This window comes from Pseudomonas sp. KBW05 (assembly GCF_003852405.1).
Classification (GTDB): domain Bacteria; phylum Pseudomonadota; class Gammaproteobacteria; order Pseudomonadales; family Pseudomonadaceae; genus Aquipseudomonas.
On sequence record NZ_QAJM01000029.1, the window covers coordinates 1 to 52,526 of the forward strand.

A 52,526-nucleotide genomic window follows, 5' to 3' on the forward strand; every position below is an offset into this window, starting at 1 on the left:
TTTTGGGCGGTCGAAAAGTACGTGAAGGGCCATTGCAGTGACCTTCAATGCTAAAGTCCACGCCTCGATTTTGTTTTCCCAAGGAAGCCGTTATGCCGGATGCGACGTCTCTCAGCGCTGGATTCATGGTGGTTCATGGCAACCGCCTGGACGAACTGCGCAGCCTGGTCGTCAGTTGGATGCGCCGCTATCCCCTGGCTCCTCTGGAAAACGAAATCGCCCTGGTACAAAGCAACGGCATCGCCCAATGGCTCAAACTGGCCCTGGCCGAAGACCCGGAAGATGACGACATGGGCGGCTGTGGTATCGCCGCCGCAATCGATGTGCAACTCCCCGGCAGCTTCATGTGGCAGCTCTACCGCATGGTCCTTGGCCGTGACGAAATCCCGCTCAAGTCCTTGCTCGATAAAGCCCCGCTGACCTGGCGCCTGATGCGCCTGCTCCCGGAACTCATCGATCAACCTCATTTCGAGCCGCTGCAGCGCTTCCTCACTCACGACACCGACCTGCGCAAGCGCTACCAACTTGCCGAACGCCTGGCTGACTTGTTCGACCAATACCAGGTCTACCGCGCCGATTGGCTCGAGGACTGGGCCGCAGGCAGCCACCAATTGCGTAACGGACGAGGCGAGTCAAAACCCCTAGACCCGGCCAACTGCTGGCAAGCCGAGTTATGGCGTGCGCTGTTGCTGGACGTGGGTGAAGAAGGCATGGCCGAAAGCCGTGCCGGCGTTCATCAGCGCTTTATCGAACGTATCAATACTCTGGAAAAAGCCCCTCCAGGCCTACCTTCCCGAGTGATCGTCTTCGGCATTTCATCGTTGCCGGCCCAAGCGCTGGAAGCCCTCGCCGGCCTCGCACGTTTCAGCCAGGTTCTGCTGTGCGTACACAACCCTTGCCGTCACCACTGGTCCGACATCGTCGCCGACAAAGATCTGCTGCGTAATGAATACAAACGCCAGGCCCGCAAGACAGGCATGCCGGTCACCATCGACCCGCAAACCCTGCACCAGCACGCCCACCCGTTACTGGCCGCCTGGGGCAAACAAGGTCGTGACTACATCAGCCTGCTGGACAGTTACGACGATCCCAACAGCTACCGCGCCGCGTTCCGCGATGGTCGCATCGACCTGTTCAGCGACAGCGAACCCACCACGCTGCTCAACCAGCTCCAGGACGACATCCTCGAACTGCGTCCGCTCAATGAAACCCGCGAGCTCTGGCCGGCTGTCGATCTGGAGCACGATACTTCCATCCGCTTCCACATCGCCCACAGCGCCCAACGCGAAGTGGAAATCCTCCACGACCAACTGCTCCACCGCTTCAGCGCCGACCCCACGTTGCGCCCCCGCGACATCATCGTCATGGTCCCTGACGTCGACAGCTATGCGCCGCACATTCGTGCAGTGTTCGGCCAACTTGAGCGCAACGACCCGCGCTTCATCCCCTTCACCCTCACCGACCAGGGCCAACGCGGCCGCGACCCCTTGCTCATCGCCGTCGAACACCTGCTGAAACTCCCCGACAGCCGCTTCCCGGTCAGTGAAATCCTCGACCTGCTCGACGTCCCGGCCCTGCGCGAACGGTTCGCCATAAAAGAGCGCGACCTGCCCACGCTGCATCGCTGGATCGAAGGCGCTGGCATCCGGTGGGGGCTCGATTCGGAACAACGCGCAGGCCTAGGTTTGCCGAGCGAGTTGGAACAAAACAGCTGGCGATTCGGCTTGCGTAGGATGTTGCTCGGTTACGCCGTAGGCACCGGCGCAGCCTGCGACGGCATCGAGCCCTATGACGAAATCGGCGGCCTCGACGCTGCCCTGATCGGCCCGTTGGTAGCGTTGCTCGATGCACTCAATGATGCGCATAAAACCCTGTCCCAGCCGGCCGCTCCCCAAACGTGGGGCGAACGCCTGCAACGCCTGATGCAACTGTTCTTCCTGCCCAGCAGTGAACACGACGACTACCTGCTCGGCCAACTCGAACAACTGCGCGAAACCTGGCTGGAAACCTGCGAGTCCGTCGGCCTACAGGACGAATTACCCCTCACCGTCGTCCGCGAAGCCTGGCTCGCCGGCCTGGACCAAGGCCGCCTGTCCCAACGCTTCCTCGCCGGTGCTGTCAATTTTTGCACTTTGATGCCCATGCGCGCGATCCCGTTCAAGCTCGTCTGCCTGCTCGGCATGAACGACGGCGACTACCCGCGCGCCCAGCCACCGCTGGACTTCGACCTGATGGGCAGCGACTACCGCCCCGGCGACCGTTCACGCCGTGAAGACGATCGCTACTTGCTGCTCGAAGCCCTGCTTTCCGCCCGCGACCAGCTCTATATCAGCTGGGTCGGCCGCAGCATCCGCGACAATAGCGAGCGCCCGGCCTCGGTCCTGATCGGTCAATTGCGCGATCATCTCGCCAGCGGCTGGCACCACGCCCAAAGCGAGGATCCGTTGCTCGAAGTAATGACCCAAGAGCATCCACTGCAACCCTTCAGCGCCCGCTACTTCCACGAAGGCGATCCGCTGTTCAGCTACGCCCGCGAATGGCAGTTGCTGCACGAAGCAGCCGATGCCGAACCCAAGGCAGAGGAGCTGCCAGAGCACCAACAGGAAGAACCCCTGAGCCTCGGCCAGCTACAAGATTTCCTACGTAACCCGGTCAAACATTTCTTCAGTCAGCGCCTGAAAGTTTTCTTTGAGGCGGCCGAAGTGCCCCTTGCCGATGAAGAACCCTTCGTCCTCGATGCGCTGCAACGCTACAGCCTCAGCGATAGCCTGTTGAGCGCAGCGCTGGCCCAACCCGAACATCTCGACCAAGCCCTCAACGCCCAGGCCCTACGCTTGCAAGGCAGCGGCCTGCTGCCGATGGTCGGTTTTGGCGAATGCCTGCGCAACGAATTGATCGAACCCTTGCCCGACCTGCTGCAACGCTACCAACAGTTGCTGGCCCTCTGGCCGACGCCACACACCGGCGCCGAACCGGTCAGTTTTGAGCATCAAGGCATTCAGCTGGAAGGCTGGATCAGCGGCCTGCACCGGCGCGGTGATGGCGGTTTGCTAAGCGTGACCACCATCCCCAACAGCATCGGTTCGATCAAGACCCGCAAGTGGCATCGCCTGATCCGCCCATGGGTCAATCACGTCGTCGCGTGTGCTTGCGGCCTTTCGTTGAGCACCGGCTTGGTGGCCAGCGATGACACCTTGCTACTGCCGCCGTTGGAAACAAGTACCGCCCGGGAAATCCTCGGCAACCTGCTGCTGGCCTGGCACGCAGGTATGAAAAAGCCGCTGCCGGTCGCGGTCAAAACCGCCTTCGCCTGGCTCGGTCAATCAGACCCCGCGAAGGCTGAAGCCGCCGCCCAAAAAACCTACGAAGGTGACGGCGTAAACACCGACGGCGAGCGTCGCGAAACCCCGGCGCTCACCCGCCAATTCCCCGACTACGCCACGCTCATCGCCAGCGAAGAGTTCGACGGCTGGTGCGAAACCCTGTATCGCCCGCTCATCAACGCCCCATGGCGATCACTCACCAGCGAGGAGGCCAGCGCATGAGCAGCAAACCCTTGGCCCTGGCCTTCCCGCTAAAAGGCAGCCAGCTGATTGAAGCCAGCGCCGGCACTGGCAAAACGTTCACCATCTCGGCCCTCTACTTGCGCCTGGTGCTGGGGAACGGTGGCGATGAGTCCGGCTTTGGCCGCGAACTGCTACCGCCACAAATCCTCGTGGTGACGTTTACCGACGCCGCGACCAAGGAGCTGCGTGAGCGCATTCGCATCCGGCTCGCCGAAGCGGCGCGTTTCTTCCGCAGCGAAATCGACAAACTCGACCCGCTGATCACCGAACTGCGTGACCAATACCCGCCGGAGCAATGGCCCGCCTGCGCCAACCGCCTGGACATCGCCGCACAGTGGATGGACGAAGCCGCCGTCTCGACCATTCACAGTTGGTGCCAGCGCATGCTGCGCGAACACGCGTTCGACAGCGGCAGCCTGTTCACCCAGACCCTGGAAACCGACCACAGCGACTTGCTCGGTGAGGTCCTGCGCGATTACTGGCGGCTGTTCTGCTACCCGATGCACGACGACGCGCTCACCTGGGTGCGCACGAACTGGGGTGGCCCCGCTGCGTTGATGCCACGGGTACGCGCGCTGTTTGGCAGTGAACGCCCCACCGGTGAAACCCGCGACCCTGCCGAGCTGATCAACGCCTGCCTGCAAGAGCGCCGCGAAGCCCTGAGGGAGCTCAAGGCGCCCTGGCAACAATGGGCCATCGAACTACGTGACATCTGCCTACAAGCCGTGGCCGCCAAAACCGTCGACGGTCGTAAGATGCAGGCGCGTTACTTCGAACCGTGGTTCGAAAAGATCAGCGCCTGGGCCGCGGACGAAACCCTTGAACAACTCGACATCGGCACCGGCTTTACCCGCCTGACCCCGGATGGCATGGCCGAAGCCTGGAAGGGCGACCCGCCGCATCACCCCGGTATCGACGCGATGGCCGGCCTCAAGGCCGCCCTCGACGCCCTGCCAACCCCCGACGCCGCCGTGCTGCAACATGCCGCCGGTTGGGTCGGCAAACGTTTCGAAGAAGAGAAACGGCGCCGCGCCGAAATGGGCTTCGACGACATGCTCACCCGCCTCAACAGCGCCCTAAAGGCTGAAGGCGGCGAGCGTTTGGCGAGTGTGATTCGTGAACAGTTTCCCGTCGCGTTGATCGACGAATTCCAAGACACCGACCCGGTGCAATACAGCATCTTCGACCGCATCTACCGCATCGAAGAAAACCACCGCGACAGTGGCCTGTTCCTGATCGGCGACCCGAAGCAGGCGATCTATGCCTTCCGTGGCGCCGACATCTACACCTACCTGCGCGCACGCGAGGCCACCACGGGGCGCCATCACACCCTGGGCACCAACTTCCGCTCCAGCCATGCGATGGTCGAAGCGGTCAACCATGTGTTCCAACGTGCCGAAAACGGGCGTGGCGCGTTCCTGTTCCGCAAGCCGGACGGTGAAAACCCGGTGCCGTTCCAGCCGGTATTGTCCCAGGGCCGCAAAGAGCAATTGCAGGTCAATGGCCAAACGCTACCGGCGATGAACCTGTGGCACCTGCCCACCGACCAGCCGATTTCCAACGCGGTGTACCGCCAACAATTGGCCGCCGCCTGTGCCACGCAGATTGTCGAATTGCTCAACGGCGGGCAGCAGGGCACTGCCGGTTTCCTGCAAGCGGATGACAGCTTCATCGGCGTGCTGCCGTCGGACATTGCCATCCTCGTACGCGACGGCAAGGAAGCCCAGGCCGTGCGCGCCGAACTGGCCGCCCGTGGCGTGCGCAGCGTGTACCTGTCGGACAAAGACTCGGTGTTCGCCGCCCAGGAAGCCCACGACCTGTTGGCCTGGCTCAAGGCCTGCGCCGAACCGGACGTCGAACGCCCGCTGCGCGCCGCCCTGGCCTGCGTGACCCTGAACCTGTCACTGCGGGAACTGGAGCGTCTGAACCAGGACGAACTGGCGTGGGAAACCCGCGTGATGCAGTTCCGTGGCTACCGCGCGATCTGGCGCAGCCAAGGCGTGCTGCCGATGCTGCGCCGCCTGCTCCATGACTTCAAATTGCCGCAAACCCTGATCGCCCGCAGCGATGGCGAGCGCGTGTTGACCAACTTGTTGCACCTCAGCGAGTTGCTGCAACAGGCCGCCTCGGAACTGGATGGCGAGCAAGCGCTGATCCGCCACCTGGCCGAACACCTGGCGCTGTCGGGGCAGGCCGGCGAAGAGCAGATCCTGCGCCTGGAAAGCGACGAGCAACTGGTCAAGGTCGTGACGATCCACAAGTCCAAGGGCCTGGAATACGACCTGGTCTTCCTGCCGTTCATCTGCTCAGCCAAACCGGTGGACGGCAGCCGCTTGCCGCTGCACTACCACGATGAACAGGGCAAACCCCAAGTCAGCCTGCGCGCCACCGCCGAGCTGATCGCCCAGGCCGACGACGAGCGCCTGGCCGAAGACCTGCGTCTGTTCTACGTCGCCCTGACCCGCGCCAAGCACGCTTGCTGGCTGGGCATCGCCGACCTCAAGCGCGGCAATAGCAGCAGTTCCGTGCTGCACTTGTCTGCGCTGGGCTACCTGCTCGGCGCCGGCGCTTCGTTGGGCGAGTCCGCCGCCCTGGCGCGTTGGTTGCTGGACTTGCAGGAAGGCTGCCCCGCCATGCACTACGGGCAAGTGCCCGAGGCGCAAGACATCCTCTTCCACCCGCCACGTAACGAAGCCACGCTGCTCGCACCGCTGCTGCCCAAACGCAAGGCTGCGGAGAACTGGTGGATTGCGTCCTACAGCGCCTTGCGCATTGGCGACAGCATGAGCGTGGCCACGCCTGAGGCGCCGGAAAGCCCACAAGCGCAAAAGCTGTTCGATGACGAGCGCCTCGATCCCGACGCACCCCGCGAAGTGGCGGCGTCCGGTAGCGATATTCACCGCTTCCCACGCGGCCCGAATCCGGGGACCTTTCTCCACGGCCTGTTGGAGTGGGCCGGCGAAGATGGCTTCAACGTCACGCCGCAGGCCATCGAACAAGCCGTCGGCGCGCGCTGCAACCGCCGCAACTGGGAAGGCTGGATCACCACCCTCAGCGGTTGGCTCGGCCAGTTGCTGCAAACGCCGCTGCCGGTGGATAACGACCAGGTCGCCCTCAGCAGCTTGCAGCAGTACCAGATCGAAATGGAGTTCTGGTTCGCCAGCCACAAGGTCGACGTGCTCGCCCTCGACAAACTGGTATGCCAGCACACCCATAACGGCGTCTCGCGGGTTGCCGCCGAACCGGTGCTGCTCAACGGCATGTTCAAGGGCTTTATCGACCTGACGTTTGAACACGACGGTCGCTATTACGTGGCGGATTACAAATCCAACTGGCTTGGCCCCGATGATTCGGCTTACACACCGGAAGCCATGGAACAGTCGATCCTCGATCATCGGTACGACCTGCAATACGTCCTTTACCTACTGGCCCTGCATCGCCAACTCAAGGCACGCCTGCCGGATTATGACTACGACCGCCACGTCGGCGGTGCGCTGTATGTGTTCCTGCGCGGCGTTCAATCCGCCAGCCGGGGCGCGTACTTCACACGTCCGCCCCGTGAGCTGATCGAAAGCCTGGACCTGTTGTTCCAGGGCAAGCCCATCCCGCCCAAGGTTGAGCCCGCCTGGGAACAAGGAGTCCTGTTATGAGCCTGTCGCCCCTGCCGCTTGAGGCGCTGGAACCCCTCAGCCGTGCCGCTGACCTCGTGCAACTGCTTGAACGCTGGGTCGACCGCGGCTGGCTGCGCGCCCTGGACAAGGCCTTCGTCGGCTTCCTGCACGAACTCGACCCCCAGGCCGACCCGGTGGTGCTGCTGGCCGCCGCATTGACCAGTCACCAACTGGGCCACGGTCACGTGTGCCTGGACCTGTTCGAAACCCTCAAGGCGCCGGACTTCGCCCTGTCCTTGCCGCCCGAAGGCGATCTGCAAACCGGTGCAATGTTGCTACCGTCGCAACTGCTCAACGGACTCGACGGCGCCCACTGGTGCGCAGCCCTGGCCGCCAGTCGCCTGGTTGCGCTGGGCGGCGACGGCAGCGAGTCGGCACAAAGCCGTCCGCTGGTTTTGTCCGGCACGCGCCTGTACCTGCGCCGCTACTGGACCTACGAACGGCGCATCGACAGCGCCTTGCGCCGGCGTCTCGCCAGCCAGGAAACCATCGCCGCGGATTTGCCCCAGCGCCTCAATGGCCTGTTCGACCAGCCGCCGCCCGATGGCGTGATCGACTGGCAAAAACTTGCCTGCGCCCTGGCCACTCGCGGTGCGTTCAGCATCGTCACGGGTGGCCCCGGCACCGGCAAGACCACCACCGTGGTGCGCCTGCTGGCACTGTTACAGGCCCCGGCAGTGGAAGCCGGCAGCCCGCTGCGCATCCGCCTGGCCGCGCCGACCGGCAAAGCCGCCGCGCGCCTCACCGAGTCCATCAGCCAGCAAGTGCAGTCGCTGACGGTGCCCGACACCGTGCGCGAAAAAATCCCGACCCAGGTCACCACCGTTCACCGCCTTCTGGGCAGCCGCCCGGGCACGCGGCACTTCCGTCATCACGTGGGCAACCCCTTGCCCCTGGATGTGCTGGTGGTGGACGAAGCCTCGATGATCGACCTGGAAATGATGGCTAACCTGCTGGACGCCTTGCCGCCGCACGCGCGCCTGGTTCTGCTGGGCGACAAGGACCAACTCGCCTCGGTCGAGGCCGGCGCCGTACTCGGCGACCTGTGCCGCGACGCCGAAGCGGGCTGGTACAGCGCCGAGACCCGGCAATGGCTGCAAGCGGTCAGCGGCGAAGACCTCAGCACAAGTGGCTTGCAAGAAGACCTCGATGACAGCCACCCGCTGGCCCAGCAAGTGGTGATGCTGCGCTACTCGCGGCGTTTTGGTGAAGGTAGCGGGATCGGCCAACTGGCGCGCCTGGTCAACCAGCAAAGCGCCGAGCAAGCCCGGCAACTGTTGAATGCCGGCAGTCACGCCGACCTGGCCTGCGTCAGGCTCAAGGGCGAACACGATCACGCCCTGGAACGCCTGGTGCTGGACGGGCAGGGCAGCGACGGTGCCCAGGGTTATCGCTACTACCTCGACTTGCTGCGCAGCGCGCGCCCGGCCCTCGACACCCCGCGCGAAGATGCAGCCTGGACCCACTGGGCGCAGCAACTGCTGCAAGCCTTCGACGCCTTCCAACTGCTCTGCGCCGTGCGCAAGGGCCCGTGGGGTGTGGAAGGGCTGAACCTGCGCATCACCGCCGCCTTGCGCAAAGTGCGGCTGATCGACGGCGATGAGCAATGGTACGAAGGCCGCCCGGTGCTGATGACCCGCAACGACTACGGCCTGGGCTTGATGAACGGCGATATCGGCATCGCCCTCAAGCTGCCGGAAAGCGACGGCGGTTCCCACGTGCTGCGGGTGGCCTTCCCACGTAACGACGGCCAGGGCGGCGTGCGCTTTGTACTGCCCAGCCGTCTGAATGATGTGGAAACCGTGTACGCCATGACTGTGCACAAATCCCAGGGCTCGGAATTTACCCACACCGCGTTGATCCTGCCGGACGCGCTGAACCCGGTGCTGACCAAAGAACTGATCTACACCGGCATCACCCGCGCCAAGCGTTGGTTCAGCCTGATCGAGCCCCGCGGCGGCGTGTTTGAAGAGGCTGTGGGGCGCAAGGTCAAACGCTTGAGCGGGTTGATGCTGGAGTTGGACCATGACGCGGAAAAATCTGACTGATAGGTCATTTATGGCGCCATATCGCGGGGGTTTCCATCGCTGTGCTATCGTTGCGGCATCATCTTGAAAAGACCTGAGAGAATCGCTGCATGAAGGTGGCTGGCTCGTCCACAGAGCGTAGTTTGAGCTGGAGACGCATGTTACTGGTGGCGGTTCTTGGCCTACTCGCGCCCCGCGTTTTTGCCCAGGCGCCGAGCCCGGCAGATCACCGCGCCCAGGCGGTGACCCAAGTGGTCCTTGGCATCCTCAGCTATGCCCGTTGGCCGGTGGAGCCGGCGCAGTTGCGCCTGTGCATCGTCGGGCCGACCCAGTACACCGACGACCTGATCAAAGGCACCACCCAGGCCACCGGTCGCCCGGTGCGGGTACAGCGGTTGCTGGCTGACCATCCCGATATCGTCAATGCCTGCAACGCTGTGTATATCGGCAAGCTCAGTGGCGATGAACGCAACCAACTGTTTGCCTCGCTGATCGGGCACCCGGTGCTGAGCATCAGTGAAGGCGGCGACCAATGCACGGTGGGCAGCCTGTTCTGCCTGCGGGTGGGGGATGAGCAAGTGTCGTTCGAGGTCAATCTCGACTCCGTGGCACGCAGCGGCGTGCGCATTCACCCCAGCGTGCTGCAACTGTCCCGTCGTCGGGCGCCCGAGCCATGAGCGCGGTAAACGTGCGCCCGACCCTGCGCTCGGTCATCGGGCGTGGGCATATGATCCTGGCGCTGGTGGCGGTGAGCCTGGCCAGCGTGTCCCTGACCCTGCTCGGCGTGCTGGCGCTGCGGGTGTACGCCGAGCACAACCTGCACCTGATCGCGCGCTCCATCAACTACACCGTGGAAGCGGCGGTGGTGTTCAACGACAGCTCCGCCGCCACCGAAGCCCTGAGCCTGATCGCCTCCACCGAAGAAGTGGCCCGGGCCGAAGTCTTCGACGCCAACGGCAAGCTGCTGGCGCAATGGGTACGCCCGGACACCGGGATGCTCTCGCGGGTTGAACTGGAACTGGCGCATACCCTGCTCGAACAGCCCATCAGCCAGCCGATCCTCCATCAAGGGCGCACCGTGGGCAGCATCCACCTGACCGGTCACGGCGCCAGCCTGCTGCGCTTTTTGCTCAGCGGCCTGGCCGGCATCCTGATTTGCACCGCCCTCAGCGCCTGGGTCGCCCTGCACCTGGCGCAGCGCCTGCTGCGCGGCATCACCGGCCCGCTGCAAAGCCTCGCCGCCGTGGCCCACGCTGCCCGTAGCGAGCGTGATTTCGACCGGCGCGTGCCACCGGCGCGAATCGCCGAACTCGACAGCCTGGGCAGCGACTTCAACGCCTTGCTCGGCGAAATGGAAGCCTGGCAAAGCCACCTGCAAAGCGAAAACGAAACCCTCGCGCACCAGGCCAACCACGACAGCCTCACCGGCCTGCCCAACCGTGCCTTTTTCGAAGGTCGCTTGATCCGTGCTCTGCGCAGCGCCGCCAAACTCAACGAGCGGGTCGCCGTGTTGTTCCTCGACAGCGACCGCTTCAAGGACATCAACGACAACTTCGGCCACGCCGCCGGCGATGCCGTCCTGGTCGCCGTGGCCGAGCGTGTGCGTGCGCAGTTGCGTGAAGACGACCTGGTCGCGCGCCTGGGTGGCGATGAGTTCGCCATCCTGCTGGCGCCCCTGCACAAGCTTGAAGATGCCCAGCGCATCGCCGACAAAATCATCGCCAGCATGGACTTGCCAATCCCGGTGCCGGGCAACACCCAGGTGTTGACCTCCCTCAGTATCGGCATCGCCATCTACCCCGATCATGGCGCCACCCCTGGCACCTTGCTCAATGCCGCCGACGCAGCGATGTACCAGGCCAAGCGCCTGTCGCTCGGCGGCCAGCAAACGGCGGAGCCGGAGAGCCCCGTCGTCAATGTTCAACACAGGAGTTGATCCCTTGTTCTCGACCGCACGTTTTATGTTTATCACCCTGCTGGTGGCACTGCTCGCCCTCGGCGGCTGCCAGACGGCCCCACCCAAAGGCCTGACCCCGGCGCAAGTTGCCGTGCTCAAGCAACAGGGTTTTGAACTCACCGACGAAGGCTGGGCGTTTGGCTTGTCGGGCAAAGTGCTGTTTGGCAGTGACGTCGAAGCGCTCAACAAACCCAGCACCGATATCGTCGAACGCATCGGCAAGGCCCTGCTGGGTGTTGGCATCGAACGCGTGCGCGTGGACGGCCACACCGATGCCTCGGGCAAAGAAGCCTACAACCAGCAACTGTCCCTGCGCCGCGCCAAGAGCGTGGCCAAGGTGCTGACGGGCGTGGGCATGAAGGAAGAAAACATCCAGCTGCGTGGCCTGGGCAGCAGCGAACCGGTGGCGTCGAACACCACGGTGGCGGGGCGTACGGAGAATCGGCGGGTGTCGATCGTGGTGATCGCGGACTGATCCGATTCACCCGATCTCAATCTGAAATGCATTTCAAATGTGGGAGCGGGCTTGCTCGCGAATGCGGTGGGTCAGCCACCGAAAATGGCGACTGATACTCCGCATTCGCGAGCAAGCCCGCTCCCACATTTTTGACCTGTGGTGTGCTTTAGATTCGGTCAGTCTGCAAACCGCATCTGGCGCGTTTCCCCCATCAACAACCCCTGGTTCTGCTCCGTCACCTCGCGGATGTAATCCCACAACAACGTAATCCGTTTCAGCTTCCTCAGATCCTCCCGGCAATACATCCAAAACTGCCGCGTAATCGTTATCTCCTCCCCCAGCACCGGCAACAACCGTGGGTCCTGCGCCGCCAAAAAGCACGGCAAAATCGCCATCGACCGCCCCTGCTGCGCCGCCACGTACTGCGCAATCACGCTGGTGCTGCGCAAACTGGCGCTGGCGCCAGGCACCACATTCGCCAGGTACAGCAGCTCCGAGCTGAAGGCCAAGTCATCCACATAGCTGATAAACGGATGCTCGGCCAAGTCCGCCGGTTTGCGGATCGGTGGGTGTTGGTCGAGGTAGTCCTGGGTCGCGTACAGCTGCAATTTGTAGTCGCACAGTTTGCAGCACACGTAGGGCCCGTGTTCCGGACGTTCCAGGGCGATGACGATGTCTGCTTCGCGCTTGGACAGGCTGATGAAGTGGGGCAGGGGCAGGATGTCCACCGAGATCGCCGGGTAGGTGTCGACAAAATGGCTCAACTGCGGCGTGACGAAGAAACTGCCGAAGCCTTCGGTGCAGCCCATGCGCACATGGCCGGACAGCGCCACGCCGGAGCCGGAGACTTGCTCGCAGGCCATGTGCAAGGTGCTTTCGATGGACTCCGCGTAGCCCAGCAAACGCTGGCCCTCGGGGGTGAGGACGAAACCGCTGGTGCGGGACTTCTCGAACAGCAGGGTGCCGAGGGAGACTTCCAGCGAACTGATGCGCCGCGACACCGTGGTGTAGTCCACCGCCAGGCGCTTGGCGGCGACGCTGGCCTTGCGGGTACGGGCCACTTCGAGGAAAAACTTCAGGTCATCCCAGTTCAGGGAGCCCAGTGACGTGATGTTTTTTTGCATATTGGACCGGCTTTTATGTGCGTTCTTATTAGAAGTTTGCACATCTATACTCCAAAAACAGTCCGAACGCCTCATTCTTCAAGGCGGTTCAACGCCTTGGTTCTCTGCATATCAATAAGAATTGGAGACCCCATGAACGCATCTGCCGATATTTCCGTACAACAGGTCAAGTTGCTGATCAACGGTGAATGGGTCGAGTCCAAGACCACTGAATGGCACGACATCGTCAACCCAGCCACCCAAGAGGTGCTGGCCAAAGTCCCGTTCGCCACGGCCGATGAAGTCAACGCCGCCATCGACGCCGCCCAGCGCGCCTTCCAGACCTGGAAGCTGACGCCAATCGGCGCGCGCATGCGCATCATGCTCAAGCTGCAAGCCTTGATCCGCGAGCACTCCAAGCGCATCGCCGTCGTCCTCAGCGCCGAGCAGGGCAAGACCATTGCCGATGCCGAAGGCGATATTTTCCGTGGCCTGGAAGTGGTCGAGCACGCGTGCTCCATCGGCACCTTGCAGATGGGCGAATTCGCCGAGAACGTCGCCGGTGGCGTCGATACCTACACCCTGCGCCAACCCATCGGCGTGTGTGCCGGGATTACCCCGTTCAACTTCCCGGCGATGATTCCGCTGTGGATGTTCCCGATGGCGATTGCCTGCGGTAACACCTTCGTCCTCAAACCGTCCGAACAGGACCCGCTGTCCACCGTGCTGCTGGTTGAGCTGGCGCTCGAAGCGGGTGTTCCGCCTGGCGTACTGAACGTGGTCCACGGCGGCAAGGATGTGGTGGATGCGCTGTGCACCCACAAAGACATCAAGGCCGTGTCCTTTGTCGGTTCGACCGCCGTCGGCACTCACGTCTATGACCTGGCCGGCAAACACGGCAAGCGCGTGCAGTCGATGATGGGCGCGAAAAACCACGCCGTGGTGCTGCCCGATGCCAACCGCGAACACACCCTCAACGCCCTGGTCGGGGCCGGTTTCGGCGCGGCGGGCCAGCGCTGCATGGCCACCTCGGTGGTGGTGCTGGTGGGCGCGGCCAAGCAATGGCTGCCGGACCTCAAGGCGCTGGCGCAGAAACTCAAGGTCAACGCTGGCAGCGAAGCGGGCACGGATGTCGGCCCGGTGATCTCCAAGCGCGCCAAGGCACGCATCCTGGACTTGATCGAAAGCGGTGTGAAAGAAGGCGCCAAGCTGGAACTGGACGGCCGCGATATCAAGGTGCCTGGCTACGAGCACGGCAACTTCGTCGGCCCGACCCTGTTCTCGGGCGTGACCACCGACATGCAGATCTACACCCAGGAAATCTTCGGCCCGGTGCTGGTGGTGCTCGAAGTCGCGACCCTCGATGAGGCCATCGCGCTGGTCAACGCCAACCCGTTCGGCAACGGCACCGGCCTGTTCACCCAAAGCGGTGCGGCGGCGCGTAAGTTCCAGAGTGAAATCGATGTAGGCCAGGTCGGCATCAACATCCCGATCCCGGTGCCGGTGCCGTTCTTCAGCTTCACCGGTTCCCGTGGTTCCAAGCTCGGCGACCTCGGCCCGTACGGCAAGCAAGTGGTGCAGTTCTACACCCAGACCAAGACCGTCACCAGCCGCTGGTTCGACGACGACACGGTCAACGATGGCGTCAACACCACCATCAACCTGCGCTGATTCCGGGAGACGACCATGAAGATTGCATTTATCGGCCTGGGCAACATGGGCGCGCCCATGGCCCGCAACCTGATCAAGGCTGGCCACGCGCTGAACCTGTTTGACCTGAACCAGACAGTGCTCAAGGAACTGGCCGAACTGGGCGGCAGCATCAGCGATTCACCCCGTGATGCCGCAAGCGGCGCGGAACTGGTGATCACCATGCTGCCGGCTGCGGCCCATGTGCGCAGCGTCTGGCTCGGTGAAGACGGCGTATTGGCCGCCATCGGCAAAGGCGTACCGGCGGTGGATTGCAGCACCATCGACCCGCAAACCATCCGCGATGTCGCCGCTGCGGCGGCCAAGCAAGGCGTTGCAGTCGCCGACGCACCGGTCTCCGGCGGCACCGGCGGCGCCGCAGCAGGGACGCTGACCTTCATGGTCGGCGCCAACCCGGAACTGTTCGCCACCCTGCAACCGGTGCTGGCGCAGATGGGCCGCAACATCGTGCACTGCGGTGAAGTCGGCACCGGTCAGATCGCCAAGATCTGCAACAACCTGCTGCTGGGTATCAGCATGGTCGGCGTCAGCGAAGCCATGGCGTTGGGCGATGCACTGGGCATCGACACCCAGGTGCTGGCGGGGATCATCAACAGCTCCACCGGGCGTTGCTGGAGTTCTGACACCTACAACCCGTGGCCGGGTGTGATTGAAACCGCGCCGTCGTCCCGTGGTTATACCGGTGGGTTTGGTGCTGACCTGATGCTCAAGGATTTGGGGCTGGCGACTGAAGCGGCACGCCAGGCTAAGCAACCTGTGATTCTGGGCGCGGTGGCGCAGCAGTTGTATCAAGCGATGAGTCAGCGCGGGGAAGGCGGGAAGGATTTCTCGGCGATTATCAACAGTTATCGCAAACCTGAAAAACCTTGAATTCATCCTGAACTCAAGGCAACGCTCGATCTTGGTATCGTTTGCGCCGTTTCCAAGAATCTGATCGTTATGGCACGTCGATACGCGAACGCCCTCAAGTACGTGATCTTCCAATCACAGTCGAAAAAGTCGGCGCTGGCTGCATTCGCTGACCAATGGACTGAGTTGGGAGATCAATCACTCGATGCTTCAAAAGTCCGCCTTGATGTCATTGATGCTCGTGCAATTGAGGCCTTCAACCGCTGGGGAGGAGATGCTCAGTTTCCCTGGGAGGATGTTCCTGATTGGAAGGCCTTGGATGTCAAAGGGTTTGATTTGTCCATCTGGCATGACGAGCAGCTATGCGGCCTTTGTTACGCCACACCTCGTGACAGCAAAGTCACCATTAAAATAGTGCTCCTGGAAGGGAGTCCAGATAGTCAACATCCTTTGAAGGGCCTGATTGCCGCGCTTGCCCTTGGTGCCATCGACGCCTATGCGCGTGTCATTGGTTGCTCGTGTATCGAGATTCAGGAACCGCGGCCCGATGCCATGTCTACTTATGCGCGACTTGGCTTCGAATATGACGAAAAGCAGCGCCTTGTGATTTCAGTCGAGCGCTCCTAGTATTGGGCACACATACAAGGCTTACAGAGGCTTGGTCTGATGAAAACGACTACCCGGAAAACAAATGCGCAATTGGTCGCAGATTTTTCTGCCGAGGCTAAAAAGCTTGGTGGATTGATGTCAGCCAATCAAAAGAGATTTTTCAGCATTGCGATTGAACATGGCAAAGACATGGAGCCAGCAGGCCCCTTGGCTGGCAAGAGTCGCTGAGCCGTATGAAAGAAAACCGCCCTTAACGGCGGTTTTTTTGTTTGTGAACTCGACCGACGATTCAATCAAGCAAACACAAAATACTTACGCACTGTCTCAACCACTTCCCACGTCCCCTTCATCCCCGGTTCCACCACAAAGATATCCCCAGCCCGCAGATGAATCGGCTCCAGGCCTTCTGGGGTGATGATGCAGTAGCCTTCCTGGAAGTGGCAGTATTCCCACTTCACATAGTCCACGTACCACTTGCCCGGTGTGCAGATCCAGGTGCCCATGATCTTGCTGCCGTCTTCGCTGGTGTAGGCGTTGAGGTTGACGGTGTGCGGGTCGCCTTCGAGCTTTTCCCATTTGCAGGCATCCAGGACCGGCAAGGGGTGGGTGTCACGCAGTACGGTGATGGGCTTGGACATGATGTCTCCGAGGCAGGGAATGGAAAGATGCACCCTAAGGCCTTGGGCGCAGGGCCAGTGGTCTGAACTCGACATCGGGATGTCCAGAAGCGCAGCCGCCTGCGATTCATCTGACACCCTGAAACCTAATGTGGGAGCGGGCTTGCTCGCGAAAGCGGCGGATCAGACAACACATCTGTGACTGATACACCGCATTCGCGAGCAAGCCCGCTCCCACATGGGTTCTGTGTTGACTGTTGTGTAGTGTGCAGATGACATTTTCAATCACCAATCAGCCATTTCCTCGCAGTAAGTGCGAAAGATTTCCCACTTCGCGCCAGAATTCGCAAGAAAATTCGCAGCAGGCCCTCGTATCATTCACTCCAGTAACCGCCGAGAGCCTTGAAATGAACCCAATAAAAACGTGGTGGGATATCAGCCCGCCCTTGAGTACGGCGACCCCGACCTGGCCGGGGGACACGCCGTTCCAGGAAGAGCGCGTGTGGCAATTCGGCCCGGAGTGCCCGGTGAATGTCGGGCGCATAACCCTGTCGCCGCACACCGGCGCCCATGTGGATGCGCCGCTGCATTACAGCGCGGACGGTGCGCCGATCGGCGAGGTGTCGCTGGACGTGTACATGGGCCCGTGCCGCGTCTTGCATTGCCTGGGCAGCGGCGCGCTGGTGCAGCCGCATCAGCTCGAAGGCCGTGTGGATAACTTGCCCGAGCGCGTGCTGCTGCGCACTTATCCACAAGCGCCGCTCACCGAATGGGATTCGAACTTCACCGCCATCGCCCCGCAAACCATTGAACTGCTGGCCAGCCTGGGCGTGCGTTTGATCGGCATCGACACCCCGTCCCTGGACCCGCAACAGTCCAAGACCATGGATTCCCACAATGCCGTGGCGCGCCATGGCATGGCGATACTCGAAGGCATCGTGCTCGATGACGTACCGGAGGGCGACTATGAACTGATCGCGCTGCCGCTGCGCTTTGCCAACCTCGACGCGAGCCCGGTCCGCGCCATTCTCCGCCCGCTCAAGGAGCCCACGCGATGAGCCAATGTCCCTTCTCTGCTGACTACCAACCGCCCGAAGAATGGCACAACGCCGAACTGAATTTCTCCGAGTCCATGAGCTACGGCGATTACCTGGACCTGGGCAAAGTCCTCAGTGCCCAGCACCCGCTGTCGCCGGACCACAACGAAATGCTCTTCATCATCCAGCACCAGACCTCTGAGCTGTGGATGAAACTGATGCTCCACGAACTCAAGGCCGCCCGCGAACACGTGCGCCTGGGGGAGTTGCCGCCGGCGTTCAAGATGCTCGCGCGGGTGTCGCGCATCTTCGATCAACTGGTACACGCCTGGGCGGTGCTGGCGACCATGACGCCATCGGAATACAAGGCGATCCGCCCGTTCCTCGGGCAGTCGTCGGGATTCCAGTCGTTCCAGTACCGTGAGATCGAATTTATCCTCGGCAATAAAAGCGCGGCGTTGTTGCGGCCCCATGCTCATCGGCCAGAACTGCTGAACGAGTTGAAAGTGGCGATTGCCACGCCGTCGCTGTACGACGAGGCGATCAATCTGATGCTCAAGGCGGGCCTGACGATTGATCCAAAACGCGCCGAGCGCGACCCGACGGCGGCGACGGTACACGATGAATCCGTGGAAGCGGCGTGGCGCGAGGTGTATCGCGATCCGAGCCGTTACTGGGATTTGTATCAGTTGGCCGAGAAGTTTATCGACCTGGAGGATTCGTTCCGCCAGTGGCGCTTCCGGCATGTGACCACGGTGGAGCGGATTATCGGTTTCCAGCCGGGCACCGGCGGCACTGAAGGTGTGGGGTATTTGCGCAAGATGCTCGACACGGTGTTGTTTCCCGAGTTGTGGCGAGTACGCTCAACCCTCTAAACAAAAAAGCCCCGGATCACCGGGGCTTCTTCATTTTGGAATGCAATCAAAACTGTGGGAGCGGGCTTGCTCGCTCCCACATTAGGTTACTGCGCCACGGCTACTTTGCCGTTTTTCACCCGCAACCGATACGCCACATAGATAATCCCCACCCACACCGGCATCGCAAACACCGAATTGCGAATCCCCGGAATCGCCAGCATCACGCTGATGATCACCACCATGAACGCCAGGCACAGGTAGTTGCTGAACGGGAACCAGAAGGTCTTGAACGACGGCGTCACGCCTTGCTCGCCCATGGCCTTGCGGAACTTGATGTGGGTCAGGCTGATCAGCGCCCAGTTGATCATCAAGGACGCAACCACCAGCGCAAACAACAACTCCAGCGCACTGTGGGGCGCCACGTAGTTGACCACCACGCACAGCATCGTCACCAGTGCCGAAATCGCCAGGGCGCGCAGCGGTACGCCTTGTTTGTTCAGCTTCATCAGCGCTTTCGGCGCATCGCCTTGCTCGGCCAGGCCGAACAGCATGCGGCTGTTGCAGTACACGCCGCTGTTGTACACCGACAGCGCCGCGGTCAGCACCACGAAGTTGAGGATGTGCGCCGCGGTGTCATTGCCGATCAGCGAGAAGATCTGCACAAACGGGCTGCCGCTGTAGGCATCGCCCGACGCGCCGAGGGTTTGCAGCAGTTGGTCCCACGGGTACAGCGACAGCAGCACGGTGAGGGCGCCGACGTAGAAAATCAGGATCCGGTACACCACCTGGTTGATCGCTTTCGGGATCACCTTGCGTGGCTCGCTGGCCTCGGCGGCAGTGATGCCCACCAGTTCCAGGCCACCAAACGAGAACATGATGAACGCCATCGACATCAACAGCCCCATGCCGCCGTTCGGGAAGAACCCGCCGTGGCTCCACAGGTTGCTGATGGACGCCTGCGGGCCGCCGGTGCCGCTGAACAACAGGTAGCAGCCGAGCACGATCATGCCGACAATCGCCACCACCTTGATGATCGCGAACCAGAACTCGGCTTCACCAAAGAACTTCACGTTCAGGGTGTTGATCAGGTTCACCGCGACAAAGAACACCAGCGCACTGACCCAGGTCGGAATCTCCGGCCACCAGAACTGGATGTACTTGCCCACGGCCGTCAGTTCGGCCATGCCCACCAGCACGTAGAGCACCCAGTAGTTCCAGCCGGCGAGGAAACCTGCGTAACCGCCCCAGTACTTGTGCGCGAAGTGGCTGAAAGAACCGGCCACCGGCTCTTCGACGATCATCTCGCCGAGTTGGCGCATGATCAGGAACGCGATAAAACCCGCGATTGCGTAGCCGAGGATCATCGACGGGCCCGCCGACTTGAGCACCCCGGCCGAGCCGAGGAACAACCCCGTGCCAATCGCCCCTCCCAAGGCGATCAGCTGAATGTGCCGGTTCTTCAGGCCTCGCTTGAGGCCTACCGGGTTAACCATGTCATCCGCCATTAACATTCCCTTCTACTTGTTTTTCTCAGGGTTGAGTGCACGCCGCATCAGCCCCTCAGAAGTGCTGAGGGGTCAGATATTACTCTGCGTAAACTTTTCGTAATACAGCTGAACGCCAACAAGTGCCTGATCCGCCAGCCATTGCTGGATGGATTCGACCATTGGAGGGGGGCCGCACAGGTACATATCCGCCGAACTGTCCCGCAATTGCGCCAGGTCGAAATGCTCGGTGAGGTAGCCGCGTTTGCCGAGCCATTGCGGCGAGGGCGCGCTGAGGACTTCGGTGTAGCGAAACCCCGGAATTTTCCCGGCATAGGCCTGGATGCGCGCCGCTTCGCACAAGTCCTCGGCGCCGCGTACGCCGTAATACAGGTGCACCGGCTGCTCGCAACCGTTGGCGGCCAGCTCATCAAGCATGCCCAGCAACGCCGACAACCCGGTGCCGCCCGCCACCAGCACCAGCGGCTGGGTCACATGGCGCAGGTAGAAGGCCCCCAGCGGCGCCTCCATCAACAGCTCATCGCCCACTTGGCAGCGTTCGCGCAAGTAGTTGCTCATCACGCCGTCGGGCAGCAGGCGCACTAGAAATTGCAGCTGGGTGCCCGGCCGGTTGGCAAACGAGTACGAGCGCCAACTGTCCGTGCCCGGCACCGCAATGCGTGCATATTGGCCGGGCAGAAAATCCAGCGCCTGGTCCAGCTGTACGTGCAGGATCGCCGTACTGGCCGAGACCTGCTCCACCGCGCTCACCGTCCCGCGTACCTGCACCGGCCCCGGCGCGTTGCACAGGCTCGAATCGAAGTCGAAGTAGAAGGTCGCGTCGGACCTCACCCGCGTCTGGCAACTGAGCATCTTGCGCTGTTGCAGGTCGAGGCTGGACAGGGCTTCTTCGTCCACATAGTCCTGGCTGTAATCGCCGGATTCGCAACGGCCCTGGCAGGTGCCGCACACGCCTTCGCGGCAATCCAGGGGGATCTTGATGCCATTGCGCAGTGCGGCATCCAGCAGGATTTCATGGCTGCCCACTGGAAAGAACAGGGTCTTGCCGTCGGCAAAACTGAACGCCACTTTGTGATTCATTTTCCAGACTCCACACGCTCAACCCTGTGGCGAGGGAGCTTGCTCCCGCTGGGCTGCGCAGCGGCCCCAAAAAGCTTGGGAGCGCTGCGCACTCCAGCGGGAGCAAGCTCCCTCGCCACAAAAAAAGCGCATCGTGGTTAGAGGTGATAGAAATCCAGCACCGAGTTGATCGTGTCGTTGAGCAACAACGCATGCTTGCGCGTGATCAGCCAACTGTCGCCATGGGGCTTGAGGCTATAAGTGGCGTGGCCGTAGAACTGCTCCGAAGTGGCCAGACGATAAAACAGCGTGTGCCAGTTCAACTTCACTTGCAGCGTGCCGTCGGCCTGCTCGGCAATGCGCACGTTATTGATCAGGTGCAAGGTGCGCGGCATCGGCGTCGCCGACGCGGCCTTGCCAGTGCGCAGGCGGAACACGCGGTCTTCCAGGCCCGAGCGGTTGGCGTAATAGATCAGCGACATCTCGCGCTTGGGGTCGCGGGTATAGACGTGTTCCGAGTCCCATTGCGGCAGGTGGAATTCACTGTGGGGGTCGAACAGCTGCACGTAGGCGTCCCAGTCCTGGGCGTCGCACAGCTCGGACTTGCGGTAGAAGAACTGTTCGATCTGGTACTGCAACTGGGCATTCATCACTCCACCTCCCGCAGTGTCAGCGCTTGTTTGTCGAGGCCGTTGAGGAGGAAGCGTTGCCAGTTGCGGTGCTGGTTCACGTAGAGGCCTTCGTGGGTGAATTCGGTACCGGTCATCGCCGGTTGGATGCCGATGGCTTCGCTGTTGGGCGTGGGCCCGGTTTGCCAGCGGTGGCTGCCGCGGGAGATATCGCTCCAGCGTTCCAGCCGGCCCTGGAAACCGCGCTGGGCTTCGCGGAATTCCACGAGGTCGTCTGGCGTGCCCATGCCGGAGACGTTGAAGAAGTCTTCAAACTGGCGGATGCGGTTTTCGCGGTCCGCATCGGACTCGCCCTTCACCCCCAGGCATTGGCTGATGATCTCGGTCTTGTTCCACGCCACCGGGCGGATGATGCGCAGTTGCGAGCTGATCTGGTCGAGAAAGAACAGGCTCGGGTAGATGTTCAGGTTGCGCAGGCGATGCATCATCCATTCGGCTTTTTGCTGGCCATGTTCGGAGGCCAGGCGCGGCATGATGGTGGCGTAGCCGGAGCGCACGCTCGGGTTGGGCATGTCGCTGAACAGCACGCTGTGGCCGTTGTTGAAGGCAAACCAGCCGTCATCGGTATTCGCATCGCCGGCGCCGAGTTTGCTGTAGTCCAGCGTGCTGCCGGAGGCAGTGCCGTTTTCCGTGTTCACCTGCTGGCGATGCTGCACGGTGGCCACGTAGTTGTAGTGCACGGTGCTGACGTGATAACCGTCCAGGCCGTTTTCGTTCTGCAGCTTCCAGTTGCCGTCGTAGGTGTAGGCGGACTTGCCCGGCAGCACTTCCAGCTCACCGCTGGCGGACTGGGCGACCATCATGTCGAAGAACACTTTCGCGTCGCCGAGGAAGTCTTCCAGGCTGTCGGTGCCATTCACATCCAGGCTGATAAACACAAAACCCTCGTAGCTTTCGATACGGGCTTTTTTCAGTCCGCGCGTCGCCTTGTCGAAACCTTCCGGGTATTCCCCCGGCGCCTTGACCTTCACCAGCCGGCCATCGCTCTTGTAGCACCAGGCGTGGAACGGGCAGGTAAATGTGGACTGGTTGCCCTTGCCGACCCGCGTCAACGTGGTGCCGCGATGCTGGCAGGCGTTGATCAGCGCATTCAGGTGGCCCTCGCCGTCGCGGGTGATGATCATCGGCTGGCGCCCGGCGCGCATCGTCACGAAGTCGTGGTTATTGGCCAGTTCGCTTTCGTGGCAGGCGTAGATCCAGTTTTTCTCGAAGATCAGTTCCATCTCCAGGTCGAACAGTTGCGGCTCGGTGAACATGTCGCGGGCGATGCGGAACACCTCGTCCACCGGGCGAAAATCCAGACAACCTTCGATAAACGTTTTCCACTGCTCGACGCTTCTTGCACCACTCATGGGAGGCACCTTTTTGATAGGGGCTAATCGGTGGTTTATTAGAGGCAGTGGGGCAGGGCGCGGGCTATCCGCTTAATCGGGGAAGGTGCGCCGGATAATTGGGCAGCAAATACCCACAGCGGTGCAGGGCGGTGACGTAATGCGCTACTGTCTTGGCGGGCAATTGCCGGAAAAGTCTTACGTTTATCCACATAATCTGCCGGTGCTATCCACTCAGTGGCAATGCCCCCGGCGTGGCGTGGAACTTGCTGTCGATCACTAACAATGACGCGCCGCCAGAGCGCGCAAACGCCTAACCGCCGTGGGTGCATCCTGATGAGCAGCCAAACGATTCAACGTTTCGACCTGGAGGGCGCCCGCAGCTGGATGTCCGGTATCTGTGGGCCCCATCGACTGACCACCGCCACACCCGAGCGCTTGCGCTTCCACCACAGCGCCAATGTGCTCAAGTCCCGCGCCACCACCTTGGGCGTGATCGAATACGGCACCGACGTGACCATCGACATCGAAGACGCCGAGCACTTCAGCAGCTACAGCCTGAGCCTGCCCCTGGAAGGCGAACAGGAGTTGAGCAAGAACGGTGAGTGCCTGAGTTCCAACCGTGACCAAGGCGTGATCATCTCGCCCAACGAGCATCAGGTGCTGGCGATTTCCGGCGACTGCCGCAAGTTGCAGGTGGTGATCACACGGGCGGCGATGAGCGAGTCCCTGGAAGGTTTACTGCAACGCCCTATCGACACGCCGCTGCGCTTTGAGTCGGTGATGGATGCGGTGGAGGGCGCGTCGGCGTCTTGGTGGCGCATGGCGCGCTACTTTATTGCCGAGCTGGAATGCAGCAGTGAATTGTATGAACAGGCGGCGTTTACCCGGGACCTGGAAAGCTCGCTGATCAAGGGCTTGATCCTCGCGCAGCCGAACAACTATTCAGAAGAACTGCGCGATGTACTGGGGGTGAAGTTGCCGCACTACCTGATCCGGGCGCGGCAGTTTATCCACGACAACGCCCGCGAAGCCGTGCACCTGGAAGATCTGGAAGCCGCTGCCGGGGTGTCGCGGTTCAAGCTGTTCGATGCGTTTCGCAAGTATTTTGCCCTGTCGCCCATGGTCTATTTGAAGAAGTACCGGTTGAGTGCGGTGCGTCAGGAGATTCTTGAGCATGGTGCGACGCGGACCATTTCCGAGATTGCCTTGGGCTGGGGGTTTACGCATTTGGGCAGGTTCTCGGCGGAGTACCGCAAGTTGTTCGATGAGTCACCCAGCCAGACACTGCAACGCAAGCGCCTGCGCATTGCCTGAACCTTGTGGAGATCAAAAACTGTGGGAGCGGGCTTGCTCGCGAAAGCGGTGGGTCAGCAATACATGTGCAAGCTGACCCACCGCTTTCGCGAGCAAGCCCGCTCCCACACAAACTCACTCTCACAGGAGAATTGCAGTGTTTGTGAGACCTCAGATCAGTTCTTCCACCAACTGCAAACAATGCCTCAACCCCGGCGACTGATCATTCACCCGTCGGCTGAGGATGATCGGCGACGTCGCCGTGGCCTCCACCACCGGCGTATAGCCAATATCCGCCCGGTGCAGCACCTGCACCGACGCCGGCACCAGCGTCACGCCCATCCCGGCGCCGACCAGGCCGATGGCGGTCTGCAACTCGTTGGTCCACTGCGCTACCTGGAGGCTCAAGCCATGGGCGTCGAACAAGGCGATCACATGGTCGGCATAGCTGGGGCGCGGGTTGCCGGGGTAGAGCACAAACGGCTCGGCGGCCAACTGCGCCAGCGTGGCGGGCGCGGCGAGCAACGGGTGGCCGGCGGGCAGCACGGCCACCAGGCGGTCTTCCACCAACACGCGCTGGACGATGGCCGGATCGTCGATGCGAATCCGCCCGAAGCCCACATCGATGCGCCCGGCCTTGAGCGCTTCGACCTGCTGCAAGGTGGTCATTTCCGACAGGCCCAGTTCCAGCTCCAGCGCCTCGTGGTTGCGCAGGCGGCGGATCAACTCCGGCAGCACACCGTACAACGTCGAGGGCGCAAAGCCGATGCCCAGCCAGGTCTTCTCGCCCTGGCCAATGCGTCGGGTGTTGTCGCACACCTTGTGCAGTTGCTCCAGCAACACATTGGCGTGTTCATAGAAAAACCGCCCGGCCTCGGTCAGCCGCAACGGGCGGCCGCGCTCCAGCAGGATCACGCCCAATTCATCTTCCAATTGCTGGATCTGCCGGCTCAGCGGCGGCTGGGCAATGTGCAGGCGTTCGGCGGCGCGGGTGAAGTTGAGGGTTTCGCCCAGCACCTGGAAATAGCGCAGGTGACGCAGTTCCATGTCAGCTCCCTTCATACCTTGAGAGTATTGTTTGAGACTAATTCTATATTGGAACCCAGAAAAAATGCGGGACAGAATCGACACAAATCTATAAAGAACCCAACGGGTATTGCCATGCCGATTTGCGCCATCGAGTCGATCGAGACGATTATTGTCGATCTGCCTACCATCCGCCCGCACAAGCTGGCGATGCACACCATGCAAAACCAGACGCTGGTAATCATCCGCCTGCGTTGCGCCGACGGCATCGAAGGCATCGGCGAGGCCACCACCATCGGCGGCTTGAGCTATGGCAACGAAAGCCCGGACAGCATCAAGGTCAACATCGATCGCCACTTTGCGCCGCTGCTGATCGGCCAGGATGCGAGCAATATCAACGCCGCCATGTTGCGCCTGGAGCGCAGCATCCGTGGCAACACCTTTGCCAAGTCCGGCATCGAAAGCGCCTTGCTCGACGCCTTGGGCAAACGCCTGAACCTGCCGGTCAGCGAACTGCTCGGCGGCCGTGTGCGCGATGCGCTGCCGGTGGCTTGGACGCTGGCCAGCGGCAACACCGAAAAAGACATCGCCGAGGCCGAGAAAATGCTCGACCTGCGCCGTCACCGCATCTTCAAGTTGAAGATCGGTGCCGGCGAAGTCAGCCAGGACCTGGCCCATGTGATCGCGATCAAAAAAGCCTTGGGCGACCGCGCCAGTGTGCGGGTGGACGTCAATCAGGCCTGGGATGAAGCCGTCGCCCTGCGTGCCTGCAAGGTGTTGGGCGACAACGGTATCGATCTGATCGAGCAGCCGATCTCGCGCAACAACCGTGGCGGCATGGCCCGGCTCAACCTGTCGAGCCCGGCGCCGATCATGGCGGATGAGTCCATCGAGTGCGTGGAAGATGCCTTCAACCTGGCCCGCGAAGGCGCGGCTTCGGTGTTCGCCCTCAAGATCGCCAAGAACGGCGGCCCGCGTGCCGTGTTGCGCACCGCGGCGATTGCCGAAGCGGCCGGCATCGGCCTGTACGGCGGCACCATGCTCGAAGGTGGCATCGGTACCTTGGCCTCGGCCCATGCGTTCCTGACCCTGAACAAACTGGCGTGGGACACCGAGCTGTTTGGCCCGCTGCTGCTGACCGAAGACATCCTCGCCGAGCCGCTGGTGTACCGCGACTTCCACCTGCATGTCTCCACCGCCCCGGGCCTGGGCCTGGCCATTGATGAAGAGCGCCTGGCGTTCTTCCGTCGTGACAAACACTAAGAGGCGCCTGCCATGTTGTTCCACGTAAAAATGACCGTGAACCTGCCGCTGGACATGCACCCCGAGCGCGCAGCCGCCCTCAAGGCCGAAGAAAAAGCCCTGGCGCAGCGCCTGCAACACGAGGGCAAATGGCGCCACCTGTGGCGCATCGCCGGGCTCTACGCCAACTACAGCGTGTTCGATGTCGACAGCGTGCAAGAACTGCACGACCTGCTGATGCAACTGCCGCTTTACCCCTACATGGCCATCGAAGTGAACGCGCTGTGCCGGCACCCTTCGTCGATTCATGAGGACGACCGTTAAGCCTGTTTTCAACACTAATAATTACAAGATGAGGATTGCACCATGTCCATCCGAATTTCCCAGACTGCCCATGCCCAACGGTTTCTCGAAGAAGCCAGCGGCAACCTCAACGACGGCGGCAACCCGCGCACCAAGGCGTTGATCTACCGAATCCTGCGGGACACGGTGAACATCATCGAAGACCTGGAAGTGACCCCGGAAGAATTCTGGAAGGCGGTCAACTACCTCAACGAGCTGGGCAAGAACCAGGAAGCGGGTTTGCTCGCTGCCGGGTTGGGCCTGGAGCACTACCTGGACTTGCTGATGGACGCGGCCGACGAGGAAGCCGGCAAATCCGGCGGCACGCCACGCACCATCGAAGGCCCGCTGTACGTGGCCGGGGCGCCGCTCTCCCAATACGAAGCACGGCTGGACGATGGCACCGACGCGGCAGCGCCGCTGTTCATGCGCGGCCAGGTGCGCGACACCGACGGCAAGCCGCTGGCCGGGGCGATTGTCGATGTGTGGCAGGCCAACACGGGCGGGACTTACTCGTGGTTTGACCCTTCCCAGTCCGAGTTCAACCTGCGCCGCCGCATCGAGACCGATGCCCAGGGCAACTATCGTTTCCGTAGCATCGTGCCGTCAGGCTACGGTTGCCCGCCGACCGGGCCGACCCAGCAGTTGCTCGATCAACTGGGCCGCCACGGGCAGCGGCCGGCGCATATTCACTTCTTTATCTCGGCGCCGGGGCATCGGCACCTGACCACGCAGATCAACCTGTCGGATGATCCATACCTGCACGATGATTTTGCCTACGCGACGCGGGATGAGTTGATTGCCGAGATTCGTTTCAGTGACGATCAGCAGCTGGCGCGGGAGTTTGGGGTAGAAGGGCGGTTTGCGCAGATTGATTTTGACTTTGAGCTGCAGTCCTCGGCTGCGCCGGTAGAGCAGAAACGCATGCAGCGCGTGCGCGCCCTCGAAGACTAAACGCGGTTAAAAATGTGGGAGCGGGCTTGCTCGCGAAAGCGGAGTATCAGTCGCCATTTGCGGTGGCTGACCCACCGCATTCGCGAGCAAGCCCGCTCCCACACAAGCCCGCTCCCACAGGGTTTTGTGGTGTTGCCGCTATTTGCGGATGACCAAGTCAAGCACCTCATCCCGATCCTTGATCTTCTGCAACACAATCTCCGAACGGATATCCATCACCCCCGCTGTGCGGTTCAGGTGGTTCACGATAAAGTCCGAAAAGTGCTTGAGATTGCGCGCTTGCACCCGCAGCACATAGTTGCTCGCGCCGGTGATCACATAGGCACTGGCCACTTCCGGCCAGCCTTGCACCTTCTTGATGAACGTCTCATGCCAATCCTCCACATCCTGGCGCAGGGACAGGTGGACGATGGCTTCCAACTCGATGCCCAACTGCTCGGCATTCAGCACGGCGCGGTAGCCACTGATCACACCCTCGCTTTCCAGCAGGCGCAAACGGCGCAGGCAGGCGGACGGTGACAGCGCGACTTTCTCTGCCAGTTCCTGGTTGCTGATACGCCCATCCTGTTGCAGAAAATGCAGGAGGCGCAGGTCGGTGGCGTCGAGAATCATGCTTAGAATAAATCCGCGTGTTTAGGGGTTTAATTCGAATTTCCTACAGCTTAATTAGCTTGTTACCCAGCACTTTGCACGAAAATTCTCTAAATCTTCGTTCATTATTTGGTTCATCCTTACTTATAAAAACCAGGACAGACCATGACCACCCGAAGCCATTGCCAAACCCTCGACGATCAAGACCCGCTGGCGCCGCTGCGCCAGCAGTTCGCCTTGCCCGACGGCGTCATCTACCTCGACGGCAACTCCCTCGGCGCCCGTCCGGTGACGGCGCTGGCGCGGGCGCAACAGGTGATCAGCGAGGAGTGGGGCAATGGCTTGATCCGCAGCTGGAACAGCGCCGGCTGGGCCGAATTGTCCCAACGCCTGGGCAATCGCCTGGCCCCGTTGATCGGCGCGCGCGACGGCGAAGTGGTGATCACCGATACCACCTCGATCAACCTGTTCAAGGTGCTCAGCGCCGCGTTGACGGTGCAGCGCCAGCGTCACCCGCAGCGCAAGGTGATCGTTAGCGAAGCGAGCAACTTTCCCACCGACCTGTACATCGCCGAAGGCCTGGCCGAGCTGCTGCAACAGGGTTACTCCCTGCGGCTGGTCAACAGCCCGGACGAGTTGCCACACGCCATCGACGCCGACGTGGCGGTAGTGATGCTCACCCACGTCAACTACAAGACCGGCTACATGTACGACATGCAGGCGCTCACTGCGTTGAGCCACGAATGCGGCGCGCTGAGTATCTGGGACCTGGCGCATTCGGCAGGCGCCGTGCCCATCGACCTGCACCAGGCCGCTGCCGATTACGCGATTGGTTGCACCTACAAATACCTCAATGGCGGCCCGGGTTCCCAGGCGTTTGTGTGGGTCAACCCGGCGCTGGTGGACCTGGTGCGCCAGCCGTTGTCGGGCTGGTTTGGGCATACGCGCCAGTTCGCCATGGAATCGGCCTATGCGCCGAGCGCCGGTATTGCCCGTTACCTGTGCGGCACCCAGCCGATCACCTCGCTGGCCATGGTGGAATGCGGCCTGGAGATTTTTGCGCAGACCGATATGGCCAGCTTGCGCCGCAAATCCCTGGCGTTGACCGACTTGTTCATCGCGTTGGTCGAAGCGCGTTGCGCTGCCCACGGGCTGGTGCTGATCACCCCGCGTGAACACGCCAAGCGCGGCAGTCACGTGAGTTTTGAACACCCTGAAGGTTATGCGGTGATCCAGGCCCTGATCGCCCGGGGCGTGATCGGTGACTACCGCGAGCCGCGCATCATGCGGTTTGGGTTTACGCCGTTGTACACAAGCTTTACCGAGGTATTTGATGCCGTGGAGATCCTCGGTGAAATCCTCGATCAGCGCACCTGGGACCAGCCACAATTCAAAGTCAGAAATAGCGTCACCTGACACAACACATATCAACATGTGGAGTGGGCTTGTGTGGGAGCGGGCTTGCTCGCGAAAGCGGTAGATCAGCAATACATGTGCAAGCTGACCCACCGCATTCGCGAGCAAGCCCGCTCCCACAGGGGATCTGCGTCAATATTCAAACCGTGCAATCACAATAATAAAGGGGCACACCACGTGACCACGCCAGACACCGGCTTTGCAGAAATTACCCAACGCGAACTGGGCCTGAGGCGCCAGCTCACTTCCGGCCAGATGAGCATGATCGCCATCGGCGGCGCCATTGGCACCGGGCTGTTCATGGGCAGCGCCTACGCCATCGGTTATGCCGGGCCCAGCGTACTGGTGAGCTACGCCATCGGCGCGTTGATCACCTTGCTGTTGATGGGTTGCCTGGCGGAGATGACGGTGGCCCATTCCACCTCTGGCTCCTTTGGTGCCTACGCCGAGTTCTATATCAGCCCGCTGGCCGGGTTCCTGGTGCGTTATGCCTATTGGGCGGCGATTGTGCTGGCGGTGGGCGCCGAGGTCACGGCGGTGGCGATGTACATGAAGTACTGGTTCGCCAACGTGCCGGAGTGGGTGTGGATCGTGTCGTTTTCCAGCGTACTGATCCTGCTCAACGCCATCAGCGTGAAGACCTTCGGTAACTTCGAATACTGGTTCTCGACGATCAAGATCAGCGCCATCGTCGGCTTCATCATCCTGGCGGTGTACGTGGTGTTCGGTTCCGGCAACCCGGAATACGGCGTGCAGAACTACACGGCCCACGACGGCTTTTTCCCCCATGGCCTGAGCGGTATGTGGATGGCGGTGATCGTGTCAATCTTCAGTTACCTGAGCGTGGAGATGATCGCCGTGGCGGCCGGTGAAGCGGCCGACCCGGAACAGGCGGTGAAAAAAGCCTTCCGCGCCACCATTGTGCGGCTGGTGGTGTTTTACCTGCTGACCCTGGCGCTGATGCTCGCCATCGTGCCGTGGAACCAGGCCGGGCAGACCCAGAGCCCGTTCGTCACGGTGATGCAGACCATCGGCATTCCCGGCGCCACCGGGGTGATGAACTTCGTGATCCTGATCGCGGCGCTGTCGGCAATGAACAGCCAGTTGTATATCACCACGCGCATGATGTTCAGCCTGTCCCGCGCCGGGTTCGCGCCCAAGTCCATGGGCGCCCTGAGCAAGAGCGGCATCCCGTTGAACGCGCTGTTGCTGTCCAGCTCGGGCATTGCCCTGGCGACCCTGCTCAACGTGGTGTACCCGGAAAGCTCGTTCACCCTGATGATGGCGATCTCGATGTTTGGTGCGATCTTCACCTGGTTCATGATCTTTCTCACGCACCTGTTCTTCCGCCGCTATCGCAAGCGCCATGGCGGGCCGAAGCTGTCGTTCCAGCTGCGCCTGTTTCCCTACAGCACGCTGCTGGGCCTGGTGCTGATGGGCGCGGTGATGATCACCACGTACTTCACTGAGGCGTTCAAGATGACCCTGGTGTTTGGCGTGCCGTTCCTGCTGATTCTGTCGGCGGTGTATTACGGGTTCTTCCGCAAGGGGCGGGCCAAGGTGTCAGACAAGGCTCTGGCGTAACCGGGCAGTTGATCGAACGAGCGTGCGGCTAACAACAGGCGGCGACGGGCCCAGTCTTCATTGAGCGGCTGGGTCTTGAAGCGCTGCGCTGCCGGCCACCGCTGCAGTGCGGCCTGGGGCACGATGCCCAGGCCGACGCCGCCGGCGACCATGCGGATCACTCCATCAAAGCCCTCGGCGCGAATCCGTGTGTGCAGGCGAAACCCGGCGTGCAACGCCTGTTCCTCCAGGTACACCGCCAGTGCGCTGCTGGCGGCCAGGCCGACGTAGTCGTGTTGCAGGCTGTCGATAAAGCTCACGCTGCCCACGGCCAGGGGATGGTCCAGCGGCATGATCAACACCAGCGGGTCGTCGCGAAAGGGCTTGGTCTGCAAGCCGTGGGTGTCTACTGCGTCGGAAATAATCCCGAGGTCCGCCGTGCCCTGGCGCAACGCCTGGGTGATGCGCAGGCTGGGCAGCTCTTGCAGGTCGATATCGAGGTTGGGGTGTTCGTGCAGAAAGTCCGCGAGCAATTCCGGCAGGTATTCGCTCAGGGCCGTGGTGTTGCACAGCAGGCGCACCTGGCCTTTGCTGCCGTTGGCGTATTCGGCCAGGTCCTGTTGCAGGTGCTCGGCCTGTTGCAGCAGCAGGCGGGCGTGGCGGGCGAGGGCAGTGCCGGCGGGTGTTGGGGTGACACCACGGCGGCCGCGGTCAAGGAATTCGATGCCCAGTGAAGCTTCCATGGCGCGGATGCGTGCGCTCGCGGCGGCCAGGGACAAATGGCTGCGGGCGGCGCCGGCGGTGATGTTGCCGGTGTCGAGGATGTGCAGGTAGAGGCGCAGGTCGATCAGGTCAAAGTGCATGGTCCGGGTTCTCGGGTGGTTGGGCTGGCCTCTTCGCGAGCAAGCCCGCTCCCACATTCGATCGCATTCTCATGTTGGAACTCGGTCAAATGTGGGAGCGGGCTTGCTCGCGAAGGCGGCATCAGCCTCACACAAAACAAGAGGCTGCCTCAGTATATGGCGAATTCCCAACCCCGCCCCAACCCCGCACAATCAGCCCATGAATACCGTCCTCGCGTTCTACCAAGACATCGGTCCCGCCCTGACCCTGCTGGTGTTCGGCACTTTCCTGCTGGCCGGCACGGTCAAGGGTGTGATCGGCCTGGGCCTGCCCACCGTCGCCATGGGCTTGCTCGGCCTGGCTATGCTGCCGGCGCAGGCTGCGGCGCTGCTGATCATTCCCTCGACGGTCACCAATCTCTGGCAACTGGCGTTCGGTGGCCATTTGAGCGCGTTGCTCAAACGCCTGTGGCCGATGTTGTTGCTGATCGCTCTCGGCACCGGGCTTGGCACCGTGTGGCTGGGGATGGACGGCGGCCGTTGGGTGGTGCACGCATTGGGCGGGGCATTGCTGGTGTATGCGTTGAGCGGTCTGTTCTTGCCCACGTTCAAGGTCAAGCCTGCAAACGAACGCTGGTTGGGCCCGCTGTGTGGCGTGATCACCGGCGTTATTACCTCGGCCACCGGCGTGTTTGTGATTCCTGCGGTGCCGTATTTGCAGGCGCTGGGCTTGAACCGCGATCAGCTGGTGCAGGCGTTGGGGCTGTCATTTACCGTCTCGACCCTGGCGCTGGCCGCCGGGTTGGCCTGGCGCGGTACCCTGGGTGGCGGCGAGATCAATGCCTCGCTGCTGGCGCTGGTGCCGGCGTTGCTGGGCATGTGGCTCGGCCAGGTGGTGCGTCAGCGCATCAGTGCGCAGCTGTTCAAGCGCGTTTTTTTTATCGGCATGGCGCTGTTGGGCGCTCATCTGCTGATCAGTGGTTAACAATCGCCAAGGTATTCGTGCATTTCAGTCAAATGTATTTTGCGGTGCCGCCGCTTATTCCAAGGGGCCGAGGTCGATAGTCTGCGTCCAGACATTTTCAACCTCTTGGATACCCTCCCATGAAAAAAGTACTCCTGCTCAACGGCGGCAAACAGTTCGCCCACTCCGATGGTCGCTACAACACCACCCTGCATGACACCGCCCTGGCCGTGCTGGACCGTGGCGGGATCGACGTCAAGGTCACCCATATCGACGCCGGCTACGACGTGGCCGAAGAAGTCGCCAAGTTCCTCTGGGCCGACGTGATCATCTACCAAATGCCCGGCTGGTGGATGGGCGCGCCGTGGATCGTGAAGAAGTACATCGACGAAGTCTTCACCGAAGGCCACGGCAGCCTGTATGCCAGCGATGGCCGCACCCGTTCCGATGCGTCGCAGAAATACGGCAGCGGCGGCCTGATCCACGGCAAGCAGTACATGCTGTCGCTGACCTGGAACGCGCCGCAGCAAGCCTTCGACGACCCGAGCGACTTCTTTGAAGCCAAGGGCGTGGACGCCGTGTACTTCCCATTCCACAAGGCCAACGAATTCCTCGGCATGACCGGCCTGCCGACCTTCCTCTGTGTGGACGTGATGAAACGCCCGGCCATCGAAGCCGACGTGGCGCGCTACGAGCAGCATCTGGCGCAGGTGTTCAACCTCTCGGTGTAAGCTGCTGCGAACCGATAACGAGGACCGCCCGTGAAAGCCCGATCCGACGAGCTACAAATCTTTGTCAGCGTGATTGAGTGCGGCTCGATTTCCGCGGCGGCGGAGCAGGTCGGGCAGACGCCGTCGGCGGTCAGCCGCACGCTGTCGCGCCTGGAGGCCAAGCTCGACACCACGCTGATCAACCGCACGACGCGGCGCATGGACCTGACCGAAGAGGGCAAGTATTTCTTCGAGCAGGCCAAGGTCATCCTGGCGCAGATGGATGAGCTGGAAGAACGCCTGTCGTCGCGCCAGAAAAACCCGGCAGGACGGTTGCGCATCAATGCAGCCGTGCCGTTCATGCTGCATGGGATCGTGCCGTACATCGCCGAGTTTCGCCGCTTGTACCCGGAAATCCAGCTGGAGCTGAACAGCGATGATTTGATCATCGACTTGCTGGAACAGAGCACCGACATTGCGATTCGTATCGGTGTGTTGGCCGATTCCACCTTGCATGCCCGTTCCCTCGGCTGTACGCCGCTGCATATCCTTGCCAGCCCCGACTACATCGCGCAATTCGGCGCACCGGCCACGGTGGCCGAGTTGGCCGATCACACCTTGCTGGGCTTCACCCAGACCGAAACCCTCAACCACTGGCCGCTGCGCCATGTGGAAGGCGACCGCTGGCTGATCCAACCGAGCGTTTCTGCGTCCAGCGGCGAAACCCTGCGCCAGTTGGCGCTGGAAGGGCAGGGCATTTGCTGCCTGTCGAACTTCATGACCAGCGCCGATATCGACGCCGGCCGCCTGGTGCCGGTGCTGGAGGCGTTCAACAGCGGTTATCGCCAGCCGATCCACGCGGTGTATTACCGCAACTCGCAGTTGGCGCTGCGTATCCAGTGTTTCCTCGATTTTATCCAGGCCAAGCTGGCGCGGTATGCCTGCTGATTCGTGACCTCCGCGCAAGAGTGAATTGGGCGGCAGGGGCTTATTCGTCAAGGATCGGCCCTTGATACTGAGCCCATCACTTACTCAGTCAGGAGAACGCTCCATGAACGTATTCGTTACCGGCGCCGCAGGTTTTATCGGTGGCTCCATCGCCACCGGCCTGGTCAAGGCTGGCCACACCGTCACTGGCCTGGTGCGCAGTGCCGAACAAGCCGCTGAAATGACCGCCTTGGGCATCACCCCGGTGATCGGCAGCCTGGACGACGCGGCCGTATTGACCGAGCAGGCGCAGCAGGCTGACGCGGTGATCAACGCCGCCAGCAGCGACCATCGTGCGGCAGTGGAAACCTTGCTGGCGGCGCTGAAAGGTTCGAACAAACCGTTCCTGCACACCAGCGGTTCGAGCATCGTCGGTGATGCGTCGGGCGGCAAATCCAGCGACGTTATTTATTTCGAAGACAATCTGCCGGAACCGACGGTGGACAAAGCCGCACGCGTAGCCATCGACAACCTGATCCTGGCCGCCGCCAACGACGGCGTGAATTCGGCGGTGATCTGCAACACCTTGATCTACGGCCACAGCCTCGGCGTGAAGCGTGACAGCGTGCAATTGCCGCGCTTGCTCAAGCAGGCGCGCAAGAGTGGGGTGGTGCGCCATGTGGGGCCGGGGCAGAATATCTGGTCCAACGTGCACATTGAGGATGTGGTGGCGTTGTACCTGCTGGCACTTGAGAAAAATGTGCCGGGCACGTTCTATTTTGTCGAAAGCAGCGAGGCGTCGTTTATCGACATGACCACGGCGATTGCCGAAGCCTTGAACCTGGGTCAACCACAGGATTGGCCGTTGGCCGAGGCTGAGGCCGAGTGGGGTTATGAAATGGCCAACTATGGTTTGGGGTCCAACAGCCGGGTGCGTGGCCAGCGGGCGCGGGAGGTGTTGGGTTGGGTGCCGCAGCGTACGTCCGTTGTTGAGTGGATTCGCAACGAGATGGTGTGATGTTCGCTTGATACCGAGTCGCTGCCTTCGCGAGCAAGCCCGCTCCCACATTTGACCGAGTTCCAACTTTGGAATGCAGTCAAGTGTGGGAGCGGGCTTGCTCGCGAAGGGGGCCACTCGGTCTTCCAGACTAGCCCCACCCCGCTCAATTCCGTACCATCCCCAGCCTTATCCCCCGCATTACCCTGGTACCTCATGAACCTCACCCGTCTGCGCGCCGATGCCCTGGCCGGCCTCACCACGTCTTTCGCGCTGCTGCCCGAATGCATCGCCTTTGCCCTGGTGGCCCACCTCAACCCGCTGATGGGGCTCTACGGCGCCTTTATCATCTGCACCCTCACGGCCTTGTTCGGTGGCCGGCCCGGCATGGTCTCCGGTGCGGCGGGCTCGATGGCGGTGGTGATCGTCGCCTTGGTGGTGCAACACGGCGTGGAGTACCTGCTGGCCACGGTGCTGCTGGGCGGGTTGATCATGATCGCGTTCGGCCTGTTGCGCCTGGGCAAGCTGGTACGCATGGTGCCGCACCCGGTGATGCTCGGCTTCGTGAATGGCTTGGCGATCATCATTGCGTTGGCCCAGTTGGAGCACTTCAAAAGCGGTGAGCACTGGCTCAGCGGCACGCCGTTGTACGTGATGATCGGCCTGGTGCTGGTGACCATGGCCATTGTCTACCTGCTGCCGCGCATCACCCGTGCAGTGCCGCCGGCGCTGGTGGCGATCCTTGGCGTCGGCCTGGCGGTGTACCTGCTCGGCCTGCCGACCCGCACCCTGGGCGACATGGCCCACATCTCCGGTGGCCTGCCCACCTTTGCCCTGCCGCAAATTCCCTGGACCCTGGAAACCCTCGGCATCATCGCGCCTTACGCGTTCCTGATGGCCATGGTCGGCCTGCTGGAAACCCTGCTCACCCTCAACCTCACCGACGAAATCACCGAGACCCGTGGCTACCCCGACCGCGAAAGCGTGGCCCTGGGCGCGGCGAATATGGTCTCCGGTGTGTTTGGCGGCATGGGCGGTTGCGCGATGATCGGGCAAACCGTGATCAACCTCAGTTCCGGTGGGCGCGGGCGTTTCTCCGGGGTGTTTGCCGGGGTGATGATCCTGTTGTTCATCTTGTTTCTGTCGCCGTTTATCGAGCGGATCCCACTCGCCGCGCTGGTCGGGGTGATGTTCGTGGTGTCCCAGCAGACCTTCGCCTGGGCGTCGTTGCGGGTCATCAACAAGGTGCCGCTCAACGATGTGCTGGTGATTATCGCGGTGACGGTGATCACGGTATTCACCGACCTGGCCACGGCGGTGTTGTGCGGGATTGTGATTGCGGCGCTGAACTTCGCCTGGCAGCAGGCGCGGGAACTGTATGCCGATGAGCATCTGGAGGCCGATGGCAGCAAGCTCTATCGCCTGCACGGCACGTTGTTCTTTGCCTCGACCACGCCGTTTCTGAATCAGTTCGACCCGGCCAACGACCCGGCCCAGGTGACGCTGGATTGCCGTCACCTGAGCTTTGTCGATTACTCAGCGATTGCCGCGCTGATGACCCTGCGCGAGCGCTACGCCAAGGCCGGCAAGCATCTGCGGGTGCTGCACTTGTCGGAGCGCTGCAAGAAGCTGCTCAAGCGCGCCAAGGTGCATCACGACTGATTGAGTGGTGAGCTGGAATACTTGTGGCGAGGGAGCTTGCTCCCGCTGGGCTGCGTAGCGGCCCCAAAAAACTTGGGAGCGCTGCGCACTCCAGCGGGAGCAAGCTCCCTCGCCACAAATAGTTTCATGGCCCGACCAGGTCTTCCAACTCCTGGGCGCGGGTCTGGGTCATGTCCAGCACGCAGCCGGAGCCGTTGACCTGGTCGATGCTGCCACCGGTGGCGCTGCCGGCAAAGGCGCAATTGGCGTCACGGTACTTTATCCACAGGCGCTGCACGTCTTGCAGTTGCTGCTTGCGCGCCCCTTCCTGGGCGGCGAGGGCGGTCTTGTAGGCCGTGTTCAGGCGCTTGTCCTGCACCTTGGCTTCCTTGGCATTGCAATTGACCATGTCGGCGGTGGTGTTGGCGCCGTCCATGCATTTTTTCAGCGCCGCGTTATCGGCCGCCGAAGCGGTGCCGCACAGGGCAAGGAGCAGGGCGCTGGCGGCGAGGGATGTGCGAATCATGGGCGGTTTCCTGGCTGTTAGGGGGTTGCGCATTCTATGACTGGATGGCGACGTTTGAGTTTCCGCCATCCTCTGATCTTCATGTAAGAACACCCCCCGAATTTTCATCAGTGGCCGTCGGGCATATCCCAACGCGACAGCGCGTGTCTGTGGGCGAAAATTACTTTCATAAAAATTGAAAATACTCCTCGGTAATGATTTATGAGTTTCACAACCAATTCGACGTGACCCTTTCCGAGGAGTACCGCATGGCCGCATCACTGGGCTTCGGGCTGTTGGCATACGCTGCCATCGCCATCATTGCTTTGATCGTGCTGATTGCACGTTACCGGCTCAACCCGTTTATCGTCATCACCCTGGTGTCCATCGGCCTGGCGCTGACGGCGGGGATGCCGGCAGACACCATCATGGGCTCCTACGAAGCAGGCGTCGGCAAGACCCTGGGGCATATCGCCCTGGTGGTGGCGCTGGGCACCATGCTCGGCAAGATGATGGCCGAGTCCGGCGGCGCCGAGCAGGTGGCGCGCACCCTGATCAACCGGTTTGGCGAGCGCAACGCGCACTGGGCGATGGTGTGCATCGCGTTCCTGGTGGGCTTGCCGCTGTTTTTCGAGGTCGGTTTTGTGTTGCTGGTGCCGATTGCCTTTACCGTGGCGCGGCGGGTGGGCGTGTCGATCCTGATGGTCGGCTTGCCCATGGTCGCCGGCTTGTCGGTGGTGCATGCGCTGGTGCCGCCACACCCGGCAGCGATGATGGCGGTGCTGGCGTATAACGCGTCGGTGGGGCAGACCGTGCTGTATGCGATTTTGATCGGCATCCCGACGGCAATCATCGCCGGCCCGGTGTACGCCAAATACATCGTGCCGCGCATTCACCTGCCGGCGGAAAACCCGCTGGAACGCCAGTTCATCGAGCGTGAACCGCGCACCCGCCTGCCGAGCTTTGCGCTGACCATGGGCACGATTCTGTTGCCGGTGGTGTTGATGATGATCGGCGGCTGGGCCAACGTGCTTTCCACTCCGGGCAGCGGTTTCAACCAGTTCCTGTTGTTTATCGGTAACTCGGTGATCGCGCTGCTGCTGGCGACCTTGGTGAGTTTCTGGACCTTGGGCATCGCCCAGGGCTTCAATCGCGAGTCGATCCTCAAGTTCACCAACGAATGCCTGGCACCGACCGCGAGCATCACGCTGCTGGTGGGCGCGGGCGGTGGCTTGAACCGGATTCTGGTGGATGCCGGCGTCACCAATGAAATCCTCGGCCTGGCCCACGCTTTCCAGCTGTCGCCGCTGGTGATGGGCTGGCTGTTCGCTGCATTGATGCGCATCGCCACGGGTTCGGCGACGGTGGCCATGACGACGGCGTCCGGTGTGGTCGCGCCAGTGGCCATGGGCCTGGGTTATCCCCACCCGGAACTGCTGGTGCTGGCCACCGGTGCGGGCTCGGTGATCTTTTCCCACGTCAACGACGGCGGCTTCTGGCTGATCAAGGAATACTTCAATATGACGGTGATCCAGACCTTCAAGACCTGGACCGTGCTGGAAACCCTGATTTCAGTGGTGGCGTTCGGTCTGACTTACGGTCTGTCCTGTATTTTGTAATCCGGAGCCCCCATGGACATCCTCTACCAGATCCGCGCCCGCCAGGATTCCTTCAGCGCCGGCGAAGGCCGTATCGCCAGGCTGATGCTCGATGACGTGGGCTTTGCCGCATCGGCCAGCCTGGAAGAGTTGTCCCAACGGGCCGAGGTCAGTACCGCCACGCTGTCGCGGTTTGCCCGCAGTGTCGGTTGCCGCGATTTGCGCGACCTGCGCCTGCAACTGGCCCAGGCCAGTGGCGTCGGAAGCCGCTTCCTCGACCCGGCGGGCAAGCCGGAACAGTCGGCGTTTCATCGGCAGATTCTCGGCGATATCGAGGCGACGTTGCGTCAGCACCTGTCCGGCTTCAACCAGGCGGGGTTTGTCGATGCCGTCAACTTGCTGGGCCAGGCGCGGATGATCCACGCGTTTGGCATGGGCGGCCCGTCGAGCCTGTGCAGCGATGAGTTGCAAGTACGCCTGGTGCGTCTGGGCTATCCGATAGCGGCCTGCCATGACCCGGTGATGATGCGCGTCACAGCAGCAACCCTCGGCCCGGCGCACGCGTTGATCGTGTGCTCGTTGACCGGCCGCACCCCCGAGTTGCTCGACGTGGTGGCGCTGGCGCGCAACTACGACGCGCGCATCATCGCCATCACGCTGGCCGATTCACCCTTGGCGCAGTTGGCCGACGTGCTGCTGCCGCTGCAACCGGCCGAAACCAGTTTTATCTACAAACCCACGGCGGCGCGCTACGGCATGCTGCTGGCCATCGACCTGCTCGCCACCGAGCTGGCGCTGGCCCTGCCGGACGACAACCGGGAACGCCTGCGCCGGATCAAGCTGGCCCTCGACGATTATCGCGGCGGCCCCGACAGCCTGCCGCTTGGAGATTGAAATGAAGTACGACACGTTGATTCGCCAGGCGCTGATCATTGATGGCAGCAACACCCCCGGCTACCTCGCCGATGTGGGGCTGCGTGCGGGGCGCATCGCGGCGATCGGCGACCTCTCGGCAGCGACGGCCGAGCATGAGGTGGATGCCAGCGGCCGCGTGCTGGCGCCGGGTTTTATCGACGTGCACACCCACGACGACACGGTGGTGATCCGCCAACCGCAGATGCTGCCCAAGCTGAGCCAGGGCGTGACCACGGTGATTGTCGGCAATTGCGGCATCAGCGCGTCGCCGGTGAGCTTGCGCAGTGATCCGCCGGATCCGATGAACCTGCTCGGCAGCGCTTCGGCGTTTGTTTATCCGCGTTTCAGCGACTATCGAAAGGCAGTCGAAAACGCCCATCCGGCGGTCAACGTCGCCGCACTCATCGGCCATACGGCGCTGCGCAGCAACCATATGGACGATCTGCACCGCACGGCCACACCGGATGAAATCGCCGCCATGCGCGTGCAGTTGCAAGAGAGCCTCGAAGCCGGTGCGCTCGGGTTATCCACAGGGCTGGCGTACGCCAGTGCCTTCAATGCCGAGACCGATGAGGTGCTGCAACTCACTGAAGAGCTGACGGCGTTTGGTGCGGTGTACACCACCCATTTGCGCAGTGAATTCGAACCGGTGCTGGAGGCCATGGACGAAGCGTTCCAGATTGGCCGGCATGCCAAGGTGCCGGTGATCATTTCCCACCTCAAATGTGCCGGCGCGGGTAACTGGGGGCGTAGTCCACAGCTATTGGCGGCGTTGGAATCGGCGGCGAAAACCCACCCGGTGGGGTGTGATTGTTATCCCTATGCGGCGAGCTCTTCGACCCTGGATCTGAAGCAGGTCACCGATGCGTTTCGTATCACCATCACCTGGTCGACGCCGCACCCTGAACTGGGCGGGCGCGATTTGCAGGACATCGCCGCCGAGTGGGACGTTTCGCTGATGGACGCGGCGCGCCGCCTGCAACCGGCGGGGGCGGTGTACTACGGGATGGATGAGGCGGATGTACGACGTATCCTCGCGCATCCGCTGTCGATGGTGGGCTCGGATGGGTTGCCGGAAGATCCGTTCCCCCATCCGCGCTTGTGGGGCGCCTTCCCACGGGTGTTGGGGCATTTCAGCCGGGATGTGGGGATTTTTCCGTTGCACACGGCGGTACACAAGATGACCGGGTTGTCGGCGGCGCGGTTTGGCTTGGCCGAGCGGGGTGAGATTCGCGAGGGGCATTGGGCTGACCTGGTGTTGTTCGACCCGTTGCGCGTGCGTGATGTGGCTGACTTCAAGGAACCGCAGCGCGCGGCGGAAGGGATTGATGGGGTGTGGGTCAACGGTGTGTTGAGCTACCGCGACGGCCAGGCAAATGGCCAGCGGCCGGGTCGCTTCCTGGCGCGGAGCGGGGATTTGCGTAAGGGTTTTTCGTCTCTATAGTGGTCGCTTTTCATACACGGAGCGGTTGCCATGCACTTAGGAAAAGTCACCCCCATCTTGCGGATCTTCGACGAGACCAAGGCGCTGGAGTTTTACGTCGATTTCCTGGGGTTCAAGGTGGACTGGCAGCATCGCTTCGAGGCGAATTTCCCGTTGTACTTGCAGGTGTCGTTGGGTGAGTGCGTGCTGCATTTGTCCGAGCATCATGGCGATGCGTCACCGGGGGCGGCGGTGCGGATTCAGGCGCAAGGGGTGCACGGTTACCAGCAGCAGTTGGCGGGCAAGGGATATCGTTATGCCAAGCCTGAGGTTGAAGAGACGCCTTGGGGCTCGCGGGAGATGAGCATCAGGGACCCGTTTGGGAATCGGGTGGTGTTTGTTGAAGACGGTGAGGGCTGAGGGGGGAATCGCAGGCAATAAAAAACCGCCTTGGATAAGGCGGTTTTTATCGCAAGCCCAGTTTGCGGCTGGGTCGCGGTTTCACAGGACCATTGACCTGTTGGCGATATTACTGCTGCTCGAAGGTGCTAAGCAAGCCCTAACGATGGGCGGTTTTCATTTCTACAAGCCAAGACAACTTGGTGAATATGCATGTAAAAAACGGCAACAACTTTAAGGATAGTCTGGCGTTGCTTGTCACACCTTGGCTTGGAGGGCTGAGTTAGTATCGCCCTCGTTCCGTGTTCGTCGTGATGTAGATTGGCTGGGTTAGCGCGCAGATATTTGGACCGACCGCCACGGGTTTTGCACCCCGTGCCGGATTCATGCGGAAGGCCCATAAACCCAGCCACCTCACAGGACCATTGACCTGCGTCCAAAGGCCCACATGTTCCGGTAAGTGCGTTGGAGGTAAGGCCCAATTCACGGAGGGCCGAGTATGTCTAAGTTTGCACGACGTACGTGGAACCTCGTAGTGAACTGCCTGCGTGCTTATCACGTGTGGAAGTTCCTGCGGGACAGCTTCGATGACCGTTAAGGTCTGAGAAGTGGAGCCGCCTCGGTGTATACCGAGGCGGCTTTTTGGTTTCTTACACCCGGAAGTGGCTGACCATCTGCTGCAACTGGCTGCCCAAGCGCGCCAATTCAACACTCGACTTGGCCGTCTCATCACTCGCCGTAGCCGTCTGCTCGGACACATCCCGCACATTCACGATACTGCGGCTGATCTCTTCCGCCACGGCACTCTGCTGCTCAGCGGCGGCGGCGATCTGCTGGTTCATCGACTGGATATTCGACACCGTACGGGTGATGTTTTCCAGGGACACGCCAGCCTTGCGCGTCAGTTCGACACTGCTGTCGGTGAGGCTGCGGCTGTTGTTCATCACCGTGGCCACTTGCTGTGTGCCGTTCTGCAAACCGGCGACCAGGCCTTCGATTTCCTCGGTGGATTTTTGCGTACGTTGGGCCAGGCCACGTACTTCGTCGGCGACCACGGCAAAGCCGCGACCGGCTTCACCGGCACGTGCGGCTTCAATGGCCGCGTTGAGCGCCAACAGGTTGGTCTGTTCGGCCACGGCCTTGATCACGTCCATCACGCTGCCGATCTTGTTGCTCTCTTGTTGCAGGTGCGCCATGGCGTCGGTGGAGCGTGCCACTTCGGCGGCCAGGCGTTCGATCTGGGCGATGGCTTCGGCCACCACCTTGTCGCCTTCGCGGGCTTGGCCGTCGGCGTCGGACGCGGCTTGGGAGGCCTGTTCGGCGTTGCGCGCGACTTCCTGCACGGTGGCTGTCATCTCGTGCATGGCGGTGGCGACTTGATCGGTTTCGATCTTCTGGCTGTTCACGCCGGCGCTGGTCTGCTCGGTCACGGCAGACAATTCTTCGGCCGCGCTGGCGATTTGCGTCACGCCGTCGCGGATACCGCTGATCAGCTCGCGCAGGGTCGTGCCCATGCGCTGGATACCTTGTTGCAGCACGCCCAGTTCATCACGGCGGGTGACCTGGATGTTGTGGCTCAAATCACCGGAAGCGATGCGTTCCACCACGGCCAGGGTTTCTTGCAGTGGGCGAGTGATCTGGCGGGTGATGACGATCGCAGCGATAACGCCGACCAGCAGGGCCAGCAACGTGCTGATCAATTGCAGGCTGCGGGCCTGGGCGCTTTCGGCGTCGCGGCGGTCAAGCTGGATGTCGTAGAGCTTGTCGCTGATGTTGACGATATCGGCGCCTTGGGTGGTCATCTCGGCACGGGCGCTGACGATGTTGGCATTGGCGGCCTTGTAGCTTTGCACCGCGGTGCGGTAGGCGCCGAGGGCGGTTTCCAGGGCGGCCAGTGCGGTTTGCTGGTCGGCGCCAAAGACAGCGCTGAGCTTTTTCAAGCCGCCGATGGCTTTTTCGATCTGTGCGGCGGCGCGGGCTTCGGTGTCGGCGTTGACATTATTGGTGTAGCCGCGCACTTCGTAGCGGGCCAGTTGGAAGTCTTCCTTGGCCTGGGTCACGGCCTGGAACTGGGTGAAGCGCTCCGGGCTCTCGGCCATCTGCTGCACGCTGGCATCGAGGGCGTTGATCTGGGTGTTGGCGGTATCGGCTTTGTCACCCATGACCTGGCGCGCGGCGTTGCCGTTACGGTAGGCCTCGCGCATTTTGTTCAGGGACTGCTGGTAGGCGGTGATGACGGCTTTTTGCTCATTGAGCAGTTTGAGGTTTTCCGGGCTCTTGAAGCTGTCCAGCAGTTTCTGTTGCTGGGCGGCGAAGGCGTCCAGGCTGGTCTGGACGTTTTGGGCCACGGTTTCGTCGCCGTTGGCCAGCATGTATTGCAGACGCACGATACGCAGCTTGGTCAGCGAGGCATTGAGCTGGGTGATGTCGCTCATCCAATTGCTACGGTCAATCAGACCGCTCAGGCTGGTCCAGCCGGTGAGGGCCAGGATCGAGGTGAGGACCAGCACCAGGCCGAAGCCCAGGCCCAGTTTGAGGTTGACGCTAATGTTGCCGAACCAGCTATTCATCGAATGCTCCGCAAGGGTGATATCTGTTTGCTGGGAGGTATTGTTGTTTGAGCCAGCCAATGTATGTAGGTGGGTATCGGCGGGAGAGTGTGAATCTGAAACGGTTTATTCAATATGGCGTGGACTGCCGTGAAAAACCGACCAGTGGCGATACGCTGGAGTGGGGGGGGGCAGCGCTCATCCAGCTGCAATATTCTGTGCTAGTCTGCTCGCCCTTTTAGATCAGGATGGCGCGCGAAATCGTGTCGTCCTACAGCGGAGCACCTTCATGTCCGAAGTTAATCTGTCCACCGACGAAACCCGCGTCAGCTACGGCATTGGCCGTCAACTGGGCGACCAACTGCGCGACAACCCGCCACCGGGCGTGAGCCTGGACGCGATCCTGGCGGGCCTGACTGACGCTTTTGCCGGCAAGCCAAGCCGTGTTGACCAAGAGCAAATGGCTGCCAGCTTCAAGGTTATCCGTGAAATCATGCAAGCCGAAGCGGCTGCCAAGGCAGAAGCTGCTGCTGGAGAAGGCTTGGCTTTCCTGGCTGAAAACGCCAAGCGTGATGGCATCACCACCCTGGCTTCCGGCCTGCAATTTGAAGTGCTGACTGCCGGTGATGGCGCCAAGCCAACCCGTGAAGACCAAGTGCGCACTCACTACCACGGCACCCTGATCGACGGCACTGTGTTCGACAGCTCCTACGAGCGTGGCCAGCCTGCTGAATTCCCGGTTGGCGGCGTGATCGCCGGCTGGACCGAAGCCCTGCAACTGATGAATGCCGGCAGCAAATGGCGCCTGTACGTGCCGAGCGAACTGGCTTACGGCGCTCAAGGCGTTGGCAGCATTCCGCCGCACAGCGTTCTGGTGTTCGACGTCGAGCTGCTCGACGTTCTGTAAGACCTGCTGAACCCTGCGGGTGTTGGGCTTGTGTGGGAGCGGGCTTGCTCGCGAATGCGGTGGATCAGTCAGCTTATCTGTAGCTGACACTCCGCTTTCGCGAGCAAGCCCGCTCCCACATAAAGCCCAGCCCTACAGGTTTTGCGTGGATGCTCATGGATGAAACTTGCCATTCAACTCGGTGGCCGGGCGCAACGCTCGGGCATAGCAGAACAGAAACAGATTGCGCACCACCTCCTTCAACACCCCAGGTTCACTCGAACTCAAGCCATTCACGTCCAGGTCGCCCTGGTCTTGCAGCTCGTTGAGCGCTTCTTCTTCCAGCACCGCACAGACTTCACCGGTTTCCCGATGCAGGATGCGCAGGTAAGGGTGTGGGCGGTCGAGCCAGGCATCTATCAAATAAGTCATGGTGGTTCTCCTTGATAAGTTTCAATGAGAATAATTCTTATTCGTAGAATAGCAAGTGCCTATTGGCGGTTTGTGGTTTTTTCTGTGTGGATATTGCGCGGGGTCAAACGGGAGGGCGAAACGCCATCCCGCGGCGGGCGCGGGATGGAAGCAGCAGGTTCAGACCTTGCGGACGAACTCGGACTTGAGTTTCATCGGGCCGATACCGTCGATCTTGCAATCGATATCGTGGTCGCCGTCGCACAGGCGGATGTTCTTGACCTTGGTGCCGACCTTGACCACCAGGGAGGTGCCCTTGACCTTGAGGTCCTTGATCACGGTGATGGTGTCGCCGTCTTGCAGGACGTTGCCCACAGAGTCTTTCTTCACGGTTTCATCGCCGGCTGCTTCGGTCTCGCCATTGGCGGACCACTCATGGGCGCATTCCGGGCAGATCAGCTGGGCGCCGTCTTCGTAGGTGTATTCGGAATTGCATTTCGGGCAGGGTGGCAACGTGCTCACTAAAGCTCCTTGAGAGTCAGGGATGGCTAAAAGTCGCACATTATATAGGGTTTTGTAGGCAGGGCGGGATGGTGAATTGGCAATACAAACCAAAAGTGGGAGCGGGCTTGCTCGCGAAGGCGGTGTGTCAGCCACATATTCGTTAACTGATCCACCGCCTTCGCGAGCAAGCCCGCTCCCACACAAGCCCGCTCGCCACAGAATCTGCGTTAGTGCGTACGCGCGACGGCAAACTCGCTCAGCTCAACCAGGGCATCCCTGTATTCGCTGGCTGGCAGGGCTTCCAGGCATTTGATCGCACGAGCCACGTAGTCACGTGCCAGCTGCGCGGTGTAGTCCAGCGAGCCCGAGGCTTCCACGGCTTCGCGGATGCTTTCCAGGTCTTCGATCCCGCCTTTCTGGATCGCCTTGCGCACCAGGGCAGCCTGTTCCGGGGTGCCTTCGCGCATGGTGTAGATCAGCGGCAAGGTCGGCTTGCCTTCGGCCAGGTCGTCACCGACGTTCTTGCCCAGGGTTTCGGCGTCGCCACGGTAGTCGAGCAGGTCGTCTACCAATTGGAACGCCACGCCCAGATGGTCGCCAAAGGTGCGCAGGGCTTCGGCCTGTTCGGCGGTCGCGCCACACAGCGCGGCGGCGCTATGGGTGGAGGCTTCGAAGAGCATCGCGGTTTTGCCGCGAATCACTTCCATGTAGGTTTCTTCGGTGGTGCTGGCGTCGCGGACCTTGGACAGCTGCAACACTTCGCCTTCGGCGATGATGCGCGTGGCCTGGGACAGAATCTTCATCACCGGCATCGAGCCCAGCTCGACCATCATTTCGAACGAGCGCGAATACAGGAAGTCGCCGACCAATACGCTCGGAGCGTTGCCCCACATGGCGTTGGCGGTCTCGCGGCCACGGCGCATGCCGGACATGTCGACCACGTCGTCATGCAGCAGGGTGGCGGTGTGCAGGAATTCGATGGTAGCGGCCAGCAGGCGCAGGTCATCGCCTTCGCGGCCCAGGGCCTTGCCACACAGCAACACTAATAAAGGACGCAGACGTTTGCCGCCGGCCGACGTAATGTAGTCGCCAATTTTGGAGACCAGCGGCACTTTAGAAGTCAGCTGCTTCTTGATGATGCCATCGACGGCGCTAAAATCGTCCGCGACCGCGCGGTAGAAGGCTTGGGGTTGCATCAGCGACAGTCGCTCCAGAAGGGTTGCGCGGCATGCTAGGACCCTCACCCCCGGGTGTCAAGGCGCGATGGGCGGCCACTTGCAACAGCCATTTACCTTGCGTACAATCGCGCACCCTGAACTTCCTGGGCAGCACCTGCCTTACGCAATTGCATTCGGGACGTCCATCCCATGCAGCCATGCCAGCCAATACCTCTTCTTATAAAGAGCTGGGTGAGCAGGATTATCGGAGAAATACCATGTCGTACGCAGTAATTGTTACTGGTGGCAAGCAATACAAGGTCGCCCCAGGTGAATACCTGAAGATCGAAAAACTGGAAATCGCTACCGGCGAATCCGTTACTTTTGATCGCGTTCTGTTGGTCGCCAATGGCGATGACGTGAACATCGGCGCTCCAGTTGTTGCTGGCGCTACCGTTGTGGCTGAAGTGATCTCCCAAGGTCGTCACGATAAAGTCCGCATCATCAAGTTCCGTCGTCGTAAGCACCACATGAAGCGTATGGGCCACCGCCAGTGGTACACCGAGATCAAAATCACCGGTATTCAGGCTTAATTTCAGCCTAATTCCTCACTAGGAGAATTGACTCATGGCACACAAAAAAGCTGGTGGTAGTACCCGTAACGGTCGCGATTCAGAAGCCAAACGCCTTGGCGTCAAGATGTATGGCGGCCAGAAAATCATTCCGGGCAACATCATCGTGCGTCAGCGCGGCACCCAATTCCACGCCGGTTACGGTGTAGGCATGGGTAAAGATCACACCCTCTTCGCGAAAATCGAAGGCGTGATCAAGTTTGAAGTAAAAGGCGCGTTCAACCGCCGTTACGTGAGCGTTGTCGCAGCTTAATTGCGAGATCGCTGGAAAAGCCCTGTCTTGCGACGGGGCTTTTTCGTTTGTGGAGTGAGTCTCTTGCAAAGCTGTTTGTAATGGGCTCAGGCGCTGGATATGCGGTCGCTGATTGAGGTCGCTGCGCTCATTTTTGCAAGAGTCTTATGTCTTGGTTTCTTAAGCTCGTCCGTGCGGCGAGAGGCGTTTTGTTATGAAGTTCGTTGATGAAGTTTCCATCCGAGTAAAAGCAGGCGACGGCGGTAACGGTTGCATGAGTTTCCGTCGCGAAAAGTTCATCGAAAACGGTGGCCCAAACGGCGGTGACGGCGGTGACGGCGGTTCCATCTACATGATGGCCGACGAAAACCTCAACACCCTGGTCGACTACCGTTACACCCGGCACTTCGATGCCGAGCGTGGCTCCAACGGCGGCAGCACCGACTGCACCGGTAAAAAAGGCGAAGACCTGGTACTGCGTGTACCGGTCGGCACCACCATCATCGACTCGGCCACCCAGGAAGTGATTGGCGACCTGACCAAGGCCGGCCAGAAACTGATGGTGGTGCAGGGCGGCTGGCACGGTCTGGGTAACACCCGATTCAAGTCCAGTACCAACCGTGCACCACGCCAGACCACGCCAGGCAAGCCGGGCGAGCAGCGTGACCTCAAGCTGGAAATGAAAGTACTGGCTGACGTTGGCCTGCTGGGCTTGCCGAACGCCGGTAAAAGTACCTTCATCCGCTCGGTTTCGGCCGCCAAGCCGAAAGTCGCCGATTACCCGTTCACCACCCTGGTGCCAAACCTGGGCGTGGTCAGCGTTGATCGCTGGAAAAGCTTTGTGGTCGCCGACATTCCTGGCCTGATCGAAGGTGCTTCCGACGGCGCCGGCCTGGGGATTCGCTTCCTCAAGCATTTGTCCCGCACCCGTTTGCTGCTGCACCTCGTCGACATGGCGCCGCTGGATGACACCAGTGCACCGGACGCCGCCGAAGTGATCGTCAGCGAGCTGACCAAGTTCAGTCCGGCCCTGGCCGAGCGTGATCGTTGGTTGGTCCTGAACAAGTGCGACCAGATCCTCGAAGAAGAGCACGAAGAGCGCGTCAAGGAAATCGTCGATCGCCTGGAGTGGGAAGGTCCGGTCTACGTGATCTCGGCCATCGCCAAAGAAGGCACCGAGCGCCTGACCCGCGACATCATGCGCTACCTCGAAGACCGTGCCGACCGCCTGGCGGCCGACCCTGTGTTCAAGGCTGAGCTGGCCGAACTCGATCAGCAGATCGAAGACGAAGCCCGTGCCCAGTTGCAGGCTCTGGATGACCAGCGTGCCCTGCGTCGCAGCGGCGTGAAGTCGGTCCATGACATCGGCGACGACGATTGGGACGAAGAAGACGTGGATGATGAAGATGGTCCGGAAATCATTTACGTGCGCGACTGATCCGTTGCGATAAACTTGAACGCCGCTCCTTTAGAGCGGCGTTTTAGTATCCGGGTTTAACGTTATGGGCCGCGCTGGGTCGCGCAGCCCTCAATCTAAGGTTGAAGATGATGCGGAGCAAAGTGACAGGTGCGCAGCGCTGGGTCGTAAAGATCGGAAGTGCGCTGCTGACGGCGGATGGCAAGGGGCTCGATCGCGCAGCCATGAGCGTCTGGGTCGAGCAGATGGTGGCCTTGCATGAGGCTGGCGTCGAGTTGGTATTGGTCTCGTCCGGGGCCGTTGCCGCCGGGATGAGCCGCCTCGGTTGGACCGCGCGACCCAGCGCGATGCACGAACTGCAAGCTGCCGCCGCCATCGGCCAGATGGGCCTGGTGCAAGCCTGGGAGTCCAGCTTTGCCGAGCACGGCCGCCACACGGCGCAGATCCTGCTGACCCACGACGACCTGTCCGACCGCAAGCGCTACCTCAACGCCCGCAGCACCTTGCGTGCGCTGGTGGAGCTGAAAGTCATCCCGGTGATCAACGAAAACGACACCGTGGTCACCGACGAAATCCGCTTTGGCGACAACGACACTCTGGCCGCCCTGGTGGCCAACCTGGTGGAAGCCGACTTGTTGGTGATCCTCACCGACCGCGACGGCATGTTCGACGCCGACCCGCGCAACAACCCCGACGCCCAGTTGATCTATGAAGCGCGCGCCGATGACCCGGCGCTGGACGCCGTGGCCGGCAGCGTCGGCGGTGCCCTGGGCCGTGGTGGCATGCAGACCAAGTTGCGCGCTGCGCGCCTGGCCGCGCGTTCCGGCGCCCACACCATCATCGTCGGCGGGCGCATCGAGCGTGTGCTGGACCGGCTCAAGGCCGGCGAGCGCATCGGCACGCTGCTGTCGCCGGAACGCGGCATGCTCGCGGCGCGCAAGCAGTGGCTGGCCGGTCATCTGCAAACCCGTGGCACGCTGGTGCTGGATGAAGGTGCGGTATCGGCGCTGTCCCAGGGCAACAAGAGTTTGCTGCCGGTAGGCGTCAAGTTGGTGCAGGGCAGCTTCCGCCGTGGCGAGATGGTGGTGTGCGTCGCGCCCGACGGTCGTGAGATCGCCCGTGGCCTGGCCAACTACAGCGCCCTGGAAGCGCAGAAAATCATTGGACAATCTTCTGATGCGATTGTCGGACTATTGGGTTACATGGCGGAACCGGAACTGGTTCACCGCGACAACCTGATCCTGGTCTAACCAAAGGAATACACGATGCGCGTAATGAAGGGATTGCTCGGCCTGCTGCTGGCCATGCCACTGCTGGCCTCGGCTGAAGAGATCGGCCAGGTGTCGACCGTATTCAAATTTGTCGGCCCCAATGATCGGATCGTCGTCGAAGCCTTTGACGACCCCAAGGTCGATGGCGTGACCTGCTACCTGTCGCGCGCCAAGACCGGCGGCGTCAAAGGCGGCCTGGGCTTGGCCGAAGACCGCGCCGAAGCTTCGATCGCCTGCCGCCAGGTCGGCCCTATCCGCTTCAAGGGCGAGCTCAAGGACGGCGACGAAGTGTTCAAGGAGCGCACCTCGCTGGTGTTCAAGACCATGCAGGTGGTGCGCTTCCTCGACAAGAAGCGAAACACCCTGGTTTACCTGGTGTACAGCGACCGTCTGATCGAAGGCAGCCCGCAGAACGCAGTGACCGCGATTCCGATTTTGCCGTGGCCGACCGCTCAGTAGTCCACAGGCGGGTTTTGTAATCGGCGTCTATGATTGCAGGCTTGCGGGTTGTAATCTCGACGAGCCGCTTTGCTAAGAACATGGGATATCTGGAGTTCGTCATGAGTGCTTTCCACGACCTGAAACTCAAAGCTTTGGACGGACAAGAGCTGCCACTGGCGCCCTTCAAGGGCCAGGTGGTGCTGGTGGTCAACGTGGCCTCCAAATGTGGCTTGACCCCGCAATACGCGGCGCTGGAGAACCTCTACCAGCAATACAAGGACCAGGGTTTCACCGTGCTTGGCTTGCCGTGCAATCAGTTTGCTGGCCAGGAACCGGGCAGCGAAGAGGAAATCCGCGAGTTCTGCAGCCTCAACTACGGCGTGACGTTTCCGTTGGGCAGCAAGCTCGACGTCAATGGGCCGGATCGTCACCAGTTGTATCGGCTGCTGGCGGGCGAGGGCGCCGAGTTTCCAGGGGATATCACCTGGAACTTCGAAAAATTCCTGCTGGGCAAGGATGGGCGAGTGCTGGCGCGCTTCTCTCCACGCACGGCACCGGACGATCCCACGATCGTCCAGGCCATCGAAAAAGCCTTGAGTTAACTCGGCCCGACCTGTGGCGAGGGAGCTTG

At 61.5% G+C, this 52,526-nt stretch carries 48 protein-coding genes; 34 read left to right on the forward strand and 14 right to left on the reverse strand.

Annotated elements, in window-relative coordinates; translation table 11 throughout:
- The first annotated feature begins 92 nt into the window (after window positions 1-92).
- The 6 genes from recC to DBR46_RS24505 all read left to right on the forward strand — a co-directional run bounded on the left by recC (window position 93) and on the right by DBR46_RS24505 (window position 11,696).
- Entirely contained in the window at window positions 93-3,545 is a 3,453-nt protein-coding gene (gene recC, locus DBR46_RS24480; protein ID WP_124528289.1) for an exodeoxyribonuclease V subunit gamma, read from the forward strand.
- Complete coding sequence (recB, locus tag DBR46_RS24485; RefSeq protein ID WP_124528290.1) at window positions 3,542-7,216, forward strand: exodeoxyribonuclease V subunit beta; 3,675 nt, start codon at window positions 3,542-3,544, stop codon at window positions 7,214-7,216. Before recC ends, recB begins: the two co-directional genes overlap by 4 nt.
- Window positions 7,213-9,285 carry an exodeoxyribonuclease V subunit alpha gene (gene recD / locus DBR46_RS24490; protein ID WP_124528291.1) on the forward strand — a complete coding sequence of 691 codons (2,073 nt, stop codon included), beginning with the start codon at window positions 7,213-7,215 and terminating at the stop codon, window positions 9,283-9,285. The genes recB and recD overlap by 4 nt, the downstream gene beginning before the upstream one ends.
- Before the next feature lie 89 nt (window positions 9,286-9,374).
- Window positions 9,375-9,941: a YfiR family protein gene (locus DBR46_RS24495; protein WP_124528292.1), complete on the forward strand. Its 567-nt coding sequence runs from the start codon at window positions 9,375-9,377 to the stop codon at window positions 9,939-9,941.
- Entirely contained in the window at window positions 9,938-11,200 is a 1,263-nt protein-coding gene (locus DBR46_RS24500; protein ID WP_124528293.1) for a diguanylate cyclase, read from the forward strand. Before DBR46_RS24495 ends, DBR46_RS24500 begins: the two co-directional genes overlap by 4 nt.
- A gap of 4 nt (window positions 11,201-11,204) precedes the next feature.
- Window positions 11,205-11,696 carry an OmpA family protein gene (locus tag DBR46_RS24505; protein ID WP_017738402.1) on the forward strand — a complete coding sequence of 164 codons (492 nt, stop codon included), beginning with the start codon at window positions 11,205-11,207 and terminating at the stop codon, window positions 11,694-11,696.
- A 158-nt stretch (window positions 11,697-11,854) separates the two neighbouring features.
- On the opposite strand, the gene DBR46_RS24510 is transcribed toward DBR46_RS24505, so the two are convergent.
- Window positions 11,855-12,802, reverse strand: a complete 948-nt coding sequence (locus tag DBR46_RS24510) for a LysR family transcriptional regulator (protein ID WP_124528294.1) — start codon at window positions 12,800-12,802, stop codon at window positions 11,855-11,857.
- 132 nt (window positions 12,803-12,934) lie between these two features.
- Here DBR46_RS24510 and DBR46_RS24515 point away from each other — a divergent pair, with 132 nt between their 5' ends.
- The 4 genes from DBR46_RS24515 (at window position 12,935) to DBR46_RS30375 (ending at window position 16,177) form a co-directional block, all read left to right on the forward strand.
- The gene (locus DBR46_RS24515; protein WP_017738404.1) at window positions 12,935-14,452 is read left to right on the forward strand and encodes a CoA-acylating methylmalonate-semialdehyde dehydrogenase; all 1,518 of its coding nucleotides are present in this window, start codon (window positions 12,935-12,937) and stop codon (window positions 14,450-14,452) included.
- Between the two features lie 15 nt (window positions 14,453-14,467).
- Entirely contained in the window at window positions 14,468-15,361 is an 894-nt protein-coding gene (mmsB, locus tag DBR46_RS24520) for a 3-hydroxyisobutyrate dehydrogenase (RefSeq protein WP_124528295.1), read from the forward strand.
- 69 nt (window positions 15,362-15,430) lie between these two features.
- Entirely contained in the window at window positions 15,431-15,967 is a 537-nt protein-coding gene (locus tag DBR46_RS24525) for an N-acetyltransferase (RefSeq protein WP_124528296.1), read from the forward strand.
- Between the two features lie 39 nt (window positions 15,968-16,006).
- Window positions 16,007-16,177, forward strand: coding sequence for a hypothetical protein (locus tag DBR46_RS30375; RefSeq protein ID WP_177325351.1), 171 nt, complete (start codon window positions 16,007-16,009; stop codon window positions 16,175-16,177).
- Window positions 16,178-16,242: 65 nt separating this feature from the next.
- Here the strand turns inward: DBR46_RS30375 and DBR46_RS24530 are convergent, their stop codons facing one another.
- Window positions 16,243-16,587, reverse strand: a complete 345-nt coding sequence (locus tag DBR46_RS24530) for a cupin domain-containing protein (RefSeq protein WP_010206533.1) — start codon at window positions 16,585-16,587, stop codon at window positions 16,243-16,245.
- Window positions 16,588-16,973: 386 nt separating this feature from the next.
- On the opposite strand from DBR46_RS24530, the gene kynB reads away from it, so the two are divergent.
- Together kynB and kynA are read left to right on the forward strand one after the other, a co-directional pair.
- A complete protein-coding gene (kynB, locus tag DBR46_RS24535) occupies window positions 16,974-17,624 on the forward strand; it encodes an arylformamidase (protein WP_124528297.1) in 651 nt (216 codons plus the stop codon).
- Complete coding sequence (gene kynA / locus DBR46_RS24540; protein ID WP_124528298.1) at window positions 17,621-18,478, forward strand: tryptophan 2,3-dioxygenase; 858 nt, start codon at window positions 17,621-17,623, stop codon at window positions 18,476-18,478. Before kynB ends, kynA begins: the two co-directional genes overlap by 4 nt.
- Window positions 18,479-18,564: 86 nt before the next feature.
- Here the strand turns inward: kynA and DBR46_RS24545 are convergent, their stop codons facing one another.
- The 4 genes from DBR46_RS24545 to antA form a co-directional block, all read right to left on the reverse strand.
- Complete coding sequence (locus DBR46_RS24545) at window positions 18,565-19,965, reverse strand: amino acid permease (RefSeq protein ID WP_124528299.1); 1,401 nt, start codon at window positions 19,963-19,965, stop codon at window positions 18,565-18,567.
- 72 nt (window positions 19,966-20,037) lie between these two features.
- Window positions 20,038-21,045, reverse strand: coding sequence for an anthranilate 1,2-dioxygenase electron transfer component AntC (gene antC, locus DBR46_RS24550; protein ID WP_124528300.1), 1,008 nt, complete (start codon window positions 21,043-21,045; stop codon window positions 20,038-20,040).
- 137 nt (window positions 21,046-21,182) lie between these two features.
- Entirely contained in the window at window positions 21,183-21,674 is a 492-nt protein-coding gene (antB, locus tag DBR46_RS24555) for an anthranilate 1,2-dioxygenase small subunit (RefSeq protein ID WP_124528301.1), read from the reverse strand.
- A complete protein-coding gene (gene antA, locus DBR46_RS24560) occupies window positions 21,674-23,065 on the reverse strand; it encodes an anthranilate 1,2-dioxygenase large subunit (protein WP_124528302.1) in 1,392 nt (463 codons plus the stop codon). The genes antB and antA overlap by 1 nt, the downstream gene beginning before the upstream one ends.
- Before the next feature lie 315 nt (window positions 23,066-23,380).
- Here antA and DBR46_RS24565 point away from each other — a divergent pair, with 315 nt between their 5' ends.
- Window positions 23,381-24,361: a helix-turn-helix domain-containing protein gene (locus DBR46_RS24565; protein ID WP_124528303.1), complete on the forward strand. Its 981-nt coding sequence runs from the start codon at window positions 23,381-23,383 to the stop codon at window positions 24,359-24,361.
- A 150-nt stretch (window positions 24,362-24,511) separates the two neighbouring features.
- On the opposite strand, the gene DBR46_RS24575 is transcribed toward DBR46_RS24565, so the two are convergent.
- On the reverse strand, window positions 24,512-25,387 hold the full coding sequence (locus tag DBR46_RS24575) for a LysR family transcriptional regulator (RefSeq protein WP_124528304.1): 876 nt from the start codon (window positions 25,385-25,387) through the stop codon (window positions 24,512-24,514).
- 114 nt (window positions 25,388-25,501) lie between these two features.
- Between DBR46_RS24575 and DBR46_RS24580 the strand changes: the two genes are divergently transcribed.
- Genes DBR46_RS24580 through catA form a run of 3 tightly spaced genes read left to right on the forward strand, consistent with a single transcriptional unit; the run spans window position 25,502 to window position 27,904 of the window.
- On the forward strand, window positions 25,502-26,629 hold the full coding sequence (locus DBR46_RS24580) for a muconate cycloisomerase family protein (protein WP_124528305.1): 1,128 nt from the start codon (window positions 25,502-25,504) through the stop codon (window positions 26,627-26,629).
- A gap of 12 nt (window positions 26,630-26,641) precedes the next feature.
- Window positions 26,642-26,932 carry a muconolactone Delta-isomerase gene (gene catC / locus DBR46_RS24585; protein ID WP_017735004.1) on the forward strand — a complete coding sequence of 97 codons (291 nt, stop codon included), beginning with the start codon at window positions 26,642-26,644 and terminating at the stop codon, window positions 26,930-26,932.
- A 42-nt stretch (window positions 26,933-26,974) separates the two neighbouring features.
- On the forward strand, window positions 26,975-27,904 hold the full coding sequence (catA, locus tag DBR46_RS24590) for a catechol 1,2-dioxygenase (protein ID WP_124528306.1): 930 nt from the start codon (window positions 26,975-26,977) through the stop codon (window positions 27,902-27,904).
- Window positions 27,905-28,042: 138 nt separating this feature from the next.
- Here catA and DBR46_RS24595 read toward each other — a convergent pair whose 3' ends face one another.
- On the reverse strand, window positions 28,043-28,516 hold the full coding sequence (locus DBR46_RS24595; RefSeq protein ID WP_058420006.1) for an Lrp/AsnC family transcriptional regulator: 474 nt from the start codon (window positions 28,514-28,516) through the stop codon (window positions 28,043-28,045).
- Window positions 28,517-28,660: 144 nt separating this feature from the next.
- Between DBR46_RS24595 and kynU the strand changes: the two genes are divergently transcribed.
- A complete protein-coding gene (kynU, locus tag DBR46_RS24600) occupies window positions 28,661-29,911 on the forward strand; it encodes a kynureninase (RefSeq protein WP_124528307.1) in 1,251 nt (416 codons plus the stop codon).
- 177 nt (window positions 29,912-30,088) lie between these two features.
- Window positions 30,089-31,495 (forward strand): amino acid permease, encoded by a 1,407-nt coding sequence (locus DBR46_RS24605; protein ID WP_124528308.1) that lies wholly within the window; start codon window positions 30,089-30,091, stop codon window positions 31,493-31,495.
- Here the strand turns inward: DBR46_RS24605 and DBR46_RS24610 are convergent.
- Entirely contained in the window at window positions 31,441-32,337 is an 897-nt protein-coding gene (locus tag DBR46_RS24610) for a LysR substrate-binding domain-containing protein (protein WP_124528309.1), read from the reverse strand. The two genes, DBR46_RS24605 and DBR46_RS24610, sit on opposite strands and share 55 nt — an antisense overlap.
- Window positions 32,338-32,536: 199 nt before the next feature.
- Here DBR46_RS24610 and DBR46_RS24615 point away from each other — a divergent pair, with 199 nt between their 5' ends.
- The 5 genes from DBR46_RS24615 (at window position 32,537) to DBR46_RS24640 (ending at window position 37,576) form a co-directional block, all read left to right on the forward strand.
- Window positions 32,537-33,301, forward strand: a complete 765-nt coding sequence (locus DBR46_RS24615) for a sulfite exporter TauE/SafE family protein (RefSeq protein ID WP_124528310.1) — start codon at window positions 32,537-32,539, stop codon at window positions 33,299-33,301.
- Between the two features lie 119 nt (window positions 33,302-33,420).
- Window positions 33,421-34,011: an NAD(P)H-dependent oxidoreductase gene (locus tag DBR46_RS24620; RefSeq protein ID WP_124528311.1), complete on the forward strand. Its 591-nt coding sequence runs from the start codon at window positions 33,421-33,423 to the stop codon at window positions 34,009-34,011.
- A gap of 30 nt (window positions 34,012-34,041) precedes the next feature.
- Complete coding sequence (locus tag DBR46_RS24625) at window positions 34,042-34,938, forward strand: LysR family transcriptional regulator (RefSeq protein WP_124528312.1); 897 nt, start codon at window positions 34,042-34,044, stop codon at window positions 34,936-34,938.
- Window positions 34,939-35,041: 103 nt separating this feature from the next.
- The gene (locus DBR46_RS24630; protein ID WP_124528313.1) at window positions 35,042-35,935 is read left to right on the forward strand and encodes an NAD-dependent epimerase/dehydratase family protein; all 894 of its coding nucleotides are present in this window, start codon (window positions 35,042-35,044) and stop codon (window positions 35,933-35,935) included.
- Between the two features lie 195 nt (window positions 35,936-36,130).
- Window positions 36,131-37,576: a SulP family inorganic anion transporter gene (locus tag DBR46_RS24640; protein WP_124528315.1), complete on the forward strand. Its 1,446-nt coding sequence runs from the start codon at window positions 36,131-36,133 to the stop codon at window positions 37,574-37,576.
- A 124-nt stretch (window positions 37,577-37,700) separates the two neighbouring features.
- Here the strand turns inward: DBR46_RS24640 and DBR46_RS24650 are convergent, their stop codons facing one another.
- A complete protein-coding gene (locus DBR46_RS24650; RefSeq protein ID WP_124528317.1) occupies window positions 37,701-38,081 on the reverse strand; it encodes a lysozyme inhibitor LprI family protein in 381 nt (126 codons plus the stop codon).
- 248 nt (window positions 38,082-38,329) lie between these two features.
- Here DBR46_RS24650 and DBR46_RS24655 point away from each other — a divergent pair, with 248 nt between their 5' ends.
- From DBR46_RS24655 to DBR46_RS24670, 4 genes are read left to right on the forward strand one after another with little or no spacing between them, the layout of a single operon-like run.
- Window positions 38,330-39,679: a gluconate:H+ symporter gene (locus tag DBR46_RS24655; protein ID WP_256659393.1), complete on the forward strand. Its 1,350-nt coding sequence runs from the start codon at window positions 38,330-38,332 to the stop codon at window positions 39,677-39,679.
- A gap of 12 nt (window positions 39,680-39,691) precedes the next feature.
- A complete protein-coding gene (locus DBR46_RS24660) occupies window positions 39,692-40,552 on the forward strand; it encodes a MurR/RpiR family transcriptional regulator (RefSeq protein ID WP_124528319.1) in 861 nt (286 codons plus the stop codon).
- A 1-nt stretch (window position 40,553) separates the two neighbouring features.
- On the forward strand, window positions 40,554-42,017 hold the full coding sequence (locus tag DBR46_RS24665; protein ID WP_124528320.1) for an amidohydrolase family protein: 1,464 nt from the start codon (window positions 40,554-40,556) through the stop codon (window positions 42,015-42,017).
- Between the two features lie 30 nt (window positions 42,018-42,047).
- A complete protein-coding gene (locus tag DBR46_RS24670; RefSeq protein ID WP_124528321.1) occupies window positions 42,048-42,416 on the forward strand; it encodes a glyoxalase superfamily protein in 369 nt (122 codons plus the stop codon).
- Between the two features lie 629 nt (window positions 42,417-43,045).
- Here DBR46_RS24670 and DBR46_RS24675 read toward each other — a convergent pair.
- Entirely contained in the window at window positions 43,046-44,965 is a 1,920-nt protein-coding gene (locus DBR46_RS24675) for a methyl-accepting chemotaxis protein (RefSeq protein ID WP_124528322.1), read from the reverse strand.
- A gap of 268 nt (window positions 44,966-45,233) precedes the next feature.
- Here DBR46_RS24675 and DBR46_RS24680 point away from each other — a divergent pair, with 268 nt between their 5' ends.
- Complete coding sequence (locus DBR46_RS24680) at window positions 45,234-45,851, forward strand: FKBP-type peptidyl-prolyl cis-trans isomerase (protein WP_017477811.1); 618 nt, start codon at window positions 45,234-45,236, stop codon at window positions 45,849-45,851.
- 153 nt (window positions 45,852-46,004) lie between these two features.
- Here DBR46_RS24680 and DBR46_RS24685 read toward each other — a convergent pair whose 3' ends face one another.
- The 3 genes from DBR46_RS24685 to DBR46_RS24695 form a co-directional block, all read right to left on the reverse strand.
- Entirely contained in the window at window positions 46,005-46,262 is a 258-nt protein-coding gene (locus DBR46_RS24685; RefSeq protein WP_003194088.1) for a hypothetical protein, read from the reverse strand.
- Between the two features lie 159 nt (window positions 46,263-46,421).
- A complete protein-coding gene (locus tag DBR46_RS24690) occupies window positions 46,422-46,763 on the reverse strand; it encodes a zinc ribbon domain-containing protein YjdM (protein ID WP_017735022.1) in 342 nt (113 codons plus the stop codon).
- 209 nt (window positions 46,764-46,972) lie between these two features.
- A complete protein-coding gene (locus tag DBR46_RS24695) occupies window positions 46,973-47,941 on the reverse strand; it encodes a polyprenyl synthetase family protein (protein ID WP_017735023.1) in 969 nt (322 codons plus the stop codon).
- 239 nt (window positions 47,942-48,180) lie between these two features.
- Here DBR46_RS24695 and rplU point away from each other — a divergent pair, with 239 nt between their 5' ends.
- The 6 genes from rplU to DBR46_RS24725 all read left to right on the forward strand — a co-directional run bounded on the left by rplU (window position 48,181) and on the right by DBR46_RS24725 (window position 52,497).
- Complete coding sequence (gene rplU, locus DBR46_RS24700; RefSeq protein WP_003176051.1) at window positions 48,181-48,495, forward strand: 50S ribosomal protein L21; 315 nt, start codon at window positions 48,181-48,183, stop codon at window positions 48,493-48,495.
- Window positions 48,496-48,529: 34 nt separating this feature from the next.
- Entirely contained in the window at window positions 48,530-48,787 is a 258-nt protein-coding gene (gene rpmA / locus DBR46_RS24705) for a 50S ribosomal protein L27 (protein ID WP_003176049.1), read from the forward strand.
- Window positions 48,788-48,980: 193 nt separating this feature from the next.
- On the forward strand, window positions 48,981-50,204 hold the full coding sequence (gene cgtA / locus DBR46_RS24710; RefSeq protein WP_017735024.1) for an Obg family GTPase CgtA: 1,224 nt from the start codon (window positions 48,981-48,983) through the stop codon (window positions 50,202-50,204).
- Between the two features lie 110 nt (window positions 50,205-50,314).
- Window positions 50,315-51,433 carry a glutamate 5-kinase gene (proB, locus tag DBR46_RS24715; protein WP_017735025.1) on the forward strand — a complete coding sequence of 373 codons (1,119 nt, stop codon included), beginning with the start codon at window positions 50,315-50,317 and terminating at the stop codon, window positions 51,431-51,433.
- A gap of 15 nt (window positions 51,434-51,448) precedes the next feature.
- The gene (locus DBR46_RS24720; RefSeq protein WP_015885841.1) at window positions 51,449-51,913 is read left to right on the forward strand and encodes a CreA family protein; all 465 of its coding nucleotides are present in this window, start codon (window positions 51,449-51,451) and stop codon (window positions 51,911-51,913) included.
- A gap of 101 nt (window positions 51,914-52,014) precedes the next feature.
- On the forward strand, window positions 52,015-52,497 hold the full coding sequence (locus tag DBR46_RS24725; protein WP_017735027.1) for a glutathione peroxidase: 483 nt from the start codon (window positions 52,015-52,017) through the stop codon (window positions 52,495-52,497).
- Window positions 52,498-52,526 lie beyond the last annotated feature (29 nt).

Excerpts from the sequence above, each read along its gene's own strand:
- recC (WP_124528289.1), top strand. The coding sequence starts at position 93 with ATGCCGGATGCGACGTCTCTCAGCGCTGGATTCATGGTGGTTCATGGC.
- recB (WP_124528290.1), top strand. The coding sequence starts at position 3,542 with ATGAGCAGCAAACCCTTGGCCCTGGCCTTCCCGCTAAAAGGCAGCCAG.
- recD (WP_124528291.1), top strand. The coding sequence starts at position 7,213 with ATGAGCCTGTCGCCCCTGCCGCTTGAGGCGCTGGAACCCCTCAGCCGT.
- DBR46_RS24495 (WP_124528292.1), top strand. The coding sequence starts at position 9,375 with ATGAAGGTGGCTGGCTCGTCCACAGAGCGTAGTTTGAGCTGGAGACGC.
- DBR46_RS24500 (WP_124528293.1), top strand. The coding sequence starts at position 9,938 with ATGAGCGCGGTAAACGTGCGCCCGACCCTGCGCTCGGTCATCGGGCGT.
- DBR46_RS24510 (WP_124528294.1), bottom strand. The coding sequence starts at position 12,802 with ATGCAAAAAAACATCACGTCACTGGGCTCCCTGAACTGGGATGACCTG.
- DBR46_RS24515 (WP_017738404.1), top strand. The coding sequence starts at position 12,935 with ATGAACGCATCTGCCGATATTTCCGTACAACAGGTCAAGTTGCTGATC.
- mmsB (WP_124528295.1), top strand. The coding sequence starts at position 14,468 with ATGAAGATTGCATTTATCGGCCTGGGCAACATGGGCGCGCCCATGGCC.
- DBR46_RS24525 (WP_124528296.1), top strand. The coding sequence starts at position 15,431 with ATGGCACGTCGATACGCGAACGCCCTCAAGTACGTGATCTTCCAATCA.
- DBR46_RS30375 (WP_177325351.1), top strand. The coding sequence starts at position 16,007 with ATGAAAACGACTACCCGGAAAACAAATGCGCAATTGGTCGCAGATTTT.
- DBR46_RS24530 (WP_010206533.1), bottom strand. The coding sequence starts at position 16,587 with ATGTCCAAGCCCATCACCGTACTGCGTGACACCCACCCCTTGCCGGTC.
- kynB (WP_124528297.1), top strand. The coding sequence starts at position 16,974 with ATGAACCCAATAAAAACGTGGTGGGATATCAGCCCGCCCTTGAGTACG.
- kynA (WP_124528298.1), top strand. The coding sequence starts at position 17,621 with ATGAGCCAATGTCCCTTCTCTGCTGACTACCAACCGCCCGAAGAATGG.
- DBR46_RS24545 (WP_124528299.1), bottom strand. The coding sequence starts at position 19,965 with ATGGCGGATGACATGGTTAACCCGGTAGGCCTCAAGCGAGGCCTGAAG.
- antC (WP_124528300.1), bottom strand. The coding sequence starts at position 21,045 with ATGAATCACAAAGTGGCGTTCAGTTTTGCCGACGGCAAGACCCTGTTC.
- antB (WP_124528301.1), bottom strand. The coding sequence starts at position 21,674 with ATGAATGCCCAGTTGCAGTACCAGATCGAACAGTTCTTCTACCGCAAG.
- antA (WP_124528302.1), bottom strand. The coding sequence starts at position 23,065 with ATGAGTGGTGCAAGAAGCGTCGAGCAGTGGAAAACGTTTATCGAAGGT.
- DBR46_RS24565 (WP_124528303.1), top strand. The coding sequence starts at position 23,381 with ATGAGCAGCCAAACGATTCAACGTTTCGACCTGGAGGGCGCCCGCAGC.
- DBR46_RS24575 (WP_124528304.1), bottom strand. The coding sequence starts at position 25,387 with ATGGAACTGCGTCACCTGCGCTATTTCCAGGTGCTGGGCGAAACCCTC.
- DBR46_RS24580 (WP_124528305.1), top strand. The coding sequence starts at position 25,502 with ATGCCGATTTGCGCCATCGAGTCGATCGAGACGATTATTGTCGATCTG.
- catC (WP_017735004.1), top strand. The coding sequence starts at position 26,642 with ATGTTGTTCCACGTAAAAATGACCGTGAACCTGCCGCTGGACATGCAC.
- catA (WP_124528306.1), top strand. The coding sequence starts at position 26,975 with ATGTCCATCCGAATTTCCCAGACTGCCCATGCCCAACGGTTTCTCGAA.
- DBR46_RS24595 (WP_058420006.1), bottom strand. The coding sequence starts at position 28,516 with ATGATTCTCGACGCCACCGACCTGCGCCTCCTGCATTTTCTGCAACAG.
- kynU (WP_124528307.1), top strand. The coding sequence starts at position 28,661 with ATGACCACCCGAAGCCATTGCCAAACCCTCGACGATCAAGACCCGCTG.
- DBR46_RS24610 (WP_124528309.1), bottom strand. The coding sequence starts at position 32,337 with ATGCACTTTGACCTGATCGACCTGCGCCTCTACCTGCACATCCTCGAC.
- DBR46_RS24615 (WP_124528310.1), top strand. The coding sequence starts at position 32,537 with ATGAATACCGTCCTCGCGTTCTACCAAGACATCGGTCCCGCCCTGACC.
- DBR46_RS24620 (WP_124528311.1), top strand. The coding sequence starts at position 33,421 with ATGAAAAAAGTACTCCTGCTCAACGGCGGCAAACAGTTCGCCCACTCC.
- DBR46_RS24630 (WP_124528313.1), top strand. The coding sequence starts at position 35,042 with ATGAACGTATTCGTTACCGGCGCCGCAGGTTTTATCGGTGGCTCCATC.
- DBR46_RS24640 (WP_124528315.1), top strand. The coding sequence starts at position 36,131 with ATGAACCTCACCCGTCTGCGCGCCGATGCCCTGGCCGGCCTCACCACG.
- DBR46_RS24650 (WP_124528317.1), bottom strand. The coding sequence starts at position 38,081 with ATGATTCGCACATCCCTCGCCGCCAGCGCCCTGCTCCTTGCCCTGTGC.
- DBR46_RS24655 (WP_256659393.1), top strand. The coding sequence starts at position 38,330 with ATGGCCGCATCACTGGGCTTCGGGCTGTTGGCATACGCTGCCATCGCC.
- DBR46_RS24660 (WP_124528319.1), top strand. The coding sequence starts at position 39,692 with ATGGACATCCTCTACCAGATCCGCGCCCGCCAGGATTCCTTCAGCGCC.
- DBR46_RS24665 (WP_124528320.1), top strand. The coding sequence starts at position 40,554 with ATGAAGTACGACACGTTGATTCGCCAGGCGCTGATCATTGATGGCAGC.
- DBR46_RS24670 (WP_124528321.1), top strand. The coding sequence starts at position 42,048 with ATGCACTTAGGAAAAGTCACCCCCATCTTGCGGATCTTCGACGAGACC.
- DBR46_RS24675 (WP_124528322.1), bottom strand. The coding sequence starts at position 44,965 with ATGAATAGCTGGTTCGGCAACATTAGCGTCAACCTCAAACTGGGCCTG.
- DBR46_RS24680 (WP_017477811.1), top strand. The coding sequence starts at position 45,234 with ATGTCCGAAGTTAATCTGTCCACCGACGAAACCCGCGTCAGCTACGGC.
- DBR46_RS24685 (WP_003194088.1), bottom strand. The coding sequence starts at position 46,262 with ATGACTTATTTGATAGATGCCTGGCTCGACCGCCCACACCCTTACCTG.
- DBR46_RS24695 (WP_017735023.1), bottom strand. The coding sequence starts at position 47,941 with ATGCAACCCCAAGCCTTCTACCGCGCGGTCGCGGACGATTTTAGCGCC.
- rplU (WP_003176051.1), top strand. The coding sequence starts at position 48,181 with ATGTCGTACGCAGTAATTGTTACTGGTGGCAAGCAATACAAGGTCGCC.
- rpmA (WP_003176049.1), top strand. The coding sequence starts at position 48,530 with ATGGCACACAAAAAAGCTGGTGGTAGTACCCGTAACGGTCGCGATTCA.
- cgtA (WP_017735024.1), top strand. The coding sequence starts at position 48,981 with ATGAAGTTCGTTGATGAAGTTTCCATCCGAGTAAAAGCAGGCGACGGC.
- proB (WP_017735025.1), top strand. The coding sequence starts at position 50,315 with ATGCGGAGCAAAGTGACAGGTGCGCAGCGCTGGGTCGTAAAGATCGGA.
- DBR46_RS24720 (WP_015885841.1), top strand. The coding sequence starts at position 51,449 with ATGCGCGTAATGAAGGGATTGCTCGGCCTGCTGCTGGCCATGCCACTG.
- DBR46_RS24725 (WP_017735027.1), top strand. The coding sequence starts at position 52,015 with ATGAGTGCTTTCCACGACCTGAAACTCAAAGCTTTGGACGGACAAGAG.